The sequence below is a fragment of the Runella sp. MFBS21 genome (genome assembly GCF_029433105.1).
Lineage (GTDB): Bacteria > Bacteroidota > Bacteroidia > Cytophagales > Spirosomataceae > Runella.
Genome location: NZ_JARNTW010000007.1, coordinates 230,686 through 278,845, shown reverse-complemented (window position 1 = coordinate 278,845; position 48,160 = coordinate 230,686). Strand labels below are relative to the sequence as shown.

Genomic DNA, 48,160 nt, shown 5'->3' with positions numbered 1-48,160 from the left:
GCTTCTTCCTTGAAGCGCTCGAAATTAAAGGATTCGTCAGTTTTCATTGTGTCTATAAGTTAAAACTAAGTTACTTATTTTCCCCCTTTGATTCAATTTGGGGTGACACAGTTTAGTTTACAATCTCTGAGAGTGCGTAAAATAGCGTTTAATATATACGGCGTTATGCTTTCTTTTCTACTGACTTTCTAAGTTTTTAGATTGCCTTCTCGTTAATTTCTTTCCTTGATGAATGATATTGAACAACATATCACCGTGGTCGGTGTCCCGTAGCAAAGGTGATAAAATAAAGTCCTTCCGGATTTTGTATTCTGCGTGCAAATGCCATTGATTTTTACGGTTGCTTAGTTGATATTCTAATTTGGTCGAGCCGTTGCAAACGGCTATTTATTTGGGGTACGCAGTGTTCTTTGAACACTACGCACAACGGGGGGGCTCCTATGTTTGAGAATAGTTATTGGAATCGCATTGGTTTAGGATAATTGTTTCAGGGTTTTGCTCTTGCTCTGCTCCGTGGTCTGTGTCCCAAAGACCTATTTTCAGAATTTGCTTTCTTGATGTTCGTTTACCATGTTAATAATTCTTAAACTTATACTCCAAAACTTTTTTGAGTTGCATTTTTTAGGTCTGTGGAGACACAGACCACGGGGTGAGAAAGTCTTAGTAACTGCGATTAATGGACTTTCCAAGTTTTTAGATTGCCTTCTCGTTAATTTCTTTTCTTGACGCTCGCCGTCAATGACGGGATTGAACAACACATTTTCCCGCTTTTAAAAAGAAACAAAGAGGGTTTAGGATGTAAGGAATTATTATCCATTAGGATAAAGCTCTTTTTGAAAGTCTTCATCCCACCATGTTTTTACTTCAAAATGCCCATCGCTATATGTCGTAAAAATGGCTTTATTCCACCTTTGTTCCTCATAAATCCCATTTTGCCACTCTATTAGAATATCACTAATATTCCATACTATTTCGGCATCAAAATCTAAATAGGAAAGATGTAATCCTTCATTATTGAAGGTGTTACCTTTTATACCAAATCCTTTTTCTTCGGTATAATAATCTATTTCTACAACTAACGTGTTAATGTTTTCTATGAGTAGTTGCTGAAATATTTCTTTCAGTTTTTGAGCATAATCCATCATTTTAGAAATTTAGTTTGCGAAATTTTGTGTAATTGCAGGATTATCTCCGATTTGATATTTTACCAAAAATGAAACAGGCCTTCTATCTGTACCATATCTAATACTAATCTCAACATTTACCTTTTGAGGCGAAGAATAAGGCGCTTCTCCTTTTAAAGCTTTAGCCCATTGAGTTTCCATATTGTACCACGCTCCGTCTGTTTTACGTCTTTGATTCAAATCGTAGCGCATTGGTACAATATTAATAGCTTCATTTGGTCCATAAAACTGATTACCGATTAAATGTCCTCCATCGTCCCCACTACGTTTGTCTTGATATTTAATTTGTTCTACATAGGAATCTTCTCTTTCTCTGCCTTTATTGAGTTGTAAATCAGCAGATACTTTTTTTACTCTGATATCAGCCTCTCTGCAACCTTAATCAGGCCATTAGTAACTTTTGCTATTTTGGTCTCAGCCGAATTAGGCTTCAAGGTTAGGCATAGCAAGTAATGGAGGAACTCTTTGATTATCTGCTAAAACCTTACTGAACTGTGAAATCCAACCATACTCTGTTGCTACTTCAGCACTTAAACCATCACTTATTAATGCTAAATCAACGTTTGAATCATCAGCATTATAAATAAGTTTGTATTGAGACTCCTCATCTTGAAATATCGATAATACTCCCATTAGTTGAATCATCAATATATAGGGTACGAATACCAATAGCTTTTCGTAGTCTTCTTTTGATAAGCTTTGTAAGTATTTAATATGAGGGTCATAATCTAATAATGGGTTTTTTATAGACCTCAAGTTTTCAATTTTCAATAAGCTTGAGTCAAAACTTTCCTTGGTAAGAATTTTCCCAAATTCTTCCAAAATTTTTTCGTATGTTTTCATCTTTATTTATTTTTGTTTAATCCATTCCATGGAATATTTGTAATTGTAGTCACCCCTTTATTTTTTAGGTCTTCTAATGCTTTTACAACCCAACCTGTTGCTATATCCTGTGGAATACCAGCTAAAGTCATCGCTCTTATTTCTATATCTGCCACTTTTGAAATGGTTAACAATTCATTTGCAGCTCTTGTTTTGTCTCTGCTCCGTGGTCTGTGTCCCACAGACCTATTTGCAGAATTTGCTTTCTTGATGTTCCTCTACCATGGTAATCATTCTTAAATATTAAACTTGTACCCCAAAACTTTTTTGAGTTGCATTTTTTAGGTCTGTGCAGACACAGACCACGGGTTTGGCTTGAGGACGGTGGTCGGAAAGACCACTTCGGCGCATAGACTGCCTATCTTGAACTCTCCACACTCAAACTCGGCTTTGGTACCTGCGCAACCAGGTTGGGTGGTGCCTTTTAGGATGACGGTCCACTGCTTCATGGGTAGTACAAAATCGCCCAACAATGCCGCCGTAAAACCGCTGACACCTCCCTCTCGGGTAAAGGTAACATCTTGGGCACCAAAAAATAGCTCTCGATTGGGCTCACTGCTGCCGCTGACGTGGAAGTTGAGCCGTACAAAAATGGTAAGTTTGGTGACGGCTTTCTCAAACTTGGCCTCCAATATCCCTACGGTGATGCGCGAATTGTCGCCCAATGATTTTGATAAACCCACTGGTAACGTAAGCAGTGCCTCGGGTGTGAGGCTCTCGATGAGTTTATCGGGGTTTTGGTCGAGGTAGCGAAAAAGCTTGCGGGCTTCCACGCGGCTTTCGGCTACCTCTTCTGAGACGACTATGGGGAGGTTGGCCATCAAATCTACGGCGGGAGTGGTGCTGCTCATGCGCTGATTGAGGGCGGCAAGGGCGGCATCCATATCGGCGATTTGGGCACTGACGACTCTACTCGGTGCGGCGGGGGTAGAAGTAGGTGGCTTGGTGGTGGGGTCATCGTGGGAGTGGCTCCACGCTACCCTCGCGGCCAAGCTGATACTTAGCAGTAAGATTTTGTATAGATACTTCATAGCTTTACTAGCTTTTGATGATAATAGTATGAATATGTCTCCTATGTTTGAGAATAGTTATTGGAATCGCATTGGTTTAGGATAGTTGTTTCAGGGTTTTATCTGCTAAATCGGTCATACCTACGACAGGAGCTTTTTAAAGTTGTTTGACTAAGTTTTGCGTACTTGCCTTAGTGAATGACAACCGCTGTACACGGCGGCGGCTCCTGCTAAAAGTAAAATTCGGGTTTTCATAGAAAAATTATTAATCAATACGTTCAAATACTCGTAATGTGTTGGTGGTATCTATGGTGTAGATTCTATCGCCTACGACTTTGAGGGTCATTACATTTACGCCTCTTCGGGGGCCATTTTCCCCTAAGTGCTGCCACCAATCGACTTGCCGAGTTTGGGTATTGAAAAGCCCTATAGCATCGTATTCCAAACCGCAAGTAAATACGATATGATTTGACCCGAAGGCTTCGATGCGAGAAGAAAAATCATCCAAAGGAATACTTTTGAAATAATCTCGTAAATTCCAAACTTGGGTTTGTAGGGTTTTTAAGTCCGTTTCCCAATAGAAACCCCGCGAAAATCCTTGTAGGACGTTTTGTGCTTTGTTGAGTATAACAGCCGCTGAATTGGGTATACGCGGCTCGCCCAAAAACTCAAAATCGAAAGGTAGGGTTTGGCGTATGGTGTGTAGTACCTCGCCTGTGTCGACCGAAAGGCCCAATAGGGTATCATTTGTAATGCCTACCCATACTACCCCCTCATGTACTCCTATGATTTTGTGAATATAGCCATATCGTTGTTTTTGAGTTCCTAACTCTACAAAAGTGCCAACTTCGGACACATCTTGTTCCCAATAAGATTTTCCCGTATCAATATTTATTATACCAAACAAAGGCCGAATCTTATTTGGAAGCCATCTAAATCCAAAAAAATAATTATCATGTTTTTCAAATTGAGTATATATGGAATTCCATAAAGGGTTTAACGAGTCTATTTCCCGCATTTGTCCTTGTTGTATTTCATTATCTTCTACAATACATGAGAACAAATTACTTTTTTGAAAAACCGTATTAAGAACTACACCTTTTATAGGATTACATTCACCTTCATAGGTTAAGATATGGAGGTTTGAATTAGAACCATTAAAAAAAATTTTATTGGTCAATAAATTAAAATTGTGAGTGTAAGGGTAATCATATGATGTCTCTGAAATATCATGAAAATTTTCAGACTTAATTACTATTTGTTTTTTACTTTTCGAGTAAAAAACAAACGTATTGACATCTACATCAAAAGAATTGTACTGACAGTCAGTAAGAGAATATAATAAAGTAATCATACGTTAGTTTAATGTATCAATAAATAAATCAAAAATTTCATGTTGGTCAGTTATATTTTTTAGTTTAGCAACGTTAAGACCAAAAGCATTAAATACGCTTTCATTTGCTGAATATATCTCCTCTGCTTTTCTATTAAACAGTTTCACAAACGCTTCTTTTACCTCTTTTTCGGAGACCTTCTTGCCATTGAAAACATATTTGAGTTTGGATATATCTTTTCCTTCCGTACTCAAAGATTGTAGGTATTGCTTAAATTGATTGATAAACTTAGTACTACTCGCAATACCGTCTAAAGTCTCTTTTTTGTAGCTTTTTAACTCGATAAAAGTACCATTTGTAAGTTTAATATCAAACAAACATCCCGTACAAATCGCATCTAAATCAATGTCTTCTGCTATTTTACCTTCCATTGCAACAACATCGGCTTTTTTATACTGTGCCAATTTCTTGAGCGCATGGGCAGAACCATCTTGCGCTCCAATAGCAGAGTTGTTTTTAAGAGTCTTCATGAAAGTACCAAATCCCGTGGTTGCATTGTCTCCACCGAATTCTAATAAAGTTGTTCGTAAATAGCCCAAGTGCTCAGCAATTGAGGGGAAGTAAGAATTACCTTTTCCGCCACAGCATGGTGCGTAAGGGTTACTTCTGAGAACTTGTTTCAAGTGCTCTATCCCCCCGAGCCGTTGGAGAGCCGTGACAGATTCAGGATTAGTGGGGTTTATAAAATCAACAATTTTATAAAGAACATCTTTATCATTAGCTCGTCCTACTTGGCCCATATCTTTCAACATTTTTCTGGCTATTTCCAGTAAATCGTCGATGCTACCTGTGGCTATTTTTAAAACAATACAATCACTTTCAGCAGAGGCTCTTCCTCTGGGAGCAACATAAGTAGGGCAAGTCCAAACATCAACATCTGTTTTTTTGCGTACAGGTATGCCATCAATCACTTCTTCTATCTCGGCTTCATGAAATGTACTTTTTTTCGTCCATCCAGCAGGCACGGCCCTTTCAGTAAACTTCAATACATTATTTTGGAAAGTAGCGATTGTATTGCCTGCAGCATCTAAAATTTGTTTGTTTTTATGGTCAATTTTTGCACCTACAGCAGAGATACCTTGAAAAATAGGACTAAGTTTATTTTTGAAGATTTTCTTAAACTTAGGCAGTGCTTCTTGAGCTACATTATTTTTGAAGGCTGCAAAATCGGTAGTCCATTGGCTTGAATTTGCTCTAAGATTGTCGAGCGCATTTTTGGCTGCCTGAGGGAAGCCACCCATTTGAAATTTGTTGAGACGAAAATACTTTTTCAAGGCCCCAATTCCCTCTGGTAGAAAACCTAAAGCAGAAAAGGCTAGATTAGAACCCAACTCCGACACAAACTTATCAGGGTCGCCATTACTGTCTTCAGCAGCAGTGATGAAAGCATCGGCTACATTACTCACTATTTCAGCTGAGACTGAACTTCCTCCCCCCGTAGCCAACATTAGACCTACTTGAAACACAAATCGTTGCCCAGCATCGGCTAGGGCTGCCGCTGCGGTAAGCCCTCCCTGCGGGCGAAACTGTTGATATTCTACTTCGATGTTTGGGAGGTCGTCATTATTGACTTTTCGATAGGCATAGATGACATCACTCAAGCTATACATTCTGATAACCCAATACTTCTCTCCATTGACTTTTACCCGCCAGAATTTATATTCGGGAGAATAAAGATTTTGGTAGAAGCCTTGGATGCCGTCGTTGATAGTATCACAGACGCAGAAACTACCCGTTTGACAAAAGTCTCTTCCACAAGCATCGGCTGCCGCCAATGTAAACACCGAAGCAAGAGCTACTCCCACGGGATCTTCGGCCGCCACCCGACCATTGGGGGCAGCTGCAATACTTATCTCTTTGATAAAACTTGGAAAAGGAGGTAAGAAATCAATGAACTTGTTGAGTTTATTGTAAGCAATTTCGACTGAGTCGAGAGCCGCTTGGCAAGTAGCAGGGAGTTCGCCATTGGCATCTGCTTTACAGAGAGTAGAAAGTGTTTTTAATTGATTGATTACCGCCGCTACTTCAGGGTTGTCTTTATAGGGTTGTAAAAGAGGAATTAGGGTATTTTGAATAGTAGAGATTTGTTGAGGGGTACCCTTGTATTCAGCCAATAAATCTTTTATCTGTTTTGAAGCATCCTTTAAGGAAGAGAGAAGGTCATCCACATCAGCCACATTACTCCAACTAGGGTCATACATGCTTTTGACAGTGCCTACCACTAGCTGATAGCAATCGTTGATTTTGATGTCGGCAAACTCCACCGTAATATCCACACTAGTACCACCCACGAGTTTTACGGTTACGTAGCCTTCGCCGGAGTAAGTATCACCGCCCGCGCTGTAGAGGGAAGTCACCGTAACGGTATAGTCGGCAGCCGTAAACTCATCGCCTACGGCCAATCCTGTGAGATAAGGCCCTGCTTCGGTGCTTCCGCCTACGATGTTGATGGTAGGCACGCTACCACAAGGAGCAGAGGCAATAGGGCTACAAGGCGTACCGCTGAGGTTGATGTATGCCTCACAAGTGGTAGTGCCTTGGGTAAGGGTGAGTTTGTATTCTCCTATTTGGTGAGCTGAGAGCTGCGAGGAGGTGATAGGGGTAGTGATACCCGGCCCTGTCCAACTATAAGAGAGATTGGCGGGAGCAGCCTCGAAGAATGCCGCACTGAGTGTAACAGTCTGGTAGAGACTGTTGCTGCCCGCTACTCGGGTGAGTTTGGAAACCTCTTGGCCACTGGCATTGACGGCTTTGATGTAATAGTCACAGGTAAATTGGGTACAAGCTACGTCAAATTCGCTGGAGGTAGCACATACCTCAGAGATATGATGTGGTTGGAAAAGGTCGTTTTGGTTGTCGATGCGGGTGCGGAGTTTTACTTTGTAGCGTCCGTCGGGTACTTGGGCAAACACATTGGAAGATTGCCAATTGGACTCCGTGGCATCGACCCATTGGCCAGAGAGGCTATCTTGCTGCACCAATACGGTTTTGTACTGGAAGCGGTAGCCACTAGGGGCAGCGGCCGAGGTCGTGAAAGTAACCGTAGCCGTGCCGCTGCTGTCGCAGCTGACTTGGGGTGTAGCCGTAACACCTGCTACACAAGGCGCTTGGACGAGTACATCTACATAGGCGGAAGTGGTACAACTCCCTACGCTAGCGGTGACATTGTATCTGCCCTCATGCTGAGGCGTGGCTTGGCTGCTTGAGAAACGGTTATTTCGCTTCAATCACTTGGAAAGGCTACTCAAATTCCCAAACAACCTTTCCAAGTTTATACTCCCAAGTACCTGAAACTTGGAATGTCTCCAGTTTACTTTATTCTTTTACAAACTCTTTCACGTCCACGCCCTGTTTAAAACTCAGTTTGTTTTCGGTTGGCTTAAACTGCACTGTTGCAAAGGCTTGTGGAATACTAAAAGTATGATTTCCAATGTATTTCATCTTAAACTCAACGTCCGAATTAATCACCTTTGCGACTAGTTTTTTGTCTTTTTGAGCGAATCTAAGTTTATAATCACTTCCAGGTTGGGCGTACACCCCTACGTAGGGTTCAAGTGGCGTCTTTTTTATCTCTTCGGCTAAATTAAGAATAGACGCCACCTCATCAGTGCGCTCAATTTTTTCTACATTTTCGAGCCGTGCCATGAGTCCCCAGCCATAAAAATCGTTGGCCACTGCGATGAGAAGCTCATTTTCACCTTTTTTCAGGTTTAGCTTAGCCACTGTATTGGTAATAGCGAGTCGGCCACCTGGGATTTTCCGCATTCCTACTTGGGGAAACAGGTTTTTGTCAACCAACACCATTTCATTGTTGAGATACACCCAAATTTCATCATTAAAGCCAATCTGTAAATTCGTAAAGGTAGGTTCTGAAGCCAGTATTTTCGTTTTAAGCCACACGAGTTTACGCTGTGGCGTAGCCCCAAAGCGTCGGGTTAGGTTAAGTAAGCCCGCCGTTTCGGCGTCGATACTTTCCAAAAAATCCTCCGCATCGGGTAAACTTTCGGCAAACGTTTCATTGCCTTTGGGAAACAAAACAGGCGTCGAAATTGCCCATTTTCGCAAGTACTGCCCGTCGTGTTTGGTCATATCAGTTCCTTCATAGCTTGCCAATCCTTCGGTTTCGTTGGGCTTAATTTGGAGATTTGTGATGTACCCTTCCCCCTCAAAAGCGATGCTACCTTCAGCGATTGTTCCTTCCAGTTTCGGAACTTCTAATACCGTATTGACCATATCGTTCACATACACCTTCATTTGTTTACCCGAAATGACCAATTTCATGTGATTCCACTCCCCCGTTTTGGCCATGGCAGGGGCTTGGTACTGCGGATAAATGTCCCACATATTGACCCCATCAAAATAAGGCGTATATTGAATGCCTTGATTGGCTAGTTTACTCCCGATTCGGGGTACACGCAGGTAAACAATTTCTTGTTCTTTGGCATCTTTTCGGTGAAAATAAACCGAAGACGCAAACTCCGTAGGGTGCGGATCTACGTCAAATTCAATCGTGCCATCCTTGAAAACCACGTCTTTCAACACCACCTGCCCTGACCTAGAGCCTATTTTCATGGACTTTTTACCCTTATAATCCATAAATGTGACTTTCCCTTCCTGAAAATCCCAGCGTTCGGGTATCAGTAGATTCGAATTATCAGTTCTTCTTGAAGAAGAAATATCCTTGTTTTTTTGTGCAATCCCTTGGAGAGACACAAGCACCCACATCATTGAAAGCAATTTTTTCATGGACGAATAGCCGTTTTATTTTGGACTTTTCACCAAAAGTCGGCGATTCGGGCGGTTATAGCTGGTTCAAACTTGTGTCAAGTTAGGTTCAAGTTCATTCTATTGTCGTTTTGCCTTATTTTTGTCGATTATGAACACAACAGCCATTCATCAACCAATTATCAAGCTCAAATCCCAAATTGAGTCACACTTACAATGGGGCGAAAGCAGCGTTTGGAATAATTACGATTTTGAAAAACTTAGCGAACAGATTACTGAAAAAACAAGTGTTTCGTTGAGCGTATCGACCTTGAAGCGAATTTTTGGCAAAGTAAGCTACAAAAGTGAGCCTTCCATGACCACCCTCAACGCCCTTGCGCAGTTTTTGGACTACGAAGATTGGCGTGATTTTTTGGTCAAAAACACCGAAAATACCGAAGTACTTCCACCAAGAATAATACCAACGCCCCCTGTTCCTTCCCCCTCTTTGACGCCGCTGACAACTGGTTTTTGGAATCGTCAACGGTGGGCTTTAGTGACATTGGCCGTTGTTTCGTTAAGCATTTTTGGTTTCTATTTTCTTTCGAGCAAACCCAAATACAACCCCAACGATTTTAACTTTTCGTCGAAAACAATACTCACCCAAGGATTACCCAATTCGGTAATTTTTGATTTTGACGCATCCAATGCCAACCCCCAAGATTCAGTATTTATTTCACAATCGTGGGACGTACGGCGTAAGGTGTTGGTCAATAAAAACGACAAGCACCATTCATCCATCTATTATTATCCTGGGTATTTCCGAGCAAAATTGATGATTGGGAAGGAAATCATTAAAGAGCACGACATACAAATCAAAACCGACGGCTGGCTTGGCGTCGTTGAGGCCGATTGGGGCATTGAGCCTTTGTATTTTAAGCAATCTGATATTGTAAACAAAACCTTTGTTGAGGTCAATAGAGAATTGCTTCAAAAGTATGACGTTTCACTCCACCCTACCCCACCTAAGATTCGGCTATTCAACCAAAAAGACATCAAGGGTATAATGACCGATAATTTCACCTTTGAAACCGAACTCAAAAGTGGCCCCGACGAAGGAAACAATGCTTGTCAAAAGGTAACGGTGTTGTTGCAAGCAAAGAACGACATTATGATCATCCCCCTTACAAAGGTTGGTTGTGTTGGTGATATTTCATTGGCTGCTTTTGGATACTATGTGGCAAGTGACAAGGCTGATTTAAGCGGTTTTGGATGTACGCCCAGCGACTGGACCAAACTTAGAATTGAGTGTAAACAGGGTGAAATGAAATTGTTTGTAAACAACAAATTGGCGTACACCGCCAAAGTCACCAATACTCCCACCGACATCATCGGCGTCCAATACCGCTTCAACGGAACGGGTGCTGTACGCAATACGTGGTTAGAGGGCAAAGATGAGAAAATTGTTTTTTAGAGCGTTTGTCAAAACCTTAGTAAACTTCCCTTTGGGTCTAATTAGTGCGCGGTTAATCCAACAATCTGAAAACATTTTAAGCAACTGATAATCAAAAACATCCCAAGGGCTTCGCCATATTGATTACTCCATTTTCAAATGGGATAATTTGTTGATCTATAACTCAATGTAGGTTTTCCCCCAACGCTTCATTTCTTCTAAAACCGTTTTTAAGGCTCGGCCTTTATCAGTCAATGAGTATTCTACCTTGGGCGGCACTTCGGCATATACTTTTCGTTCAACAATATTGTTTTGTTCTAGTGCTTTAAGCTCCTTCACAAGCATTCGGGTGTTGATACCTTCTATACTTCGTTCCAAATCTTTGAAACGTTTGGTTCCACTTTGTAAGACATAAATAATGGGCAATGTCCACTTCCCACCCACTATTTCCATTGTTCGAGTGATGGGGCACTTTATTTTTTCTAACATTTTTTCTTTTATAATATCCTTGTAATCAACAAAACATTACTTTTTGGTATTACTTTACAAATAAGTAACTACTTGCAAAAGTAAAGTAATGAAAATATGTTTGTAAAAACAATACAAACATGAATAAAGTATTTTCTCCTTTTCAAATAAATTCAAAAGTTACGATGCCCAATCGGCTTGCCGTTGCTCCTATGACAACTCAACAAAGCAATGCCGACGGTACTCTAAGCTCCGCAGAAAGTAGTTGGCTCAAACGGCTTTCAAACGATGGCTATGGCTTAGTTATATCCTGCGCAGTTTCTATTTCTGACACTAGCATCGCATTTTATAACCAATTGAGCATTGCCCACGATAGCATGATTCTTCCTCTTAAAGAGCTATCCGATAAAATGAAGCAAAACCGCAGCGTGAATTTACTTCAATTGTGCCACGGTGGCTCTAGAACGATTGAAGCACTGACAGGCGAAAAATCGCACAGCGCAAGTAGCTATTCAATGCCCATGATTAGTGGTTTTGTTTCCCCAAAAAAACTATCAAAAGTTCAAATCAAGGCTATTGTTTATGATTTTGCAGCAGCTTGTGCGAGAGCTGAAAAAGCAGGCTTCGACGGTATAGAGCTACATGGAGCAAACGGATATTTGTTTACTCAATTTATAAGCACCATGACCAACCAACGTAGCGATGATTACGGGGGAAATCTTGAGAACCGAGCAAAATTTTCGAGGGAAGTGGTCAGAGCGTGTCGTGCTGAGGTTTCAGAAGACTTCATTATTGGTTTTAAAATGAACTTCGAAGGAATGGGGCTAGAAACGGGCTTAGACATTGACGAAAATATCCAAATTGCGAATTGGCTGGCCGAAGATGGCGTCAATTATATTCATTCTTCTCAATTAAACTATGAAAGTCATTCTGTGAAGTATCCTGAAAAAAATTTAATTGAATACATCAGGAGTGGGCTTATCTCTTCTCTCCCACTTGCGGCAGCAGGAAACATTAAAAGCCTTGAAGATGCCCAAAAAGCCATGGATTTGGGGCTTGACATTGTGGCTATTGGGAGAGCCGCTATTGCTAACATTGATTTACCCAAATACTTTGAGAAAAATGAAGCATTACCTTTCAAAACTCCTTTTTCAGAAGAGCAATTGATTGGAATCGGTATCAGTGAAGGTTTCCTCGATTACCTCAAAAATGCCCCTCCACTCAAAAGTTTAGCTATCATTAAAACCTAAAATTTAGTACTCAAATGAACAAATTTGCAATTTTAGCCCAGTTCGAATTACAAACCTCTTGGTTCTTAAATACATTAGAAGGTATTTCTGATGCGGAAAGTAATCTCCAAGTAGCCGAGAATCTCAACCCCATAAAATGGATTGTAGGACATTTAATAAGTTGTAGAAGCACCCTTCTAATAGCTTTAGGAAAACAGTCAAACTTCACTCAATATCACACCCTATTTGGCAAAGGTTCTTCCAACAAAATGGGGGCTGCTACTCCTGATCTTGAAACCATCAAAACTGATTGGCTTTCTGTGAGTGTGGATTTGAAAGCTACCCTTCATAATACCTCAGAAGAACAATTATCAGCCAAAGCCCCGTTTCAAACCTCTATTCCTGACGAGACCTTACTTGGCCTTTTTGCTTTTTTCGCCATTCACGAAGGATTTCATATAGGTCAATTATCTATTTTGCGCAAACAACTTGGAAAAACCGTGATGCTCATGAGTCGACGATAGTTTTAGACATAGAAAAGCCCTATACCCCATTAATCAACGACCAATACCCTATAGAAAGAACGACAAACCTCTTGAAAATATCCTATCTTTCGGCATTCGCTAAAGATAGAGAGTACTTCCAACATTCCACACATGAAAAAAGTTATTTTGACGGGTATCTACCTGTGGGCAACAATCGCTCTTCATGGCCAAAACACCCCCAAAACACTCCTTTGGGAAGTCACCAAATCAGGGAATCGCCATACATCTTTTTTGTTTGGTACTTTTCATGAAGTAAATCCCTCATTTTTTCAATCCCTCTCTAATGCTGTAAGCAAGCTCCAACAATCGGATATTGTATATGTAGAGGAGAAAGCGGCCGTAACTACCAGCGCCTCACAGCATACACAAAATCCGTGGAATGCGGAGAAATGGCGTGCTATTTTGGATGATAAACAAGAAAAGATATTCAAGGATTTTATCAAAAAAGCCGATGATAGTACTTATTATACGCTCAGTCCATTGCTTCTTACCCTCACCACGTCGAGGCTGTACTTGACCAACTTTTGTGAGACCGAAACTCCTTTTACGGAATTAATGGATCATTATATTGAAAAATCGGCGCTTAATCAGCACAAAAAAACGTATTCGTTAGACAGCCCACAACAGGCATTGCTCAACCACGCCGCCCAAAACTTTAGTCGTTCTCAAGACTCAGTATACGCTTCTTATTGTATCAATTTCATGAAAAATATGATTGACAATAACTTATCAGACTGCACCTTCATCAATACCTATAAAAAGCTTGAGATTGATTACGAATTCGATAAAGATATTTCTACCAATACTATTTCTGCGCCCTTATTAATTGAACGAAATACAAAGTGGATACAAATACTTAACGAAGCATTTGTATCCAATAATTGCTTTGTGGCGGTAGGTTTCAGACATTTGTGTTATCAACAAGGCTTGATTCAACAACTCCGCAAACTCGGATATACCGTCACGCCACTGCCCGTTTATAATTAATTTACATGGCCATGAGATTCGAGAAAATCATTCCAATCGATACCTTAAAGCCCTTTGTGAAATACTTCATAATTTCGGAAAATCAGACGGAATCCGAATACAAAGTATTTCCTTCTTCGGGGCTTGTGGTAGGATTTCAGTATCGAGGGCAATTATTTACGATTCATAATGAAGTAGAGCACCCATTGGCCTCGGCGGGCGTCACGGGTATCGCCGACAGCTACAAAATATTTAAAAATGCGCCCCATATAGGCACTATTTTAGTCTATTTTACCGAAATCGGATTTACTCATTTTGCGGCTCATCCAGCGCATGAGTTGTTTAATCAGAGTGTTTCGCTTGATTATATCTTTGAGAAACACAAAGTAAACGAAACCGAAGAACGGCTATCTCATGCCTCTTCAGACCAAAAAAGAATTGAGATAATGGAGCAGTTTTTATTGACTCAACTCAAAGATATACAAATCGACAAGCTGATAGTAGAAGCAGTGAGGATGATTTATCACTCCAAAGGCACCATCAAAATCAAAGAACTCAACGAAAAATTGGCCATTAGCCAAAGCCCTTTTGAAAAACGATTTAGAAAGATAGTAGGGACTTCTCCCAAAAAATTTGCGTCTATTGTACGCTTCAATACCGTTTTAGACCAACTGGGTCAAGTTAAGTCTTTGACGGAGATTTGTTATGAAAACAATTTCTTTGACCAAGCGCACTTTATCAAAGATTTTAGACAATACACGGGCGATACCCCAGAGCATTTTAAACGATTTTTGTAGAAAAACGATTTTTTACAATCTTGGCTCTCACCGTCTTGCGAACTTTGTAACCGTAAAACAAAATCTACAAACAATGTTTAGCATAGACCAAATCAAAGAAGCCCACAGCAAAGTAAAATCAGGTGCCGATTTTCCAGCTTATATTCAAGAAATCAAGGCATTGGGCGTCACTTTTTATGAGACGTATGTATCTGATGGTCATACAACCTATTGGGGCATAAACGACTATCAAGCCTCTACTTCTCCAAAGTACGGGCCGCTTACGGTGGCTTCTCAAACCCATCAGGAATCGTTTCAAATTCAACTCAAAGAACATCAGCAAGGCAAAACAGATTACATGACATTTGTGGAAATGTGCGCCCAAACAGGGATTGAAAAATGGGCCGTTTGTATCGAAAAAATGACTTGTACTTACTTTGACCACGCAGACAAAGCGGTATTGATAGAGCAAATTCCAGAATAGGAAATAGGCAAAAAAATGTTTTGCCAAAATCGGGCTGATGTGCTTATTTGTACGTCAGCTCTTTTTATTTATATTTGTCTATAACCCAAAATACTTTGTTTTAGATTTTAGTGATTTGTATTGCGTGAATCCTTTCTTCTTTCTAAAACCAGATTGAACTCTCAAAAAAACTATGATTGAACATTTCCCCTACTTGCTTACAATGATTGTGGCCATTGTAATGCTTATTATGTTGGCCGAAAAAATCAAAGTAGCATACCCTGTTTTATTGGTTGTAGCAGGTCTAGTGATAAGTTTTATTCCCGGCATTCCTGTCTTACATATTGAGCCAGAGCTTATTTTTATCATCTTTTTACCACCTCTTCTCTACGAAGCAGCATGGGCTATTTCGTGGAAAGAGCTTTGGCGATGGAGGCGCATCATTTGCAGCTTTGCTTTTTTAGTAGTGTTTTTCACAGCACTCTGTGTAGCGATAGTTGCCAATTCCTTCATTCCGGGATTTACGCTAGCCTTAGGTTTTTTGTTGGGTGGCATCATTTCTCCACCTGATGCTGTAAGTGCAAGCGCCATTCTGAAATTTGTAAAAGTGCCAAGACGTATGTCTTCTATTTTAGAAGGAGAAAGCTTGCTCAATGATGCTTCATCGTTGATTATCTTTCGTTTTGCACTGATTGCCGTAGCTACTGGGCAATTTGATTTACCACAAGCGACTTTGAGTTTTTTGTGGATGGTGGCGGGCGGTGTAGGTATCGGATTAGCGTTAGGATGGGTGATTATGAAAATGCACCAAATCTTACCTACCAATGCTAATATTGATATTATCATTACCCTTGTTACTCCTTACATTATGTACATTGCGGCCGAAGATGTACATAGTTCAGGAGTACTTTCAGTAGTAAGTGGAGGTCTGTTTTTATCCATAAGAAGGTATGAATTTTTGAGCAGTTCGGCACGATTACGCGGCTACAATGTGTGGGAAAGTCTCGTATTTCTTTTGAATGGGTTGGTATTTTTAATGATTGGGCTAGATTTGCCCGAAATCACCGAAGGACTTAAACAAGAAGGTATTGCGTTTTCGTCGGCCATAGGATATGGTCTACTCATTACTGCCGTCCTTATTATTGTTAGGTTTCTTTCTTCTTTTGGAGCGGTATTTACGAGTATGTTCATGGGGAGATTTATTCAGGTAGCCGACCGTAATCCGGGCTTCAAAGCCCCCATACTTATGAGCTGGACGGGTATGCGCGGTGTGGTATCGCTAGCGGCAGCCTTGTCTATACCTGTACAGTTAGACAATGGGAGTCCTTTTCCCCAACGTAACCTTATTTTGTTTATCACTTTTGTGGTTATCCTTACTACATTGCTTTTACAAGGTCTGACCCTCCCTACCCTTATCAAAAAAATAGGTCTTCCCAACTTCAACGATTATATAGAAGAAGAAGAAGCTCATGGCATTATTCAAAGAGAACTAGTAGAAAATGCGCTGAATCATATCAAAATCAAATACCAAGATTCCGGTAGTCAGCCCTCAGTATGGCGCAGTGTGTTTCAGCAATGGGAAGCAAAAAATCAATCAGAAGATATTCAGGAACTAACGTCTAAAACCAAGGTATTGCACCTAGAAATTTTGAATCTCCAAAGAGAATGGCTTCTCAAAACCAATAAAATGGACGATCGATTTGATGAAGAAATCATCAAAAAGCACCTTCATCAGCTTGATATCATGGAAGAAAAACTAAAGTTCTAAGGCTTACTTTTTTAATGAACCTCAGCCTCTATAGCGATAAGTCATGCCTGCTGCTATTCATGGCATGGCTCATCGCTAATTGGAGGTATGCCTTATCTTAACATCACTTTTGTGATACACCTGCGAAAAAGGCGGTACACTTGCAGTTAGCCAAGCATTACCTCCAATAATAGAATTACTACCTATCACCGTCTTTCCCCCCAAAATCGTCGCATTGGCATAAATCACCACATTGTCTTCGATGGTAGGGTGGCGTTTGGTTTCGGCCAACGACTTAGAAACGCTCAAAGCTCCTAAAGTCACTCCTTGGTAGATTTTGACATTGCAGCCGATATCGGTAGTTTCCCCAATCACCACTCCCGTACCATGATCAATAAAAAATGACTTACCTATATTGGCTTTAGGGTGAATATCAATGCCCGTTAAACCATGAGCATACTCAGTAAGCATGCGGGGCAGCAAAGGTATCTCCAAATCTACAAGTGCATGTGCCATCCGATAGACTGCAATTGCATAGAAACCTGGATATACCGCAATCACTTCTTCTATTCCTACCGAAGCAGGGTCATTGTCTGTAATAGCCTGTGCATCAAGAAGCAAGTTTTCGTAGATAGAGGGTACCTGCGCTAAAAACTGAGCCGCCGTTTCGTTCTTTTCATGCGGTAGTTTTTTTCCTAATGGTTCCAACAAACAAACCAAACGATTTTGAAGATGCGTGTAAGCATCTGCTACATTGCGAGACAAATGTCCACAATCTTGCGTGATTGGGAACAAAAAGCCCATCATTTCCTCGACAAACTTGCCTACGTTGGCACGCGAAGGCAAAAAATACTGATATTGAGCATTTTGGCTAGAAAGTCGCTCAAAAAAAGCAGCCGTTTTATCTTGTGTGGTCAATGTCATGGCACAGATGGATTGATAAAAAATAAGCCCTTCCGACAGGAAAGGGCAGCTGGATTTTCGATTAGAAATACATAAAAATACCTATCACCCTTACAAAACAAGGCAACAGCAACAACAACCTACCGCAAAAATACAATACAAGAATGTCATGAGACGGGTTTTATATCTGTTCTACCAAAAACCGTGCAAAAAGGTTCATTTCACAAAAAAAAGTTATTATTAATTTGCAAAAAAACGCAGAAGAACCCCTAAAATTCCTTCAAATTGCACCTTCAAAGAATAAATACTCATTTCATTTCAAACAATTATGTATTTAATTAATGGTATAAAGAGCAGGAGTCTTTTTTTTTGTTTAATGTTATTTCCTTTTTTACTACATGCCCAATCGCGCTACGCCTATACTAAAACAGCGATGGGTTCTAAGTTTAATCTCATCTTTTATGCCCCTAGCGATTCAATTGCCCAAATCGCGGCGGATAGTGTTTTTAAACAAATAGACTATCTCAATACTATTTTAAGCGATTACCTAGATGGTAGTGAGACCAATCGATTGTCGGCAACTGCTGGCACCAACCAATGGTTTAAAGCAAGTCCTATCCTTTTTGAAGTAGTTAACCAATCCCTCCGATTGAGTAAACAAACCAACGGGGCCTTTGATGCTACCATAGGACCGGTGATTCAGCTTTGGAGAAGAGCGATAAGACGGGGTTTATTTCCTGATTCAGCCGAAATAAAGGCCACTCAAAAACTCGTAGGTTATCAAAAGGTAAAATTAAGGCCGCATTCTAAAGAGATATTATTGAAACAAAAAGGGATGAGGCTTGATTTTGGGGGTATTGGAAAGGGCTATGCTGCCGACCGTGCTCTTTTGGTATTGCGCCACTATGGCATCACCAAAGCCTTCTTAGATGCAGGAGGAGACCTCACCCTCGGCGATGCCCCGCCCGACAAAGAAGGATGGAGTATCGAAATAAATACCGGTGGCGCTGATACAACCTATCGAAAAATCATGTTTTTACACAACTGTGGCATTGCCACTTCTGGGCAAACTTATCGCTATCTTGAGCATAATGGCATTAAATATTCACACATCGTAAATCCTAAAACGGGCATTGGTTTAATCAATCATACCCGTACCACCGTGATCGCTCCCAATGGTACTGATGCCGACGCATTAGCGACTGCTTTCAGCGTACTTGGTGTAGTAGAAAGTGCTAAAGTGGTAAAAAAACTAAAAGATGTTCAAGTATGGCTTTTAGAACAGAATGGCACCTCATGGAAAACGTCAGCTTTTGAGCAGTAGTGCCAAACACCCACCATGCCTTGAACCTGTTCAAAGAATGTCGTAGCTACTTAGCAATAGGCTCCCGTAGGCCGTAAGACATAAGCTTTTTATTAAAAAGGTTTTGCCTCCTTGGCTGTGATTGTCTAAAAACACCGCACAAAATGCCTACTGCTTAAAGCTTACCGCCTAAGGGTAGCCAAAAAAGCAAAGGGCAAACGATTTGAATCGTTTGCCCTTGTTTACACCGTCACTTTTGACACAAAATATATGCCTTACGTCGACGTGAAATGTCTTTCGAGTTGTTTGCTCGTTACGCGCGTTTCACTTTGGTTGCATTCAAGCCTTTTTTGCCTTGAGCTGTCTCGAATGTAACTACGTCACCTTCGCGAACATTATCAACTAGACCTGATACGTGTACAAAAATGTCTTCGCCTGTGTTACTGTCTACAATAAAACCAAATCCTTTTGTTTCATTGAAGAACTTTACTGTTCCTGTGTTCATTGAAAAAATAAAATATTGATAAAAAATGGCAAATTGCCACAGTAAAAGTACGACTTATTACTTAAAAATGATTCTATTTCATAAATTTTTCTTTAAACTCTGATTCTGCATAATCGTGTAAATTATACATTATTCAAAGAGCTAAATTATTCAAATTTTTGATTTCCCAAAATCAACCACCTGAATTTCAAACACTTAAACCTATTGAAATAACAAAAAAATGGCATTATTGCTCTTCTAATTTAGTACTTATTTGAGTTTATGATTTTTTCAAAATAATTATTTTTTTTTCAGTCATTTATAAATAAAAAATCCCACAAACAAATTTGTGGGATTTCAAAACCTATAGTATACCGATTTAGGAGACCGCTTTCTCTACCGCATGTCCTCCAAATTCATTTCTTAAAGCTGCCACTACTTTTCCCGTAAAAGTATCATCTTGTTGAGAACGATAACGCATCAATAATGATAGTGCAATTACGGGGGTAGGAATACCCATGTCAAGGGCTGTTTCGAGGGTCCATTTGCCTTCGCCTGACGAATGCATTACACCTTTAATCGCTTCTAGTTTAGGGTCTTTAGAAAAGGCGCTTTCAGTTAGTTCCATCAACCAGCTCCTTACAACCGACCCATGATTAAACACCCGCGCGACTTGCTGTAAATCAAGCCCGTAAGGAGACTTTTCCATTACTTCGAAGCCTTCAGCGATAGCTTGCATCATGCCATATTCTATGCCATTATGTACCATTTTCACGAAATGCCCGCTGCCAGAGCCACCAGCGTATAAATATCCGTTTTCGACCGAAATATCACGGAATACAGATTCGCAGTAGTTAAATGCTTCTGCCTCACCCCCAATCATCGTGCAAGCTCCATACAGCGCTCCTTCTACGCCACCGCTCGTTCCGCAATCGAGATAGTCAATACCTTTAGATTTGAGGTATTTGCCACGACGCACCGAATCGTTGAAGTTAGAGTTTCCACCATCAATGATAATATCATGCTGCTGCAAATGAGGTATTAAAGCCTCTATGCAATCATCAACGGGCTTGCCAGCGGGTACCATAAGCCAAACGACCTTTCGACCTTCTAGCTGCAGACATAGCTCCTCCAAACTATAAGCAGGTGACACGCCTTCGAGCGAAATATTTTTGATATTGTCGGTAGCAACATCATATGCTACTACTTCATAACCGTGGCGATGTAGGTTAAGTGCCAAATTGTAGCCCATTTTACCAAGGCCTACGAATCCAATTTGCATTTTAGTGTGTATGGTTGGTGTTTGATATTGAGTACTGAATCTTTACACAAAGGTAACGTTCAATACTCAATACTTTTGACTCCTAGCTAAATTTACTTATCCCACCAGACTTTAGTATCCAAATCATCAGCCCCTTGACGACCGATTGCTTCTTTTACGTTGGTGCTGTTGACCGAAATCTCAGAGTTAGGATAAGTCAAGCGGCGAATGAAATCGCCCTTGATTCCTTTGCCTGGAAAGGGATTAGGTGTCAACTTAGGGAAACCTGTTCTTCTAAAATTAGCAAATGCTTCTGGCCCATTCAAGAAAGAAGCAATCCAGTATTGGGTGTTGATTTGCTCCAATGCCGTAGCAGCCACCAACGGATTTGCGGCAAGGTAAGTATCAATCGCAGCCGTAGGCACGGTGGAGTTTACGTCATAAGAAGCGAGCTGCTCCATGTGAGCCCTTACACCTTTGTTATAAAAATCGGCCACGGCACCAGTAGTCCAGCCTCTTTGCGCAGCCTCAGCTAGCAAAAGTTGGGTTTGAGAATACGTCACCAAAAACATAGGCGCGGTATTTTTTCCCATGCGAGTGCGGTCTAACTGAGAATAATCATAAAAACTTGCCAACTTAGCTGCTGCCGCTACAGGAGCGATAGAGTTGTTGTCGTACCCAAAGGGCATCCCAATTTGTATAGCAGGGTCTTTGGAGCCGCGCGCAGCCACTTGCTCTGAACCAGAAGCCGCTCCCACATAGCGTAGGGCTATAGCTGTAAGGCGGGGGTCATTGGTTTTCTTCAAATAATCCACAAAAGGTGCGGCTAAATAGAAGTTGTTTGCCTCGGTTGAGTTCAACATCTGCCCTGGGCCATTGACATAGTTAGGGTCGTGTTTGATAGAGGCGTTGTCAGCATTGGAAGCCATTACTCCACCCTGTACCGCTCTTTGTACAATGGACTGAGCTTGCGCAGCATCTACTTTACTCAACCGCATCCCTGCTCTGAGTAGCAGCGAATAGCCCAATCTTTTCCACTTAGTGACGTCACCTGCATAAAGTATATCGGCGGTTTCAATCGTTTTGGAGGCGTCCAATACCGCTGATGCTTCGGTCAATTCTTTGATAATATCTGTGTAGATAGCCTGCTGCGTATCGTATTTGGGAAGTACGATTTGGTCTGTAAAACCTTTACCCGCTTGCAAGTACGGAATATCTCCGTAGGTATCCGTTAGTATCATAAAGGCGTAAGCTTGGGTGATACGAGCCATGCTCAACAAATTGGTACGCGCAGGATTAGCCTTAGCCAATAGAATGGCATCTTCAGTATTTCTAACTACGCTACGATAATAGCGCTGCCAAGTTTGCTGAGTAGCTTCACGGTTATCTTGGTTGAAATTGGCTCCCAACAAAACCCCAGAGTTTGGAGATACCATCTGCTGCACAACCCCCATTTCGTACTGAACAATACCCGCCGGAAAAGAAGCATTGATAAGGGCATTGTTGAGAATAAAGGCTGGATCAACCGCCGTGGCGGCTGTTTTGTTGACATTAAGCTCGTCAAACCCTTTGTCACAGCTCGCCATTCCGAGCATTGCTGTGACTACTAATGTATATTTAAGAATTTTTTTCATGTGTTTTTTCTTTTAAGAATGTCAATCATTTACCATTCATTTCTTTTTCATTCACTAAAATTTGACATTCAAGTTAAAGCCCATACTGCGCGTGGTAGGCAAACCAGTAGATTCCATACCTACGAGGTTGTCAGAAGAGTACCCAAAAGATTCGGGGTCGATATTGTCAACCCATTTTTTCAGCATCAAAACATTGTTGGCTACAAAGCTCAATTTCAAACCTTTAACGGGAGATTTAGCTGGCAAAAATCTACCAAAATCATAGCCTGCCGTAATCTGACGAAGCTTCCAATAGCCGCCGTCATAAATAACAGGCTCTACCAAGGCCAACGAGCGTACTACTTCCCAATAAGGTTGTACATTGGCTTTCACGGTATTAGGCTCACCACGCTCGTTTACACCTTCACCCACGATTCCGCCCGCATCGCGACCCGGCAAAGTCATTTTGTGAAGGCCATGTCTTACTAGGTTGAAGTTGGTTCCTGAAAGCATTTTGTTACCTAGTTTGAAATCAATCAAGAACGATAGATTCACTCCTTTGTAGTTGAAGGCATTGTTGATACCACCTATCCATTTAGGAAGAGCACTACCAAAAGAAATCAAATCAGTAGTACGCAGTGGAATCCCATTGCCTCCATATACAATACGCCCTTGGGCATCTCTACGATAGCCAAATCCGTAGATTTGTCCCATTTCTTGGCCTACGACTTGGCGGAGCTCCCCATTGAATACGTGAGTTCCGACGGTGATTCTCTCGCCCGGAGTATCCGTAATCAAGCTGATTACCTTGGTCTTGTTGTAAGATGCATTGAATGTTAAATCCCACTGAAAATCAGGCGATTTGATAGGTACTAGATTCAATAACATTTCAAAACCACGGTTTTGGCTTTTACCACTATTGATAAGCGTAGTTACAAAGCCCGACGCATCGGAAATTTGGGCCGAAACGATTTGGTCGGTCGTGATTTTGTTATAAACCGCCGCATCAAGTGATACTCTGTTGTTAAACAATTTCAACTCCAAGCCCAGCTCTGTTTCTTCGGTACGCATTGGTCTCAAGCCAGCATTTGGTACAGTTGTTCCTTGCGAACCACCCACGGGCTGTCCGCCAAAAAGGTTGGCATTGATACCATAAAACAAGTTGTTGGAATAAGGAGAAACGTCAGTATCGCTACCCACTTGCGCATAAGCGGCACGGATTTTACCGAAGCTCAACCAGCTAGGCATGGCATCAAATGCTTGCGAAAACACAAAACTTCCCGATACTGAAGGATACAAGATGCTTCTGTTTTCAGGAGAGAGGGTCGAAAACCAGTCGTTGCGGGCAGTAGCATTTAAGAATAAAAAGTTTTTGTAAGAAAACTCTGCTGAACCATACACTGAGTTTACGGCTCTTTCTGACAAGCCATAGATAGGGTCTTTGACGCGACCATTCATGACAGTATAAAGTCCTCTTACCACAAAGTCTTGTACCAATACGCTATTTAAATCCGAACGGCGGTACATTTGATTGCCCCCGATATTGAAATCTAAGCCAAAATCTCCGAATTTCTGCGTGCCTGAAATCAAGATGTCGGCGTTGGTTTCTCTAAATCTACGCGATTCTTGGGTATAAGTTCCGTTGACAAAACCTGCTGGTGCAGCCGCCAAAGAAGCGTGGCCTGTAGGGAAGTTGTTGAAATCTTGGTCACGAGACCAGTAGTCTTGCCCTACCCTAGCTTGCACAAACAACCAAGGTAAGAGATTGTATTTGACCGAAATGTTACCAAAGATACGGTCGCGACGAATATTCTGAAACTGCTCCGCCAATACCCAATAAGGATTGGTACGGTTTCTGAACCTTGAATAAACAAACTCATTTCCAGCTGCATCGTATTTTTTAGCATCTAGCAAATCCAATGGCATAGAGTTGGCCAGATTGTAGATAGCCGTTGGGATAGAGTTATCTTGGTTGGCGATGTTTGGTGGGTTTTTGTTATACTCATTAGAGTAGTTGACATTGCCCGAAAAGCTCAATTTTTTAGATAAATCATACGCAAAGCCTAAGTTGATAGTTTTACGGTTAAAGCTATTGTTTGAAACAATACCTTTGCTATCTAAATTTGAGAAAGAAAGATTGAACCCCCCTTTGTCACTAGCAGATGACAAACTTACCGTATTGGTAAAATTGGAGCCGTTTCTAAAAAACTTGCGAATACGATTATAAACAGGCTCATACGGCACCGTAACACCGTCAAAAAGCACTTGAGTCATGCCTGGCTGAAACTTCTCTCCAAATGACCATTGCCCTGAGGTAGGATTGGCGGTTGTAGGTCTGACGCCGTTTTCACCTTGGCCATATTCATACTGAAAATCAGTAAAATCCAAAGGCGTTTCGTTGGTATAATTACTATTAAAAGTCACGCCAATCCCACGGCCTGTGCCTTTGGTTTTGGTCGTAATCATCAATACCCCGTCTTTGGCACGTGAGCCATACAAAGCCGCCGCTGTAGCGCCTTTCAAGACTGTCATGCTCTCAATGTCGTCAGGATTGATACTTGAAAGACCATCTCCTCCGTCTGAGGTATTTCCGCCTCCTCTCACAGCGATTGAGTTATCAGCACCCGCATTATTGGGGTTGGTTCCAAAGTTGGTATTATCAATGGGCACCCCGTTGATTACAATGAGTGGATTGTTTTGCCCCGAAATAGAAGACTGTCCCCTAATCCTAATTTTAGACGTACCAGCCGGCCCTGTTCCCAAACCAGAAATATTGACCCCTGCTATTTTTCCTTGCAAGGTATTCATAAAATTGGGGGTACGGTTTTCGGTAAGAGCGTCGGCATTGATAGTAGTGGTAGCGTATCCAAGCTTTTTAGATTCTTTTTTAATCCCTAGCGCCGTTACGACTACTTCCTGCAAGGCTTCGCTTGTTTCGGCCAAAGCAATGTCGATACGAGTCTGATTTCCTACAGCCACTTCCTTGGTGCCATATCCTATAAAACTAAATACTAATGTGGATCCAGCAGGGGCATTGATAGAGTAGTTTCCAGTTCCGTCGGTAGATGTACCCGTATTAGTTCCTTTTACAACTACCGAGACACCTGCTAAAGCCGATTTGTCATTATCATTGGTGACAGTTCCGCTGATGCGGCTCTGCGCCCAAAGAGTGCTTTGAATTGCCAAAAAGACCATCATGAGTAGGGTAGCTCTTGGCAAGAATAAACGTTTTTTCATCTTTAAATGATTAGTTATGATAAGGATGATAAGATAATTGGGTTTTAACAAGTGCAAAAAAAACACAATATTGTTCTAAAAACTTCTAGGAATAGACGATGTAGAATTTTGCAATATTTTTATATTTTCTTAAAAAAATTTAATAACCTAATTTGCCTTCCATGAGTCCTTTTGTGCAACAGCTTACGTCTTTGGCCGAATTCACGCACATCAAGGAATTGATACGTCTCAAAAACCCTATTGTGAAGCTGCAAGAGTGGCCTATTCGTGCGCAAGCAGGCATCAAGATTTTGTGTGTGCTTGAAGGGAAATTTGAATGGATTATCGAAAACAAACTCCATTTTTTATATCCAAACGATGTGGTAGTACTGTGCCCCGGCCAATCGCTCGGTAGCCCTTCGGCTACTTTGGAGATTGGCAGTCTTGCTTGGATTACCCTTCAGCCCGAAAGTTTTGAGCTTCACAAAGAGCTGGCATTGGGGAAGTGGTCCGCTATCAACGACAACGACCAAAAACTCTTGGGGAGGTTGTTGGTATCTCATTCGCCCGTGGTACTCAACAATCTCAAACAACCCTACGAATTGCTCCAACGTATTGAAAACGAAATCAAACAAACAGAATTTGCGTATCAAGTACGCGTCAATCAGTTGATTGACGAGCTTATCGTCACTATCGTTCGTCAGCTAAGTCAGCAGCAAAACCAACGTAGAGATTTTCCTCAGGCTTTTGCACAGCTCGAACAAATGCTCCGCGATAGCCTCGACCACCCTTGGACGGTAGAGGAAATGGCCACCGTGGTGGGACTAGGAAGTACGGCTTTTACTGAAAAAGTAAAAGCTTTTTCGGGTTTTTCACCCCTCAATTATTTAATCAATATCCGAATCGCCGAAGCAATGAAGCAGCTTCGTCAAAGTCAAAAAAGCCTCACCGACATTGCCCTTGATACGGGATTTTATTCTTCCCAACATTTTTCTACTACCTTTAAAAAACTGACCGGCTATACGCCAGGGCAATTTAGAAAACGAGGTCAAGAGTAAAAGAATACGGAAATAATAGACCTAAGGTAGAATATACGTTAAAATTACTTATTATGTTTTCGAACCGGCGACCCGGTCACTCATTCAGCGAATGGATTGCATTGTAACTCTCGACATCGGTACTACCAAAGTCAAAGCTTCGGCCTTTGACATGTCGGCCAATCTTATCGGATGGCGCCAAGGCACTTATCCGACTTTTCATCCACAGCCCGATTATAGCGAACAAGACGCTGAGCAGATTTTCTTGACGGTATTGTATGCTCTCAAAAGTTTACTTAATGATGAATTAGGAAAAAAATACCACCCTTCAGCCCTGATATTTGGGGCTTCTATGCACAGTGTGCTTCCCATCGATAAGCAGGGAGTCCCGCTCCGAAATGCCGTTATTTGGGCCGACAATCGCGGGCGCAACGAAGCCAATGCCCTTAAAGAAGCTCCTGAAGGAAAACTTATTTATGAAGCTACGGGGACGCCCTTACACCCTATGTCTCCTTTGGCCAAAATATGCTGGTTTCACAATCATACTCCTCCCACTTGGTTTGAGAAAGTTTATAAATTTATTTCTATAAAGGAATACGTCATTTATCAACTTACTGGCCAACTAGTGATTGACCATAGTATCGCTTCTTCGACAGGTTTGTTTAATATTCATACGCTTACGTGGGAAAAACTAGCCCTTGATTTTGCAGGAATCAAACCTCAGCAGCTATCAGAACTAGTTCCTATTGATTTTGGCGAACTAAAACTCAAAAAAGAATATGTCAGGCTTTTCAGGCTCACAAGTGCTACAAAAGTGATTGTAGGGGCGAGTGACGGCTGCTTGGCTACGCTGGGCGCAGGGGTAGTAACGGAAGGCGACGCCACCATCACCATCGGCTCAAGTGGCGCGATGCGCGTAGCAGGAAGCCAAGTAATCCAAGATTCTCAACAACGCTTCTTTAATTATTTGCTTACCAAAGGAAAGTACATTTCTGGAGGCCCTACCAACAACGGCGGTGTGGTATTTGAGTGGTTTGTGCAGCAGTTTGGAGCGTCGGGGATTCACTTAGATATGGACTACACTATCAAGCAGCTTTTGATGGAAGCCGAACGAGTACCAGCAGGTGCGGGAGGTCTTTTGTTCTTGCCTTATCTACTCGGGGAGCGTGCGCCTCTTTGGAACGCCAATGCGCGCGGTGCTTATATTGGTACAAATATCACTCACGAACGGCGTCATTTTATCCGGGCTACGGTAGAAGGAATCATCTATGAAATTTATAGTATTGGAAAACTTCTACAGCAGTATCGCTCTATCCAAAATCTTTATATAAACGGAGCATACGCCACTTTACCTTTGTTTGCGCAAGTGCTTTCGGATGTATTTGGAAAAACGGTGTATATCAACGATAAACATGATAGTGCAAGTGCAGGCGCAGCACTGCTAGGTTTGACTCATTTGGGTATTTTCAAGGATTTGGAAGATGCTGCTCGCACCATTCGCTCAGTCGAAACCTATCAGCCTAATCCTACGCATCATGAACGTTATGGTCGCTTTACTGAGATTTTTGAAAGATTGAGTTATAAACTGAGCGAGGATTTTGACGCTTTGGTAGCTCTTCAAACTCCTTAAACCATTTACTTTAAATACGTTTTTATTTCTTTCATCAGCCCTTTGTACTCGGCTAATTCTTCTGCTTTTTTATAATAGGCAATTGCTTTTCGGCGGTCGCCCGAGCGAGCTGCTATACGCCCCAGCCCTAAGTATGAAAAAGCATGATACTCTTTAGTATATTCACTATCAAAAGGTTGTCGTAGAGCCGCCATATAAGCTTTGGTAGCTTCAGCCTCGTTTTTAAGGTGTTTTTCTTGTAAAAGTCCCTCAAAAGTATGCCATGCAATCGGGAAAAAGTGAGTATTATACTTTTTGAAACGCTCCAACAAATCCTCCGCTTGTTCATACTTACTCAAAAGCAATAGCGACTCTATTTGTTTCATCAAAAAAATGGGGTTTTTAGGATATTTATGGGTCAAAGAAGTCAAATATTGATTGGCTTTATCATAACGAAGTTCATGTTTTAACAAAATTCGGGCGAGATAATAGGCCGATTCAGTTCGGGTAAACATCCCTTTACGAGCTGCCACATCCATTTGTCGAAGCCCTTCTTCTTTATTTCCGTCTTTAAAAAAAAGCACCAAAGGTTTCACAATGGGATGGTCTTCTGGATAACGTATCACATAATAATTATAAAGACCTGAAGAAAAATAAAACTCAGGATTGCGTTCCATATACTTAAAGCCTTCCATCACATAGTTATAAGCTTTTTTGCCTTCGGCGGCGGCTTTCATTTTATCATCGTTGTAGTTGTGTACCAAAGCGATATAGCCATGCCCTGCCATCGAAAAAAAAGCTGCTTCGGGGCGTGTTTTCTCATCTTTTTCAAGCGTTTTGGCTTTATTGATACAATCTTGAAGAAGCGCCAAATACTGCGCACTCATGGTTTTGTTATCTTTTACGGGCAAGTATTGCCACTGTAGCTGAAGTGCTTTCAAGAGGGAATTAAGAGGATGATTAGGATATTTAGCCTTGATTTGTTTCATCAAAGGCTCGGCTTCTCCAAACTCAAAATCATAAATATGGTCAATCGCCTTTAGGACTAGTTCTTGCGTATGCGCATCATATAAGACTTGGGCTTTTGAAATAAATGATGTACACAACAAAACAAATAACAAAAATTTTCTCATGGATTCAGGCTGTCAATACTGGTAATCTAAAAAAGTAAATAGACTGTATTTTTCAATTTTTTGGGCATTCAGGTTGAAACCTTTAGCTTTGTTCTTAACGTTAAAAAAACAGTAAAGAGTTTAATAAATAGTTTTTTTTTACAATCCTAACAATGACTTATCTCCGTAATCAAAATCAATTTTGAGGTATTTTCACTCTTTTTGCTTGAGATTCAAATTCACTGACCAACCTATATGATTCATTACGAGCACTTTATTCTTGACAACGGCCTAGAAGTATATGTTCATGAAGACCACTCCACCGCGATGGCAGCCGTCAATATTTTGTACAATGTAGGCTCTCGTGACGAAGAAGAAAACCGAACCGGATTTGCCCATCTTTTCGAACACCTTATGTTTGGGGGTTCAAAACACATTCCTTCTTACGATGAACCCCTTCAAAAAGTAGGCGGAGAAAACAACGCCTTCACATCTCCTGACATTACCAATTATTATATTACCCTTCCATCTGTCAATCTCGAAACGGCTTTTTGGCTGGAGTCAGACCGAATGTTAAGTCTTTCTTTTGATCCCAAAGTGCTTGAAGTACAGCAAAAAGTAGTAGTTGAAGAGTTTAAGCAACGCTACCTTAATCAGCCTTACGGCGACGTGTGGTTGAAATTGCGTCCCTTGGCCTATACCACGCACCCGTACCGCTGGGCTACTATCGGCAAAGAAATTAGCCATATCGAAGAAGCTACTCTGGAAGATGTCAAGCACTTTTTTTATAAATATTATCTCCCAAACAATGCCATTTTGGTGGTGGCAGGTGATGTGACGGTGCCGCAAGTCAAAGCCCTTGCCGAAAAATGGTTTGGTAGCATCCCGGCAGGGCCTAAATATGTAAGAAATTTACCCCAAGAACCGCTTCAAACCGCTTCCCGATTTTTGGAAACGGAGGCCAAAGTACCCCTCAATGCACTCTATAAAGCCTATCATATGCCAGGCCGATTTGAGGATAATTATTATACTGCCGATCTTATGTGTGATATTTTGGGACGAGGAAAATCGGCGCGTTTGTATCAAAAACTTCTGAAAGAGCGTAAGCTTTTTGCCAATATCAATGCTTACAATACCGCCTCTATCGACCCAGGACTAATAGTAATACAAGGAAATCTCAATGCGAATGTTTCGCTTGAAGAAGCCGATGCGGCGGTTAAAGAAATATTGCAAGAGCTAGTAGAAACCAAACTTGCTGAAGAAGAACTCTCAAAAGTAAAAAACCAAGCCGAATCTACCTTGGCTTTCTCTGAGGTCGAACTCCTCAATAGAGCTATGAATCTAGCCTATGCCGCAAATGCCGGAAACCCCGAACTTGTCAACTACGAAGCAGAGAAGATTCAGGCAATTCAAGTGGAAGGCATCCAACAGCAGGCACAAAATATCTTAAAAGAGACCAACTGCTCAACGATGTACTACCGGGCTTTGGCCTAGCCAAAGCCATATAAATAATAGTAACCCGATTTTCTGTACAACATGAACAAATTTAGAATTGGCCTCGGCTATGACGTACACCAGCTCGAAGAAGGTCGTCCGTTTTGGCTTGGGGGCATCCAAATTCCACATACCCACGGTGCCAAGGGGCATTCGGATGCCGATGTAATCTGCCATGTCATTTGTGATGCGCTCCTTGGAGCCGCTAATATGCGCAATATCGGCTACCATTTTTCGGATAAAGACCCTCAATGGAAGGGCGTTGACAGCAAAATTTTACTCTCTAAAGTAATGGAAATGATTAGAGAAGCAGGCTATGAAGTAGGCAATGTAGATGTCACAGTAGTACTTCAGGAGCCGAAACTCAATCCCCACATTCCCCAAATGAAAGAATGCCTATCGGGGGTAATGCAGATAGATGCAGAGGATGTATCTATCAAAGCTACCACCTCTGAGCATATCGGATTTGTGGGACGAAAAGAAGGAATTGCTGCTCACTGTGTAGCTTTAATTTACAAATAAATACCTCATTGTCTGACCTTTTAGCCTATCCTCATGAAACATTCTCTTACTTTTTTAGCCAGCCTGATTGCTTTGGCAGCTTGTGGCCAAAACCCCTCAAATGGCCCCATTACACAGCCGCTTGGTTTTGAGGAATATGACCCCGTATCTACCCTAAAAGTAGACGAACATAAAGTGACACGGTCCAAATTCCCTTTTATTGATGTCCATAACCATCAATATCGAATGGATAGCCAAAATCTGGGTGAACTTATCAGTGAAATGGATAAACTCAACATGGGCATTATGGTCAATTTGAGTGGTCGAGGTTTTTCACAACAATGGGAAGACGGCACCGCTACCATTACGGGTGCTATTGCCAATGTCCGCAAAAATTACCCTAAACGTTTTATGGTCTTTACCAATCCAGAACTAAAAGGTATTGGTTCGCCAGGCTGGGGGCAACGCGCCGCCAAACAAATCGAAGATGATGTAAAAGCGGGCGCCGTAGGCATGAAAGTTTACAAAAGCCTTGGTTTTAGTGGTATTAAAGATACTGATGGCAAACGGGTCGCCGTAAGTGACCCCCGTCTCGACCCTATTTGGGCCAAATGCGGAGAGTTAGGAATTCCCGTCATTATTCATACCGCCGACCCCAAGTCTTTTTGGGACCCACTCGACCGCTACAACGAACGCTGGCTTGAGCTCAAAACTCACGCAGGCCGCAAACGTACCGACACCGACCCGGTGCCTTTTGATTCGCTTATTCGCGAACAGCACGCGGTGTTTGCACGTCATCCCAAAACTACCTTCATCAATGCCCACATGGGGTGGTATCCCAACGACCTCCGAAAGCTCGATAGCCTCATGACTAAATTCCCCAATATGTATGTCGAAATTGGAGCTGTTATTGCCGAATTAGGCCGTCAACCACGGGCTTCCAAAAAGTTTTTTACGAAGTGGCAAGATCGTATTTTGTTTGGAAAAGACAGTTGGGTTCCTTCCGAATACGCCACTTACTTTAGAGTGCTTGAAACAGAAGATGAATATTTTCCTTATCACAAAAAATACCACGCCTTTTGGCGCATGTATGGCATGGGTTTGCCGGATGATGTACTCAAGAAAGTATATTACAAAAATGCATTGAGAATCATTCCAGGTATCGATAAGTCCCAATTCCCTCAATAAAGTTCTCTTTAGTATCGTAGGATTTACCAATCGTTTCTGTCATGTCTCATACTCTATCATCCGTACAGGCGCTTTTAGCTAATCGTGGCTACATCACCGACGAGTACATTGCAATGTCAGTTTTTTTGGCAATGCAGCTTCACAAGCCTTTGCTCATCGAAGGACCTGCGGGTGTCGGCAAAACAGAAATAGCCAAAGTGATGGCAGAAGCACTCCATACCAATTTGATTCGGCTGCAATGTTATGAGGGGCTAGATGCCAACCATTCTATCTATGAGTGGAATTATCAACATCAATTGCTTTATCTCAAAATGACAGAAAGTACCACCCATGAGACAGACACTGCCACTATTGAACACACCTTATTTAGCGAAAAATTCCTCCTAAAACGTCCTCTTTTACAAGCCATTACTCAAGAAAAAGCACCCGTCTTATTGATTGATGAAATAGACCGCGCCGACGAAGAGTTCGAAAGCTTTCTGCTAGAGATGTTGTCGGATTGGCAAATCAGTATTCCCGAAATCGGCACCATCAAAGCGACCCATATTCCCTACGTCATTCTGACTGGTAACCGCACGCGGGAGTTATCTGAAGCACTTCGACGAAGATGCTTGTATCTCTGGATTGATTATCCGCCGTTTGATAAAGAACTGGCCATTGTCAAATCCAAGGTGGAGCAGATTGATGCTACCTTGGCACGTCAAATCACGGGTTTTATGCAAGAACTTCGCCAACAACGCCTCAACAAAGTGCCAGGCATTGCCGAAACACTTGACTGGGCACAAGCATTGGCCGAAATGCACATTACCCACCTCGACAAATCACTCGTTGAAGCTACCTTAGGAGTCATCCTAAAAGATTGGCAAGATATTCGTCAAACGCAGTTGAGTTTGTCTGAATTGTTTGAGAAAGTAGGCATCAAATCCAAATGGGAAGAGAAGTAGGTGTGTATAATTTTTCGGTAATAATTGGCGGTAGTAACGCCTAAAAAACGAACTTTGTAGTCCAAAATATCCAAATACAATGCAAAAGAAAATCGTTCGCGTAGGCGATATTGAATGTGGTTCAGATGAGTTGTTTCTCATTTCGGGGCCTTGTGTCATTGAAGACGAAAAAATCATGATGACCGTAGCAGAGCGTCTCAAAGAAATCTCAGAGCGCTTAAATATCAAGATTGTTTATAAATCTTCATTCATGAAAGACAATCGCAGCAGTCTTGATTATTATATGGGGCCAGGGCTAGAGGCAGGAATGAAAATTTTGGCAAAAGTGAAAGAGCAATTCGGCTTTACCTTGTTGACGGATGTTCATTATCCTGACCAATGCGCCCCCGTAGCTGAGGTGGTGGATGTATTACAGATTCCAGCTTACTTGTGTATGCAAACTACCCTTGTAGTAGCCGCCGCCAAAACTGGCAAGGTAGTCAACCTAAAACACGGACAGTTTTTGGCACCAGAAAACATGAAGCATCCCGTCAAAAAAATTGAAGATAGTGGCAACGAGCAAATCATCTTAACCGAACGCGGCTATACGTTTGGCTACAACGACCTTATCGTAGACCCCCGCAGTTTTTATCATATGAACAAAACGGGTTATCCGGTTGTATTTGACGTGACACACGCTATCCGTAAATACGGAATACCTTCCAAAGACAGTAAAGGTGGCGCAAGAGAATATCTGCCCGTACTTGCTCGTGCAGGCGTGGCAGCGGGAGTAGATGGCTTGTTTGTAGAAGCTCACACTTGTCCTTCAGAAGCACTTTGCGATGCTGCTAGTCAGCTTGACATCAACTACTTAGAAGAATTTTTAAAGCCTCTTATTGAATTACACAATGTAGAGGTCAAATACCGCGCTACTGCTCAAGAACTAGCTTAGCTAGATAATTGACATCAAAAAAGGGAAGGCGTGCCTTCCCTTTTTGGGTGATAACTCACTGTAAACTATCAAATGGAATAGGCTGATTTCTATCCCACAATGCCGTCACGTTTACAATCTTCCATTTACCGTCCTGCTTTTCCATGATTCGAGTTTCGGTACTATGGGTATAGTGTTTCATTTTTTTGTCGCTATTGTACTGATTCCAAATCAAATACGCTACATTGTCGCCAAAAAACTTCACAATCATATCCTTTCGAATTACCTTGGGATTGTTGCTTCCCCCTACTCCTATTTTATTGTCCTCAATGTAGCGTCCTATCTTATCATCTACCTCATTCCAGCCTATTTTGGGGTCAAAATAACCATCTTTGCTCCAAACTTGAAAAGCATAATTGGCATGAACAAAACTCTCTTTCCAACAATTGTAATCTCCCTTGAAGAAACATTCCGTTTCGTTTTCAATGGTTTGCATAATCGCTTTGGTTTCGCGTTCTTCATCAATCTTGGTCATTGAGGAAGTGTTTTTACTATCGGCCTCTTTACAAGCACTGAAAGCGCCAATAATCATCAACAGGGCAAACAACGTAGTTTTCATAAATCTAGATGTTTTAGATGAAATAAATGTGAACTTACCCTTGTTATTTCCCATAGTCATGGTCTGTTGACCTGCTTCTATGGTAGCCGTTTAATTTAATATAATAAAACACAAAATAAAAACAAAGTACAATTTATTTTTGAAATAATTATAATATACTCCAAGTTCATGGCATCAATAAATTAAAAAGCGAGAGTTCCTAAATTAAAAACTTTAGGAATTCTCGCTTTTTGCGGGTTGTTTTAGAGAACCTTAGCCCTCTATAACTTCAGTGTCACGCTTTTTCCTAAATACACACCTTGTGGTAGGTCAATCAAAAAAATGGTTTGGTTTTGTGAAAGGTTCGGAAGTGCGATAAAACCTTCTCCTTTGTTCTTATAAATACCCGGCACGGTCACCACCATACGACTAAGCTTACGAGATGGGTCTGCTATAGTCAGTTCTTGAAGGCGATCACCTTTCATCTTCAGCAACGCCATACCTTGGCTATCCATTTTTAGTTTACGACCTTTCTCTATTTCTACTTCCCCAGCTTTGTAAAAAGTAGATTGCACTATTTTCAATTGAGTGTGCTTGACGGCCTGTAAATCAGCAGTATTTGCCAAAATTTCAATACCCCGATTACTACTACTACTCGCCTCTAGTTGCTGCGACGTCACATTTGGCACTACGATATACTGATAAGAAGCGTTGATAGGTTTAGAGCCGTGGTCAAACCACACCTTAAATACATCTTCATTGACGAGTTCTTTGCTGATATTTTTTTGGTCAGTGATATCGGACCACCTTCCCGTTTCGGACTGATTAGAAACTTGCACAGTAGCCGATTGTGGAAATACATAGCCTACTTTATCGTGAAAAATCCACTTTACATTTTCGGCTGTTCTACTCCCCTTGGGCAAGGTGCTGACCGTTCCGTTTTGAGCTATCTTCACCTCACTACGCATTAGGGTTTGATTGTGAGTGGTTACCACTGGAAAGTTTGGTTTGGCCTTGATACCCGTACCCAAGCATACGTACTCTTCATCAAAAAAGAACCATGATTTTTTGGCCTCAGTGCCGTCATGAGGACTTTTAAAATCAAAGACTACGGCTCCATACATCCCGTCTGTCACCGCTCCTACAAAATCAGTAAGTCCGTCTTTCTGAATTTCTTCAGGGCTAGGAAGTTGTTTTTTCTGAAGGATGGTAGTACCCGATATTTTTTGCCAATCATACACCGCCCAAATATTATGATATTCATCCCCTTTGAGCATGAGGTAGTTGGTGCCGTCAGCACGATGATGAGTCGTTTTGCCGGGTCCGTTGTAGGGTTCTTCCATATTCCTATTTCGGGTCGAAAACATTCTGACCGTCGTATAAAAATGAGGTCTTTGGAAAACAAAGTGTTCGGTTTGCCAAAAAAACTTCGCAAAAGAGGCCGAAGGTTGCGCTTCTCCTTTGCGTAGCTTGATGATTTCTTCCAACTCTTTTTTTCGGTAATCTGTGCTTACAAAAAGCCGTTCGATTTCGAGGGTACCATAAGGTTGAAAAGTGGCTACTTTTTGGGAAATACTGCGGTTTTTGACACTAATATCTTCATATACTCCATACACCATCTGTTTATAGATGCCATCAAGGTAATAATCTATCAATTGATTGATTTTAGTTTTAGAAAAAGCGTAGCGCTTACCTGCTACATAATAAGACCATTCGCCATAGGCATTGGCGTATTTGCCGTATCCATAGGAGGAGGTGTTGTTGACCCTATCTACTCGGTGATGAAAACTATAGTCATGCTGAATCCCGCGCTCTCCGGTCGAAAACTTGATTTCGTCTTCAATGATTTTTATGATTTTATCAAATTCTTCATAATTATCCTTAAAAATCAGGTTTTTAGCCAAAATCCCTGCAATCACTATTTTATCTCCGCTAGGGCGTGCACCCGAAGCGCTCATATTGGCACGACCAATCATCGGTTGGGCCTTTTCGATGAGTTCTTTGGGTAGCTCCTCCCCTATCACCAACATCAAATTTCCAAGATTAGTAGGAGTGGTAATTTGATTGTCATGCCAATTGTCCCCTACAAAATCATTTTTGACCCAAAACTCTAATCCTTTCACTACCAGCGACTTTACCTTGTTATCCCTATAAAATTTGGAAGAAGGGGTTTTGTAGGCTTTTGCCAAAACAACCAAGTCACGCGTATGACCTCCGTGTGGGAAACTCGCTGTACGACTAAGATCGGTATAATTGATACCCTGAAAACTTCCGTCGTTGTTCATCTTAGCCATAATTGTCTCGACACTTTGATCAGTGACCTTGACGGCCATCAAATCCCCGACAATCCGCTGTTTAATAGTGACAAAATCATTGCTTTGTCCGAAACAAAACTGCTTCAACAAAAACAGTAGTAGTACTTTAGAAATGGATTTCATAAATTAAAAGAGTGAAGAAGATAGACTAAAAAAAGTGATGTCTAGTCTTTTTCTAACCTGGCCTTTGGTAGAAGTTTGAAATCTAAGCCAGCCCCCCCCCAAGAATATGTCGGAATAATATCACGACATTTGAAAACCAATTCTTTGGCCTCAGATATGTATATTTTGTAGAGTCAATGTTTTGAACCAATAAGTAGCAAAGCTTAGACATTCCAAATTGTCAAAAATTTAGAATGTCTAAATTCTTAGAAAGCATTAGCAAACTTTCCCTCCAAAAGGCTGACCCGTACGAGTCAAAGCTTCAAATATGGTGGAGTGACGTACGATAAAGGTATTGATATGTCGGAATGAGTTCGACAGTTTGAGGTTATGAAAATAAGCAGTAATATGCTGAAAATTAAGTGTGTTCATGGTCGTAATTGGTTAATAAATCTATGCAAAGTTCGGAATAATACAACAATAGACCAAATACACACTCAAAAAAGTACAATTTTAGAAAATAGAAGTGCCACAAATACCCTAAATTTGTTGAGGGAATACAGCAAGTTCTTTAAAAAGTATAATGTATTGATTATCAATAATATCACTTTTTTAGGGCTGAGATAGTAAGGAAAGCCAGTTTTTTCTTTTAGCTTTATTTGAAACTTCCTACGTATAGAATATACTAGAAATACATATGCCTTTTATAACCTTCTATGTTTGACGCTTTACATTATTTAGTGGCTCAATTTGTGCCGCTCTCCGACCGTGAAAAATCAGTTTTGGAAAGTGCGTTTGTGTTTAAACAAGTGCCCCGCAAGTTTCCGCTTGTCAAGCACGGCCAAATAGCCAACGAACTTTATTTTATCAACAAAGGGATGTTGCGCCTTTTTTACGAAAATGACGGTGACGAAATCACGGCTTATCTTTTTCGAGAAAATCTGTTTGCGAGTAGTTATGATAGTTTTTTGCGACAAACGCCCAGTATTCAATCACTCGAAACCCTAGAAGACTCAGACTTACTGGTGATTACTCAGCCTAAAATGAATGAACTCTACGAAGTCCTACCCAAATTCAATATCCTCACTCGCAAAATAGCCGAACAGCGTTTTATCAATGCGCAGCAGATTTTGTCTTCATTTCTATTAGATAGCCCCGAAGAACGCTACGCAAAATTTGTTGAACAAAACGGCGACTTATTGCTTCGCGTACCGCATCACATTATCGCTTCGTATTTGGGAATGACGCCCGTATCGATGAGTCGCATCCGCAATCGCCTGGCACAACAAAAACGTTAGAAAGGCTCATTTCTTTACAATTGTTAATGGAAGGAGCGCATAGAGCACGCTACCTTTGCAACATCATTAAAACAAAATGTTGCAGTCATGAAACACAAAATCAGAACCGAAATCGTCATTAATGCTTCCAAAGAAAAAGTCTGGAATATCCTCGCTGATTTAGAAAACTACGCTGTCTGGAATCCATTTATCGTACAAAGTGAGGGACAACTTCAAGCGGGAACAAAGCTCAAAAATACTCTACAAAATGGCGCAAAAACCATCGTGTTTACGCCAAAAGTGTTGAGTGTCATACCCAACCAATACTTTGATTGGCTGGGATCGCTGTGGATAAAAGGTCTTTTTGATGGGCATCATTACTTCGAAATCGAAGAAATATCTCCAAATCAAATAAATCTTATTCACGGCGAAAATTTCTCGGGGTTATTGAGCTCGCTTATTCTGAAACAAATCGGAAACGATACCCGCAACAACTTTGTCAAAATGAATCAAGCACTCAAAACCAGAGCCGAACAACCTTAATTTAGACTTTCCAAGTTTGTCTACTGCGAATTCGAAACTTGGAAAGTCAAGCAAATCAGAGACTTCCCAAGTTTGGCTACTGCGAATTCAAAACTTGGAAAGTCGGGCAAATCAGAGACTTCCCCAGTTTGTCTACTGCGAATTCGAAACTTGGAAAGTCAAGCAAGTCAGAGACTTCCCAAGTTTGGCTACTGCGAATTCAAACCTTGGAAAGTCGGCCAGGGTGGAGACTTTCCAAGGTTGGTTATTGCGAATTCAAAACTTGGAAAGTCGGACAAGGTCGGAGACTTTCCAAGTTAGCTTACTACGAATTCAAAACCTTGGAAAGTCGGACAAGGGTGGAGACTTCCCAAGTTTGGTTAGTGCGAATTCAAAACTTGGAAAGTCAGTCGAGGTGGAGACTTCCCAAGGTTGTCTACTGCGAATTCGAAACTTGGAAAGTCGGACAAGGTCGGAGACTTTCCAAGTTTGGCTACTGCGAATTCAAAACCTTGGAAAGTCGGGCAAATCAGAGACTTTCCAAGGTTGTCTACTACGAATTCGAAACCTTGGAAAGTCGGGCAAATCAGAGACTTTCCAAGTTTGTCTACTACGAATTCGAAACTTGGAAAGTCTAATCAAACTCTAGCTTGTAAAAACTTGGAAGTCGTTTTAGTTTTTTATCTTCGCAGCATCTAAACCAATAATTTTTTACGATGCCATTTTTACAAGCAGGGCCTTTTCGACTTCTTTACCAAAACGGGTTTGTTCGGCAAATCACCCACGAAGATACTGAAGTATTAAGAATGATTTACTTTGCCTTACGCGACCACAATTGGGGTACTTTTGCGACTCAAATCGTTGAAGAAAAGATTGATACTCAAGAAAATCACTTTTCAATATCCTACTTGTCTTACAACATAGACAAAAATCAAGTGCCTATTTTTGAGTGGAAAGCTTTCATCGAAGGGCATGAAAATGGCACTATTGTATTCAACATTGAAGGCAAAGCCTTACAAGCGGTACGAAAAAATCGAGCGGGTTTTTGTATTCTCCATCCAATTGAAGGCGTAGCCGAGCAACCTGTTACGATTTTTCACCCAAGTGGCTCTTCTACAGCTACCCATTTTCCGCGATACATTGCGCCACAAGACCCTTTTTTAGATATTAAATCTATGCAATGGCAAGCGGCCAACGGGTGTGTATACAAGGTTGATTGTGAGGGAGATATATTTCAGACCGAAGACCAGCGCAATTGGGGCGACGCTTCTTACAAAACTTTTTGTACACCCTTGTCTGAGCCGTTTCCCGTTCAACTGCACCAAGGCGATACCGTGCGGCAGCGCGTTAGTTTTCGGTTGGCAACAAAAAGCAAAGAACCTCAAGACAAAGCCCTAAATCAAAAATCAGCGCTCCGACAACAAGCGGTAAACATAGGTATTGCAGCTGCTATCGAAACAGACGAATTGTCGGCTGAGAGTGTTGAAATACTCAAGACTTTGAAGCTAAGTCATTATCGGGTTGATTTGACTCTTTTTGACAAAGATTGGATTTCTTATCTTTCAGGTCAAGCAGAAAAGGCCCTGCTTTTAGGTTTGCCACTGGAAATAGTGTTGACTTTAAATGATGATTTCGAATCTCAACTTGCTGATTTTGTAGGAGTATTACAACAAAACAGACTACAAATCAAGCATTTACTGTTGTTGTCAGCACAAAAACTCGTGACTTCTCAAGCTGTTATTGATTACATTCCCCAACTCAAAACGCAGCTTTCAGGAGTAAAAATCGGAGTTGGGACCGATTATAATTTTACGGAATTGAATCGTAACCGATTTGAGGCAGGAGAAGCAGATTTTGTGAGCTGCTCTTTTGATCCTCAAGAACACGCTTTTGACGAACTCTCGCTACTCGAAAACACCGAAACAGTGAAGTACTTGGTGGAGAGTGCCCACAACATTTATCAAAAACCCGTTCATATTTCTTTTATAGCCCTCTGTAGAAGAGCCAACCCTTACGCTACGCAGGCGGCTGATATGGTTTTGGCGATTGAAAATCAAATAGATAAGCGTCAATCTACAGCTTTTGCCAAAGAATGGGCTACCAAGCTTTTGTCACATCTAGCACATACGGAAGTAGCATCGGTCACGATGTTCCGAACCATCGGAGAGTTGGGGATTATGAGCGAATCAGGCAGTGTCTATCCTGTCTTCGAAGCCTTGAAGGCAAGATGAGTAGGTTTATTTTCTCCTACTCATCTTGTGATTATTGAACTTCGACAGAGCTTAATTGTTTTTTGCTACGTAGCCAATCGGGCCGAGTAGTGTGTATTTTGGCTCCTAGTTCGTTGAGCATGGAGTAAAGTCCAAAATAGGTACGATTGATATACAAGCCGTCTTTGGAACCACGTGCTACTTTCGAATTGCGAATTTCTTCCACTTTTGCAAGTTCGTCGGCAAAAGCATAAACCGTATCGAAGTAAGAATGGTCGCCAAAATCAAATTCATCAACGGCAAATGGTTTGCCTAACAAACGAATCATTTGCTTGAATAAGTTAGTAAAAAGGGCTTTTTCGCGTGGCGCATCCTCTTTGACCAAAAACTCCAAGTTATAAAATATCTTTTCAACCAAGGCATCGTCTTCGATGGTATCAGGATTGATAAGGGTGAAATAATTGTCATAAAAATAATCAGGAATCACTTTGACACACCCAAAATCAATAACGCCCATTGTACCGTCGGCACGCATCAGAAAATTGCCCGGATGAGGGTCGGCGTGTACTTGACGGAGGTGATGCACTTGATGGTCATAAAAATCCCACAACAATTGCCCAATCTGATTGCGTACTTCTTGGGAAGGATCCGTTTGCAAAAAATCTTTGAGGTGCTGCCCGTTGAGCCAATCCATCGTCAAGATTCGTTTGGAAGACAATTCGGGATAATATTTCGGAAAAATCAGTCCTTTGATATGCTGGCACGCCTCCGAAATTTCAACCGAGCGCCGTAATTCCAATTCGTAGTCGGTTTCTTCCAAGAGCTTGCTTTCTACTTCTTCGGTATAGCGTTCTACATCTTTTTCGTTAAGTCCAAAAAGCGTGACCGCCATAGGTTTGACCATTTTGAGGTCAGAGCTGATGCTATCGGCTACGCCAGGGTATTGCACTTTTACGGCCAATCTTTTGCCATACTTCCATGCTTGATGCACCTGCCCGATAGAGGCCGCATTGATGGCGTTGATGTCGAAAGTATCATAAAGCTCATGCGGAGCTTTGCCAAAATAACTACGGAAAGTCTTGACTACCAGCGGCCCCGAAAGTGGCGGCGCAGAGTATTGAGACATCTGGAACTTATCTACATATTGGCGTGGCAATACGCTACGATCCATGCTGAGCATTTGGGCTACTTTGAGCGCCGAACCTTTGAGCTCACTGAGCGAAGCATACACATCCGTGGCGTTGTCTTGGTGAAGCTCATCGCGAGAGATAGTAGGGTCAATTATCTTTTTGACGTTGTATTTGAGATAATTGCCACCGATTTTGGCACCGGTCTTCAAAAACTGCGTAGCACGTGCTACTTTGGAGGTGGGGATTTTATCTTGTTGTTTCATGGTTATCGATTTTGGTATACAAATTTTGCCAAATCAACCACCGTATCCACAATCGAACGGCCCATCAAGTCGAAGCCTGTGTTGACGGTTTTTTCGATAGCAGTATCCGTTAGTTCAAAATTGCGACTTGTATCTTTTACCCAAAAATCCAAAATATAGAGCGTATTGAGCCACACCGCTTCTGGATAGCGATTAGAAATATAAGGGCGAGCCACAATCTCTTGACTTTCGCGGCCTTCGTACATCAAATCGTGGGCGTAGTTCAGGAAAGCATCTTTGAACGGACGGAGCTGTTGGGGGTTTTTGGGAGCAACAGGCTGAGGCAATTTGCGGTAGCTATACACTACAAAACTCCGATTTGATTTAAGCACTTCTACCCAAGTGTAGTAAAACGCAAGTAGTTTTTCACGCACCGAATAGGTTTGGTAGACAGGGTCGTTTTCGGCGGTAGTGCGGGATTGAGTAAAAAACGAAGCCCACAAATCCATTTCTATGGCTTCAAAAGAAGTATAAAATTCGTATAAATCGGCTTCCGCCATTTTTAATTTTTTGGCGAAAGCATAAAAAGAAGCGGGAGCTTGCCCCTGTTCGAGTACGTACTCAACGTATGTTTTGCGAATTTTTTCGACTTTTTCCATGTCCATGATTGTCTTTTTAGAGATAGTTACAACGGGTGGTGGTGGTTGTTTGTTATCTCTATTCACAACGAACTGTACAGGAAAAAGGTTTGTAAAACCGACTAATTTACCAATAATGAGTTTTGTTCACTAGACCTTTGATGCTACGATGAACCTTACTAAAAATGCAGCGACTGCATTGCCGACGCAAAACAGAAGAGCTAATCTTAATCTAAAGACTAGTCTTCAACAAATAGATGAGGCTGATAGCTGACTTCTCCGAAGTGTCTTACTTTTTTATCTCCACCCCGTTGTGGTTGCTACCCACAACGGGGCGTATTAGGTTCGCCTTTATCGAGTCCGCAAGATAAAATTGACGCTATCAAAAGCATAAAGAAGTATATTAGTTGCCTTAAAAAACAGGTAGAAGGCGTTTGTGCAACAGGTACACCTGCCACTGGCGTAAATGGTAATCCTCTCAATTCATTAACTATCAATTGCAAATGAAATTTTATCAATTAGAAATTGAAATAAGACCTGGGCAAAAAATTTATCCTTCTGCCTATTTATCCCCCGAAATGCAAGGGGCTGAGTTCATCCCTGATGGCGGTGATACGAAGAATTTTTTTAAGCAGCCCCTCGAAAAATCCATCAATAATAGATCTCTTATTGACGATGTACCTGTTTTTGATTATTTTGTGTTGAAGGAACTGTATGGCAGTCGAAAAAAGAAATTCGATTGGATAAAACTCCATATTTATAAGTTTGTTGTCAATCATTACACAACAAGTTCTTGCTTTTTAGTATCAGAACAGTTCAAAGAAACTATCGCTGCTTTCAATCTCCCTCGGCATAAGTTTTACCCTGCTAAACTGATGTATAAAGGCGAAAAATTAGATTACTATGTTTTTCAGTTAGGCGAAGAAACCAAAATAACTTTTGAAAAATGTACTTATGCTGATAGGAAAAGTGGTATTATACAATCAGCCACCGAACTTGGCATTCATAATGAAGATGATTACTTAAAGACAAGGATAAAATTTTTTGATAAGGGTTCTGTATTAGATATTCACGATTTTGTTTTGGATAAATACCACGATTATTTCATTTGTGACGAATTATTCAAAGTAGTGAGCGAGCCGCTCAAAGAAGCGTTGGAGGCGGCAGGGCTTACCGAGGGTTGGAAGTTTGAAGACATTAGCCCGCGTACCATTACATTTTTAAATCAATAAATTTTTATCACCACTCGTCTTACTGTCCCATGGGCTGTGTCTCCACAGCCCTAAAAAATACAACCCAAAAAAGTTTTGGAGTACAAGTTTAATGTTTAAGAATTATTAACATGGTAAACGAACATCAAGAAAGCAAATTCTGCAAATAGGTCTTTGGGACACAGACCACGGCGTACAATTATCAAATAAAGAGCAACGATAACTACTATAATTAGATGAAAACAAGAACTCTAACAAGTAAATTTGAAATATCAAAAAGTTTTGAGAAACTCAGTAGTGCTTTTCTTGCCCAAAAGTTAGTGCAGATAAACCCTTTCATTGAATATGTTACCATAAATATGGTAACTTGTTCCGAAGTTAAAATTAAAATAGATAAAGGCCAAGTGATTATGTGGATTGAAAGAGTTGGTTTGGCAGGTAATTTTCACAGCGTTTATATACCCGTTACCTTTTATTGGAAATACAAAAATGGTGAATTACCGCTTTATCCCCATGAGGAAGTAGAGGAGAAAGATATTCAATTTTGGATTGAAATACTGGATGAATTTGTAGAGCGAATTCGAGAACGATTCAAGTCAAAGCCAAAACCTACACTGATAGAAGGTTATTCGTTTAGGGTAGAAATGTGGAAATGGGATGGCGTAGATGCCATGTTTGAAATCACAACCCCTGAGGAGTATTTTAATCAAATAATACAAATAATTGATGATGCTTTTGTTGGCTGGAACGACCTTTTTGAAAAAGGTAAAAAACGCCACCCAATTCATTATGTTGGCACTGCCGAAAAACTAGACGCTAACCGTTGTGAAATTCATGTAGATACAGGCTATGCAGGGATGTCTGCCTTAAAGCATATTCTTAAATACTTGCATAAAGCCAAAGTACCTATTGAGAAAATTGAGTTTTAGCCCTACACCTTGGTCATCCGCAAAACTTTATCAAAGTAAAAAAGACGAATTTAGATTTTTGACACATGATGCAAATCGGTTTTAAAATCAGCTACTGTAAATAGGTCTGTGGGACACAGACCACGGAGCAGGAGAGCAGGAGCAGAGCAGAGCAGGGAGCAGGAGCAGAGCAGAATCCGTTTTAAAATCAGCTACTGCAAATAGGTCTGTGGGACACAGACCATGGTGATGATAAACCAGCAGAATTCATTAAAATCAAGTACGAAGCAACTTTTAAATGGCAATAAATATGAAAAAAATGGGTAATGAACTGGCGATTATTTTTATTCCTGTATTATTCGCGGTGTGGTTATTGTGGCAGCTAATACATTTCCTTCTAAATATAAATGAAAACATTAGTATATATAATCAGATTTCTGCTTATTTCTTTCCATTATATGCTATAATATCTTATTCCATTTGTTTATTATTTTTTCTGTTTATATTTAATAATATAATAAAAAAAAGAGTATTCTTAGTTATAATTCATTTATTTTCAATTAATTTTTTGTTTTTTTATCTTTTTTTTAATCAATACATCGAATTAAAGAATTCAAAATCTTTTTATGAAATAATTATTTATGAAAATAATATAAAAATTAGTTGGTTTTTTTCTACTAATATCATAGGATTTATTTATTTATATTTAAGAAAAGATTTTGACTCTGTATTTTGACTCAGATGAAGAATAATAGTTGAATTATTGCAACTGATACACTTTTGAACACCCCACCCCCCACCCCGTGGTCTGTGTCTCCACAGACCTAAAAAATGCAACTCAAAAAAGTTTTGGAGTACAAGTTTAAGAATTATTAACATGGTAAACGAACATCAAGAAAGCAAATTCCGAAACTCAAGAATGAACTTTGATGAAGTTTATTTTTGGACGGATACCATTAAAGATTGGAAGCATTTGCTAAAACAAGACAAATACAAAGAATTGATTCTTTCTTCTTGGAAAGAATTAGTAGGCAGAGGTCAAATTGTAGTGTATGCATACGTGATTATGCCCAATCACTTGCACGTGATTTGGGAATTGAAAGAACCCAATGGTAAAGAATTGCCTCATGCAAGTTTCAATAAATACACTAGTCATATGATTTTAAAAGATTTAAAACATCATCATGCTGCAGTATTACCATTTTTTAAGGTTGATGACTCCGAACGAGAATATCGTATTTGGCAACGAGATCCGTTAGCAATACTTATGGACTCAAAGCAAAAGGTAGAACAGAAAATAGACTATATTCACCGAAATCCCCTACATGAACGATGGAGTTTAGCAGATTGTCCTGAAAATTACAGATGGTCATCAGCAAAATTTTATCAAAGCCAAAAAGACGAATTTGGATTTTTGACACATTATGCGAATCGGTTTTAAAATCAGCTACTGCAAATAGGTCTGTGGGACACAGACCACGGAGCAGATATTTTTTAAAAAATATCATTGGAATTATTGCTTCACAAAAAAACATTGAAAGTTTTCTAGAAGAAGTACCTTTTTGTAAAGAAAAAGAAATATTAAAAGGTGTACTTGATGAATTGAATGAGGATAAAAACTTTAATTTAAGGTGGGTTTTTCGTAAAAATTTAACAAACATAATTTTTCAATTAAATAAGTAAAATTTTCTATGCCCCGTGGTCTGTGTCTCCACAGCCCTAAAAAATACCACCCAAAAAAGTTTTGGAGTATAAGTTTAAGAATGATTAACATGGTAAACGAACATCAAGAAAACAAATTCTGCTCCGTGGTCTTTGTCCCAAAGACCACGGAGCAGAGAATATCAACTTTATGTTGTTGAATAAATTGCTTTTGTTGGCCTTTGCACCATGAGGTATAAGATATTTGTCAGTTTGTATTGAAAGGTAACCCCACAAAAAAAGCCCCAAATGCGTATTTGGAGCTTTTGCAGAAATAGCAGAAAGATTTTGATGAGTAGCTGTCAAGGATTAGCGTAGGAGCCTTATTGGCACTGCCCCAAAATAACCCACAATACAATAAAAATAAGGATAGTACTGAGGCATCCACCTCCTAATTTTTTGGCACCATAGCCAGCTAGTAGACCTCTGAATAAATTGTTCATATAAGCAGTTGTGATTTTAGGATGAATATTGATTGAACGCCTTCGGTATATTGCAGTTTTAGAATATGTCATTTAAAAAAACAATCCACTGAGTAAATGTGCAAATTTTAAAATAAGCAAATTTGAAAATAAAACCCTGATAATGAACCAATTACCCAGCTTGCAAACTTTATTCTAATCTGCGAAGCAAGTTATTAAAAAAAACAAAAACGGGGAAGTTTCTCCCCGTTTTGAGCAATATTCGTAACTAATATAAAAACACTAACTACGTAGCAATAGGCTGTAAGCTTTAGGCATTTTTTAGGTCTTCCCCACACAAAACCATTAAGCATTTAAAAAGCATATAGCTAAGGATTTAGACTCCTCTGACGATTTTGTCGAGGCGAATAGCCGACTGAATCATCGAGCGTACATCATGATAATTGATTTTCCAAGAGTGGCTCATGTGCTTCCAAATAGGAACGCCG

42 protein-coding genes (1 of these 42 cut by a window edge) are annotated in these 48,160 nt (G+C 40.8%); 21 read left to right on the top strand and 21 right to left on the bottom strand.

Translation table 11 applies throughout. From position 1 onward, the window contains the following. Positions 1-809: 809 nt before the first annotated feature. The 8 genes from P1X15_RS16695 to P1X15_RS16660 form a co-directional block, all read right to left on the bottom strand. Positions 810-1,145 (bottom strand): hypothetical protein, encoded by a 336-nt coding sequence (locus P1X15_RS16695; protein ID WP_277339271.1) that lies wholly within the window; start codon positions 1,143-1,145, stop codon positions 810-812. A gap of 9 nt (positions 1,146-1,154) precedes the next feature. Continuing rightward, entirely contained in the window at positions 1,155-1,544 is a 390-nt protein-coding gene (locus tag P1X15_RS16690; protein WP_277339275.1) for a DNA/RNA non-specific endonuclease, read from the bottom strand. Positions 1,545-1,607: 63 nt separating this feature from the next. Beyond that, the gene (locus P1X15_RS16685) at positions 1,608-2,027 is read right to left on the bottom strand and encodes a hypothetical protein (protein ID WP_277339270.1); all 420 of its coding nucleotides are present in this window, start codon (positions 2,025-2,027) and stop codon (positions 1,608-1,610) included. A 2-nt stretch (positions 2,028-2,029) separates the two neighbouring features. Next, a complete protein-coding gene (locus tag P1X15_RS16680; protein WP_277339269.1) occupies positions 2,030-2,182 on the bottom strand; it encodes a hypothetical protein in 153 nt (50 codons plus the stop codon). Positions 2,183-2,347: 165 nt separating this feature from the next. Then, positions 2,348-3,097: a hypothetical protein gene (locus tag P1X15_RS16675; RefSeq protein ID WP_277339268.1), complete on the bottom strand. Its 750-nt coding sequence runs from the start codon at positions 3,095-3,097 to the stop codon at positions 2,348-2,350. 244 nt (positions 3,098-3,341) lie between these two features. After that, entirely contained in the window at positions 3,342-3,983 is a 642-nt protein-coding gene (locus tag P1X15_RS16670; protein ID WP_277339267.1) for a hypothetical protein, read from the bottom strand. Between the two features lie 450 nt (positions 3,984-4,433). Then, positions 4,434-7,697 (bottom strand): hypothetical protein, encoded by a 3,264-nt coding sequence (locus P1X15_RS16665; protein ID WP_277339266.1) that lies wholly within the window; start codon positions 7,695-7,697, stop codon positions 4,434-4,436. An 88-nt stretch (positions 7,698-7,785) separates the two neighbouring features. Further along, positions 7,786-9,216, bottom strand: coding sequence for a family 16 glycoside hydrolase (locus tag P1X15_RS16660; RefSeq protein ID WP_277339265.1), 1,431 nt, complete (start codon positions 9,214-9,216; stop codon positions 7,786-7,788). 130 nt (positions 9,217-9,346) lie between these two features. On the opposite strand from P1X15_RS16660, the gene P1X15_RS16655 reads away from it, so the two are divergent. Further along, a complete protein-coding gene (locus tag P1X15_RS16655) occupies positions 9,347-10,648 on the top strand; it encodes a hypothetical protein (RefSeq protein ID WP_277339264.1) in 1,302 nt (433 codons plus the stop codon). Positions 10,649-10,804: 156 nt separating this feature from the next. On the opposite strand, the gene P1X15_RS16650 is transcribed toward P1X15_RS16655, so the two are convergent. Continuing rightward, entirely contained in the window at positions 10,805-11,116 is a 312-nt protein-coding gene (locus P1X15_RS16650) for a helix-turn-helix domain-containing protein (RefSeq protein ID WP_277339263.1), read from the bottom strand. A gap of 119 nt (positions 11,117-11,235) precedes the next feature. Here P1X15_RS16650 and P1X15_RS16645 point away from each other — a divergent pair, with 119 nt between their 5' ends. The 6 genes from P1X15_RS16645 to P1X15_RS16620 all read left to right on the top strand — a co-directional run bounded on the left by P1X15_RS16645 (position 11,236) and on the right by P1X15_RS16620 (position 16,842). Continuing rightward, positions 11,236-12,345 carry an NADH:flavin oxidoreductase gene (locus P1X15_RS16645; protein ID WP_277339262.1) on the top strand — a complete coding sequence of 370 codons (1,110 nt, stop codon included), beginning with the start codon at positions 11,236-11,238 and terminating at the stop codon, positions 12,343-12,345. Positions 12,346-12,359: 14 nt separating this feature from the next. Then, positions 12,360-12,848, top strand: a complete 489-nt coding sequence (locus P1X15_RS16640) for a DinB family protein (protein ID WP_277339261.1) — start codon at positions 12,360-12,362, stop codon at positions 12,846-12,848. 132 nt (positions 12,849-12,980) lie between these two features. Next, the gene (locus P1X15_RS16635) at positions 12,981-13,856 is read left to right on the top strand and encodes a TraB/GumN family protein (RefSeq protein WP_277339260.1); all 876 of its coding nucleotides are present in this window, start codon (positions 12,981-12,983) and stop codon (positions 13,854-13,856) included. Between the two features lie 5 nt (positions 13,857-13,861). Next, positions 13,862-14,632: a helix-turn-helix domain-containing protein gene (locus P1X15_RS16630; RefSeq protein WP_310586025.1), complete on the top strand. Its 771-nt coding sequence runs from the start codon at positions 13,862-13,864 to the stop codon at positions 14,630-14,632. Between the two features lie 73 nt (positions 14,633-14,705). Then, positions 14,706-15,095 carry a DUF1398 domain-containing protein gene (locus tag P1X15_RS16625; RefSeq protein ID WP_277339258.1) on the top strand — a complete coding sequence of 130 codons (390 nt, stop codon included), beginning with the start codon at positions 14,706-14,708 and terminating at the stop codon, positions 15,093-15,095. A 172-nt stretch (positions 15,096-15,267) separates the two neighbouring features. Then, positions 15,268-16,842, top strand: a complete 1,575-nt coding sequence (locus P1X15_RS16620; protein WP_277339257.1) for a Na+/H+ antiporter — start codon at positions 15,268-15,270, stop codon at positions 16,840-16,842. Positions 16,843-16,917: 75 nt separating this feature from the next. Here P1X15_RS16620 and epsC read toward each other — a convergent pair whose 3' ends face one another. Next, positions 16,918-17,745 (bottom strand): serine O-acetyltransferase EpsC, encoded by an 828-nt coding sequence (epsC, locus tag P1X15_RS16615; protein ID WP_277339256.1) that lies wholly within the window; start codon positions 17,743-17,745, stop codon positions 16,918-16,920. Between the two features lie 355 nt (positions 17,746-18,100). On the opposite strand from epsC, the gene P1X15_RS16610 reads away from it, so the two are divergent. Further along, complete coding sequence (locus P1X15_RS16610; protein ID WP_277339255.1) at positions 18,101-19,048, top strand: FAD:protein FMN transferase; 948 nt, start codon at positions 18,101-18,103, stop codon at positions 19,046-19,048. A gap of 292 nt (positions 19,049-19,340) precedes the next feature. Here P1X15_RS16610 and P1X15_RS16605 read toward each other — a convergent pair whose 3' ends face one another. The 4 genes from P1X15_RS16605 to P1X15_RS16590 form a co-directional block, all read right to left on the bottom strand. Further along, on the bottom strand, positions 19,341-19,532 hold the full coding sequence (locus P1X15_RS16605) for a cold-shock protein (RefSeq protein WP_028665982.1): 192 nt from the start codon (positions 19,530-19,532) through the stop codon (positions 19,341-19,343). A gap of 358 nt (positions 19,533-19,890) precedes the next feature. After that, positions 19,891-20,793 (bottom strand): phosphogluconate dehydrogenase (NAD(+)-dependent, decarboxylating), encoded by a 903-nt coding sequence (gnd, locus tag P1X15_RS16600; protein WP_277339254.1) that lies wholly within the window; start codon positions 20,791-20,793, stop codon positions 19,891-19,893. A 92-nt stretch (positions 20,794-20,885) separates the two neighbouring features. Beyond that, complete coding sequence (locus P1X15_RS16595; protein WP_277339253.1) at positions 20,886-22,406, bottom strand: SusD/RagB family nutrient-binding outer membrane lipoprotein; 1,521 nt, start codon at positions 22,404-22,406, stop codon at positions 20,886-20,888. Positions 22,407-22,460: 54 nt separating this feature from the next. Next, complete coding sequence (locus P1X15_RS16590; RefSeq protein ID WP_277339252.1) at positions 22,461-25,622, bottom strand: SusC/RagA family TonB-linked outer membrane protein; 3,162 nt, start codon at positions 25,620-25,622, stop codon at positions 22,461-22,463. Between the two features lie 161 nt (positions 25,623-25,783). Here P1X15_RS16590 and P1X15_RS16585 point away from each other — a divergent pair, with 161 nt between their 5' ends. Both P1X15_RS16585 and P1X15_RS16580 read left to right on the top strand, forming a co-directional pair. Then, entirely contained in the window at positions 25,784-26,659 is an 876-nt protein-coding gene (locus P1X15_RS16585; protein WP_277339251.1) for an AraC family transcriptional regulator, read from the top strand. Positions 26,660-26,750: 91 nt separating this feature from the next. Next, positions 26,751-28,268: a gluconokinase gene (locus P1X15_RS16580; protein ID WP_277339250.1), complete on the top strand. Its 1,518-nt coding sequence runs from the start codon at positions 26,751-26,753 to the stop codon at positions 28,266-28,268. Positions 28,269-28,273: 5 nt separating this feature from the next. Here P1X15_RS16580 and P1X15_RS16575 read toward each other — a convergent pair whose 3' ends face one another. Beyond that, positions 28,274-29,380 carry a lipopolysaccharide assembly protein LapB gene (locus P1X15_RS16575; RefSeq protein WP_277339249.1) on the bottom strand — a complete coding sequence of 369 codons (1,107 nt, stop codon included), beginning with the start codon at positions 29,378-29,380 and terminating at the stop codon, positions 28,274-28,276. Positions 29,381-29,614: 234 nt separating this feature from the next. On the opposite strand from P1X15_RS16575, the gene P1X15_RS16570 reads away from it, so the two are divergent. The 5 genes from P1X15_RS16570 (at position 29,615) to kdsA (ending at position 34,417) form a co-directional block, all read left to right on the top strand. After that, the gene (locus P1X15_RS16570; RefSeq protein WP_277339248.1) at positions 29,615-30,853 is read left to right on the top strand and encodes a pitrilysin family protein; all 1,239 of its coding nucleotides are present in this window, start codon (positions 29,615-29,617) and stop codon (positions 30,851-30,853) included. A gap of 42 nt (positions 30,854-30,895) precedes the next feature. After that, positions 30,896-31,375 (top strand): 2-C-methyl-D-erythritol 2,4-cyclodiphosphate synthase, encoded by a 480-nt coding sequence (ispF, locus tag P1X15_RS16565; RefSeq protein WP_277339247.1) that lies wholly within the window; start codon positions 30,896-30,898, stop codon positions 31,373-31,375. A gap of 33 nt (positions 31,376-31,408) precedes the next feature. Beyond that, complete coding sequence (locus P1X15_RS16560) at positions 31,409-32,542, top strand: amidohydrolase family protein (RefSeq protein ID WP_277339246.1); 1,134 nt, start codon at positions 31,409-31,411, stop codon at positions 32,540-32,542. Between the two features lie 41 nt (positions 32,543-32,583). Next, a complete protein-coding gene (locus tag P1X15_RS16555) occupies positions 32,584-33,486 on the top strand; it encodes a MoxR family ATPase (RefSeq protein WP_277339245.1) in 903 nt (300 codons plus the stop codon). A gap of 79 nt (positions 33,487-33,565) precedes the next feature. Continuing rightward, complete coding sequence (kdsA, locus tag P1X15_RS16550) at positions 33,566-34,417, top strand: 3-deoxy-8-phosphooctulonate synthase (RefSeq protein WP_277339244.1); 852 nt, start codon at positions 33,566-33,568, stop codon at positions 34,415-34,417. A 55-nt stretch (positions 34,418-34,472) separates the two neighbouring features. Here kdsA and P1X15_RS16545 read toward each other — a convergent pair whose 3' ends face one another. The 3 genes from P1X15_RS16545 to P1X15_RS16535 all read right to left on the bottom strand — a co-directional run bounded on the left by P1X15_RS16545 (position 34,473) and on the right by P1X15_RS16535 (position 37,843). After that, entirely contained in the window at positions 34,473-35,015 is a 543-nt protein-coding gene (locus tag P1X15_RS16545; RefSeq protein WP_277339243.1) for a hypothetical protein, read from the bottom strand. Positions 35,016-35,275: 260 nt separating this feature from the next. Next, the gene (locus tag P1X15_RS16540; protein WP_277339242.1) at positions 35,276-37,432 is read right to left on the bottom strand and encodes a polysaccharide lyase family 8 super-sandwich domain-containing protein; all 2,157 of its coding nucleotides are present in this window, start codon (positions 37,430-37,432) and stop codon (positions 35,276-35,278) included. Between the two features lie 255 nt (positions 37,433-37,687). Then, on the bottom strand, positions 37,688-37,843 hold the full coding sequence (locus P1X15_RS16535; protein WP_277339241.1) for a hypothetical protein: 156 nt from the start codon (positions 37,841-37,843) through the stop codon (positions 37,688-37,690). 284 nt (positions 37,844-38,127) lie between these two features. Between P1X15_RS16535 and P1X15_RS16530 the strand changes: the two genes are divergently transcribed. From P1X15_RS16530 to P1X15_RS16520, 3 genes are all read left to right on the top strand, one after another. After that, positions 38,128-38,709 (top strand): Crp/Fnr family transcriptional regulator, encoded by a 582-nt coding sequence (locus P1X15_RS16530; RefSeq protein ID WP_277339240.1) that lies wholly within the window; start codon positions 38,128-38,130, stop codon positions 38,707-38,709. A gap of 87 nt (positions 38,710-38,796) precedes the next feature. Then, positions 38,797-39,231, top strand: a complete 435-nt coding sequence (locus P1X15_RS16525) for an SRPBCC domain-containing protein (RefSeq protein ID WP_277339239.1) — start codon at positions 38,797-38,799, stop codon at positions 39,229-39,231. A gap of 695 nt (positions 39,232-39,926) precedes the next feature. Then, positions 39,927-41,441 (top strand): hypothetical protein, encoded by a 1,515-nt coding sequence (locus P1X15_RS16520; protein ID WP_277339238.1) that lies wholly within the window; start codon positions 39,927-39,929, stop codon positions 41,439-41,441. A 31-nt stretch (positions 41,442-41,472) separates the two neighbouring features. On the opposite strand, the gene P1X15_RS16515 is transcribed toward P1X15_RS16520, so the two are convergent. Both P1X15_RS16515 and P1X15_RS16510 read right to left on the bottom strand, forming a co-directional pair. Then, positions 41,473-42,813 (bottom strand): AarF/ABC1/UbiB kinase family protein, encoded by a 1,341-nt coding sequence (locus tag P1X15_RS16515; RefSeq protein ID WP_277339237.1) that lies wholly within the window; start codon positions 42,811-42,813, stop codon positions 41,473-41,475. Between the two features lie 2 nt (positions 42,814-42,815). Further along, the gene (locus P1X15_RS16510) at positions 42,816-43,451 is read right to left on the bottom strand and encodes a TetR family transcriptional regulator C-terminal domain-containing protein (protein WP_277339236.1); all 636 of its coding nucleotides are present in this window, start codon (positions 43,449-43,451) and stop codon (positions 42,816-42,818) included. Positions 43,452-43,933: 482 nt separating this feature from the next. Between P1X15_RS16510 and P1X15_RS16505 the strand changes: the two genes are divergently transcribed. The 3 genes from P1X15_RS16505 (at position 43,934) to P1X15_RS16495 (ending at position 46,990) form a co-directional block, all read left to right on the top strand. Then, positions 43,934-44,662, top strand: coding sequence for a hypothetical protein (locus P1X15_RS16505; RefSeq protein ID WP_277339235.1), 729 nt, complete (start codon positions 43,934-43,936; stop codon positions 44,660-44,662). Between the two features lie 215 nt (positions 44,663-44,877). Continuing rightward, the gene (locus P1X15_RS16500) at positions 44,878-45,570 is read left to right on the top strand and encodes a hypothetical protein (RefSeq protein ID WP_277339234.1); all 693 of its coding nucleotides are present in this window, start codon (positions 44,878-44,880) and stop codon (positions 45,568-45,570) included. Positions 45,571-46,426: 856 nt separating this feature from the next. After that, entirely contained in the window at positions 46,427-46,990 is a 564-nt protein-coding gene (locus P1X15_RS16495; RefSeq protein ID WP_277339233.1) for a transposase, read from the top strand. Between the two features lie 1,058 nt (positions 46,991-48,048). Here the strand turns inward: P1X15_RS16495 and P1X15_RS16490 are convergent. Further along, positions 48,049-48,160 carry the final stretch of an AGE family epimerase/isomerase gene (locus tag P1X15_RS16490; protein ID WP_277339232.1) on the bottom strand. 1,163 nt of this gene lie beyond the right edge of the window, so only the last 112 of its 1,275 coding nucleotides appear in the window; the start codon falls outside the window, past its right edge — the gene reads right to left on this strand; its stop codon occupies positions 48,049-48,051.

Excerpts from the sequence above, each read along its gene's own strand:
- P1X15_RS16695 (WP_277339271.1), bottom strand. The coding sequence starts at position 1,145 with ATGATGGATTATGCTCAAAAACTGAAAGAAATATTTCAGCAACTACTC.
- P1X15_RS16685 (WP_277339270.1), bottom strand. The coding sequence starts at position 2,027 with ATGAAAACATACGAAAAAATTTTGGAAGAATTTGGGAAAATTCTTACC.
- P1X15_RS16675 (WP_277339268.1), bottom strand. The coding sequence starts at position 3,097 with ATGAAGTATCTATACAAAATCTTACTGCTAAGTATCAGCTTGGCCGCG.
- P1X15_RS16660 (WP_277339265.1), bottom strand. The coding sequence starts at position 9,216 with ATGAAAAAATTGCTTTCAATGATGTGGGTGCTTGTGTCTCTCCAAGGG.
- P1X15_RS16655 (WP_277339264.1), top strand. The coding sequence starts at position 9,347 with ATGAACACAACAGCCATTCATCAACCAATTATCAAGCTCAAATCCCAA.
- P1X15_RS16650 (WP_277339263.1), bottom strand. The coding sequence starts at position 11,116 with ATGTTAGAAAAAATAAAGTGCCCCATCACTCGAACAATGGAAATAGTG.
- P1X15_RS16645 (WP_277339262.1), top strand. The coding sequence starts at position 11,236 with ATGAATAAAGTATTTTCTCCTTTTCAAATAAATTCAAAAGTTACGATG.
- P1X15_RS16640 (WP_277339261.1), top strand. The coding sequence starts at position 12,360 with ATGAACAAATTTGCAATTTTAGCCCAGTTCGAATTACAAACCTCTTGG.
- P1X15_RS16635 (WP_277339260.1), top strand. The coding sequence starts at position 12,981 with ATGAAAAAAGTTATTTTGACGGGTATCTACCTGTGGGCAACAATCGCT.
- P1X15_RS16630 (WP_310586025.1), top strand. The coding sequence starts at position 13,862 with ATGGCCATGAGATTCGAGAAAATCATTCCAATCGATACCTTAAAGCCC.
- P1X15_RS16625 (WP_277339258.1), top strand. The coding sequence starts at position 14,706 with ATGTTTAGCATAGACCAAATCAAAGAAGCCCACAGCAAAGTAAAATCA.
- P1X15_RS16620 (WP_277339257.1), top strand. The coding sequence starts at position 15,268 with ATGATTGAACATTTCCCCTACTTGCTTACAATGATTGTGGCCATTGTA.
- epsC (WP_277339256.1), bottom strand. The coding sequence starts at position 17,745 with ATGACATTGACCACACAAGATAAAACGGCTGCTTTTTTTGAGCGACTT.
- P1X15_RS16610 (WP_277339255.1), top strand. The coding sequence starts at position 18,101 with ATGTTATTTCCTTTTTTACTACATGCCCAATCGCGCTACGCCTATACT.
- P1X15_RS16605 (WP_028665982.1), bottom strand. The coding sequence starts at position 19,532 with ATGAACACAGGAACAGTAAAGTTCTTCAATGAAACAAAAGGATTTGGT.
- gnd (WP_277339254.1), bottom strand. The coding sequence starts at position 20,793 with ATGCAAATTGGATTCGTAGGCCTTGGTAAAATGGGCTACAATTTGGCA.
- P1X15_RS16595 (WP_277339253.1), bottom strand. The coding sequence starts at position 22,406 with ATGAAAAAAATTCTTAAATATACATTAGTAGTCACAGCAATGCTCGGA.
- P1X15_RS16590 (WP_277339252.1), bottom strand. The coding sequence starts at position 25,622 with ATGAAAAAACGTTTATTCTTGCCAAGAGCTACCCTACTCATGATGGTC.
- P1X15_RS16585 (WP_277339251.1), top strand. The coding sequence starts at position 25,784 with ATGAGTCCTTTTGTGCAACAGCTTACGTCTTTGGCCGAATTCACGCAC.
- P1X15_RS16580 (WP_277339250.1), top strand. The coding sequence starts at position 26,751 with ATGGATTGCATTGTAACTCTCGACATCGGTACTACCAAAGTCAAAGCT.
- P1X15_RS16575 (WP_277339249.1), bottom strand. The coding sequence starts at position 29,380 with ATGAGAAAATTTTTGTTATTTGTTTTGTTGTGTACATCATTTATTTCA.
- P1X15_RS16570 (WP_277339248.1), top strand. The coding sequence starts at position 29,615 with ATGATTCATTACGAGCACTTTATTCTTGACAACGGCCTAGAAGTATAT.
- ispF (WP_277339247.1), top strand. The coding sequence starts at position 30,896 with ATGAACAAATTTAGAATTGGCCTCGGCTATGACGTACACCAGCTCGAA.
- P1X15_RS16560 (WP_277339246.1), top strand. The coding sequence starts at position 31,409 with ATGAAACATTCTCTTACTTTTTTAGCCAGCCTGATTGCTTTGGCAGCT.
- P1X15_RS16555 (WP_277339245.1), top strand. The coding sequence starts at position 32,584 with ATGTCTCATACTCTATCATCCGTACAGGCGCTTTTAGCTAATCGTGGC.
- kdsA (WP_277339244.1), top strand. The coding sequence starts at position 33,566 with ATGCAAAAGAAAATCGTTCGCGTAGGCGATATTGAATGTGGTTCAGAT.
- P1X15_RS16545 (WP_277339243.1), bottom strand. The coding sequence starts at position 35,015 with ATGAAAACTACGTTGTTTGCCCTGTTGATGATTATTGGCGCTTTCAGT.
- P1X15_RS16540 (WP_277339242.1), bottom strand. The coding sequence starts at position 37,432 with ATGAAATCCATTTCTAAAGTACTACTACTGTTTTTGTTGAAGCAGTTT.
- P1X15_RS16535 (WP_277339241.1), bottom strand. The coding sequence starts at position 37,843 with ATGAACACACTTAATTTTCAGCATATTACTGCTTATTTTCATAACCTC.
- P1X15_RS16530 (WP_277339240.1), top strand. The coding sequence starts at position 38,128 with ATGTTTGACGCTTTACATTATTTAGTGGCTCAATTTGTGCCGCTCTCC.
- P1X15_RS16525 (WP_277339239.1), top strand. The coding sequence starts at position 38,797 with ATGAAACACAAAATCAGAACCGAAATCGTCATTAATGCTTCCAAAGAA.
- P1X15_RS16520 (WP_277339238.1), top strand. The coding sequence starts at position 39,927 with ATGCCATTTTTACAAGCAGGGCCTTTTCGACTTCTTTACCAAAACGGG.
- P1X15_RS16515 (WP_277339237.1), bottom strand. The coding sequence starts at position 42,813 with ATGAAACAACAAGATAAAATCCCCACCTCCAAAGTAGCACGTGCTACG.
- P1X15_RS16510 (WP_277339236.1), bottom strand. The coding sequence starts at position 43,451 with ATGGAAAAAGTCGAAAAAATTCGCAAAACATACGTTGAGTACGTACTC.
- P1X15_RS16505 (WP_277339235.1), top strand. The coding sequence starts at position 43,934 with ATGAAATTTTATCAATTAGAAATTGAAATAAGACCTGGGCAAAAAATT.
- P1X15_RS16500 (WP_277339234.1), top strand. The coding sequence starts at position 44,878 with ATGAAAACAAGAACTCTAACAAGTAAATTTGAAATATCAAAAAGTTTT.
- P1X15_RS16495 (WP_277339233.1), top strand. The coding sequence starts at position 46,427 with ATGGTAAACGAACATCAAGAAAGCAAATTCCGAAACTCAAGAATGAAC.